Here is a 57,671-nt window from a genome sequence, read left to right on the forward strand (position 1 = left end):
CTGAAAGGCGACCTGCAGCGCATTCGTATAAATGGGGATGATGAAATCTTCGGTCTGGGCAGAGCCATTCCCATTTTTCAGCAGCAGCCCCAGCTTAACAATAGGTTTATCGGCCGGCACCCCGAAATAGGTTCTGGGCACCAGCTTTATCTCCCAGCGGTCGTTGCCCAGGTAGGTCATGCGGCCCGGCTCATAAGGGGCTGTCCAGGTGGCTTGGTCAGCCGGCGTGTACTCAAAAGCGGTTCCGGCCTCGGTGGTACCTGCCCCGGACCACAAATAAACATCGTTTGTTTTGCCAAGCAAACCTGCCGCACGTGAGTCTTTTGCCTGTTTCACATCGAAGATGATGGTTACTTCCTGGTCGGCTGTAGGAAAGGCGGGCACTGTGGCAACAGCCTGACCCAGCAATTGGTGGGGAGCCAGCATGGGGCAGACGATCAACAGCATCAGGCTGAAAATATACTGGCTCCTGTTTTTTAAATTGTAGAAATGTGCCATCATAAAGCAGTTAATTTTAGAATGATCTTTATTGTGCTGCAAAAACCTGGAATGTACGATCCTGGCAAACTTTTATAATGATCATGGCCCTTCCGGAGCTTTCTGCTCCTGTTGGTGCTGCTCTTCAAAAACCAAGTATTAGTCTTTCCCTTCACACCTAAGATTCTCTCATGAGTAAGAGAGAGTGCTAGGCCTGCTGTCAGGCTACCGCTGCTTTTTCAGAACGACTGCTGACAAAGCATCCAGGTCAATCTTTTTACCCTTCACCTGCTTGTTATCCAGCAGATTCACGTAGTTCGCTCTGACAGGCAGCGTAAATGATTTTTTGCCAGGCTCCAGGTTAAATACTACAAGGATCTCATCTGCTGTATCCATGCGTTTATAGGCCAGCATTTTGCCGCTTGTCTCCAGAAACTTGATGTCGCCGTGGGTAAGCACCGGGTTGCTTTTCCGGATGCTGATTAGCTTCCGATAATGCGCAAACTGCTGCTGGTTAAAGCCTACCGGATCGTATTCCTCAGGTCCCGGCTGGTAGTTGTTCCGGGACTCGGGTTCAAAGGTATACTCGCTCCACCAGAGGGGTTTCCGGCAGTCCGGGTCGTCGGCACCCCACATGCCCATTTCTTCCCCGTTCCAGATCTGGGGAGCTCCGATGCTGGTAAATAAATGGACCAGGTACAGCTGCACCCGCTTATAGGTTTCTGCATCGGGTTTGCCTGTTCTGTAAGCAGGATCATCGTTTGGCGAGGCTTTGAACTTATACTTATTCTGGTTGTAAAAGCTGGTCAGCAGCCTGGGTGTGTCGTGTGTGGAGGAGGTGTTCATCATGGCGTAGCGGTTTTCGGGGAGCAGCCTGTTCCACTGGAACTGCAGACTGTCTCTGAACTGGCGGTCATCAATCTCAAAGTCGGTTTTGGCGAAGAAATACCTGGCCGGGCGGAAGGCATGGTAAAACATGACCGCATCAAAAACATCGCCGCCTGTATAGGGCACAGGATCCATGAACTGGTCCGGCCATTTCTGGAACCAGACTTCACCCACTAAATAAGCTTCCGGATTGACTGACCGTACAAGCTTTCTGTAGTCGCGCCAGAAGCCCATGCCGATATGGTCTGCCACATCCAGGCGGAAACCATCTATCCCTTTGGTTACATCGCCATCAGGCGCTAGCCATCTTTTCGATACATCCATAATGTGCTGCTTGGCCACCTCATGTATATCCCCCTCGTAAGGGTGCCCGATCTGGCGGGTTGTGGTGATGTTTACCTTTTTCAGCTCTGGCAGGCTGCTGATGTCCAGCCAGCCATGGTAATCGAATTCGTTTTGAGGAGTAGCAGGGTTATCAAAAGCCTTGATGTTGTAAAGGTCCCTGAAGGGAGACTTCTCCTGGTTCTTCAGAATATCCTGCCAGGCCCAGAACATGGTGCCGGTGTGGTTCCAGGAGTAATCCACGATGATTTTCATGTTGCGCTGATGCAGTTCCTGCACCAGTTGCAGGAAAAGCTTGTCTGCCGCCGTCCATTTCCAGGTGGAAGGGTCGAGTGGATCTTCGCTGGCGATAAGCTGCATATCGCCTTCAGGGTCAGGGCCAAAGTTCACATCTATGTGGTGATAGTTCCGGGCATCGAATTTATGCATGGAGGGTGCATCGTTTATCGGGTTGAAATACAGCGCCGTTACACCGAGCTCCTGCAGGTAGTCTAGTTTGTCTAGCACGCCCTGCAGGTCGCCACCATACCTTCTGTTATGCACCGTCTGGTTAAAGGGTTTACCCGTTCTTTTCGCCCAGGGCTCGAACTCATACCAGTTATGCGTCCACTTCGAGATCGCCCAGTCGTCGGGCATGATCTGGTCCATGGGCGGCACGTTTACATTGGCCGGTTTTGGATCGTTTGTGGTATCGCCATTGTAAAACCGCTCCACAAATATCTGGTACCAGATAGCAGTTTTGCTCCACTCCGGCGGCTGGCTGAATGGTGTAGGCTGTTGCTGCGAAAAGGCCGGCCCCCAGCAGCAAAGCAAAAGCAGCATTAGAAAGTACAGTCTTTTCATCCTTCTAGCTTTAAGGTGGGAATTTGAAAACGTTGATAAAAGTGATTCCGGGGCAGTATTCCCGACTATAAACTATCCTTTTTACTCCAGGGGAACATCAGGCTATAGGGTCTGTCTTCATCGCGCACAAATATGACGGCCACAGCAGACAGCAGCATAAAAACCCCTGCTATCACAATGGCATAAATGGCTTCGCCACCAAATACCCGCGTAACGAGCACGCCCCCAAACAAGCCGTTGACAATTTGCGGAAAGGTGATGAAGAAGTTGAAAATGCCCATGTACACCCCCATTTTTTTAGGAGGAAGCGAACCCGAAAGTATGGCATAAGGCATGGCCAGAATGCTGCCCCAGGCAAGTCCGATCCCTATCATCGAAAGAACCAGGTACAAAGGGTCGGTAATAAAAAATATAGACAATAATCCAGCGCCTCCGCAAACCAAAGAAAAAGCATGCGTGATTTTACGGGTGGTGGCTCTGGCTATAGCAGGCAAGAAAAGCGCGTATATTGCCGAAACACCATTGTAGATTCCGAAAAGTATGCCGACCCAGTTTCCGGCATCGGCATACAGCTCAGAGGATGTGTCGCCGGGCTGTACTTTGTAGATATGCTGTGCAATAGCCGGGGTGGTGAACACCCACATCGAAAATAAGGCAAACCACGAGAAAAACTGCACCACGCCTAACTGCTTCATGGTTGGAGGCATGTTCCTGAAATCCTTGAAAATGGCCGACAAGCCTTTGCCTTCCTCCTCCAGTACTTCGGGCGGATAAAATTTCGCAAACTCATCTGGAGCATACTCTTTGGTGGTAAACACCGTCCAGGCCACCGTGCCCAGCATAAAGAAGGCGCCAACGTAGAAGGAGAAGATTACATTGGGCGGCACCTGCCCCTCCACTGCCGTTTTGGACACACCTAAGAACTCAGCAAAGATATAGGGCAGCCAGGAGCCGATAACCGCACCAAGCCCGATCAGGAACGTCTGGATGGAGAAGCCAAAGCTGCGCTGCTTATCCGGAAGGGTTTCTGCGACAAGTGCCCGGAAGGGCTCCATGGCTACATTCATGGCAGCATCCATGATCATGAGCATACCGGCACCTACCAGAATGGGCGGCAGCAGGTAAGCCAGCACTTCGGCATTGGGCATAAACAGCAGGGCGGCACCAGCCATAACCGCTCCTGCCAGTATGAAGGGCCTTCGCCTGCCCAGCCTGTTCCAGGTACGGTCGCTGTAGTGCCCTACAATGGGTTGCACCACCATACCCGTTATGGGCGCTGCCAACCAGAACAAAGAAAGACTCTCTACGTCGGCTCCAAACGTTTGCAGAATGCGGGAAGCATTACTGTTCTGCAAGGCAAACCCGAACTGAATCCCTAAAAAGCCGAAGCTCATGTTCCAGATCTGGAAAAAAGAGAGCTTCGGTTTGTGTAATAACTTCGGCATAGTGTGCTTATAAAATGTGTTATAACATTTTTTGAATTGCCGGGAGGGCAGTTCGTTACATCGGGTTACCTTACTTTCGCAATATGAGTGTGCTGTAGGCCGGCAGTTGTACCGCTCCTTTACGGAATGATGCCTCGTTGCTTTGGAAGGCGGTGGTCGTATAGGTCTTCAGGTTCTCCGGCAAAGGCATGTTTACCGCTGTGCCAGACAGATTGTGCAGCACTAGTACGTCTTCCTCTTCGTGTCTTCTGGTAAAAGCTGCTATAGCCGGGTTTTGCAGCTGCAGGGGCTCCACCTCCCCATAGGTTAAGGCTTTGCTGTTGTTCCTGAACCGGATTAAAGTTTTGTAGTGGTTCAGGAGAGAATTTTCATCGGCTGCCTGTGCTGCGGCAGGTACCACGGCTTGCTCGGTAGAGTGTTTTGCCTGTACCCATTTGGTGCGGCACCCGTCTTTGCTGGCCTCTTCCCAGATAAAAGGCTCCCTGATCAGTTCGTCCGGCTTTTTGCCTTTCATGCCTATCTCCTCTCCATAGTAGATGTAAGGAGCACCAGGTAGCGTGAAGAGCAAGGCTGCGGCCATCCGGGCTTTGTTTATATCGCCGTTCAGCTCGCTCATAATGCGGTTCTGGTCGTGGTTGGTCAGGAAGGTGGCATCTATGAAGTCAGGGTTAATGCTGCGGTAATAGTCTCTTATGTTTTTGTGCTTAATCACCAGCGAATCTGCCCTCTCCTGCTGTACCGCATTGGTGATGGCGTAGCCCATATCGAAGTTGAACAGGGCGTGCAGGCCTTTGGTATAGGGCCCAACCGTTTCGGCATCGGCCCACACCTCCCCTACCAGGTACACATCCGGCTTTACTTTCTGCATCTCCGTCTTAAAATCCACCCACCACTGGTGGTTGTCCTCAGGTCGGTCGTCGGGGAAAATATGGCGGGCGGCATCCAGCCTGAAACCGTCCACGCCCATCTCGGTGAGCCAGTGCCGGCCAATGGTAAACACTTCCTCGCGCAGCTTCGGGTTATCGAAATTGAGGTCGGGCATGCCGCCATAGAAGTAGCCGTAGTAGCGGTAGTCGTTGCCCTTTACTTCGTGCCAGCGGTTCACGTTGTCGGAGTCGCCGGCCAGAATTTTGCCTTCCGTCTGGGTTTCGGGGTCATCTTTATGCGCCCACACGTAGTAATCGCGGTAGGGGCTGTTGGGGTCGCTCTTGGCACTCTGGAACCAGGGGTGGTCTACGCCGGAGTGGTTCAGCACCAGGTCGATCACCACCTTTATGTCCCGCTGATGGGCCTGCCGCACAAATTCCTGAAAGTCTTCCTTGGTGCCGTAGTCGGGGTGAACGCCGTAGTAATCCACCACATCGTATTTGTGGTAAGATGGCGACGGGCTGATGGGCATGAGCCAGACTGCTCCTACGCCCAGGTCCTGGAGGTAGTCGAGCCGGGCGGTCATGCCTTTAATGTCGCCGATGCTGTCGCCGTCGGAGTCGCAGAAAGACTGCACAAAAATTTCGTAGGTAACGCCGCGCGGCCATTCGCTCACCTGTGCCTGCTGAGTAGCCAGGTTTTCGGTACTGCTGCAGGCGGAGGCAAGGCTTAAGGTTGTAAAAAGAAGGAAGTTATGTAAGGTGTTTTTCTTCATGGTTTTTATGTCTGAACCTTGATTTATGGATTTGCTTGATTTACTTAATTGTAAATTATTCTAATGAAAATGGCCCTCCGGCTATTCTGCTCCTGCTGGTGCTGCTCCTGCCTCTATAGTCTTTTCAATGTTCCTGAGACAGATCAGAAATTTATGGTGAAGCGGTTTTTGTCGTTCTTCACCACCAGGCTCTGCACTTCGTAGCCTTCCAGCGGGTTGGCTACGCCTTGTGGGTCGAAGCGGGAAATTGGTTCTAGGAAGCTGGCAAAATCTTTGGCAAGTGACTGGTTTTTGCTGTTCAGCTTTACCTTTTTCGTGCCAATAAACCCGTGGAGCACCACCTTTATATTGTTGAAGTTTGATGTGAAATTACCTTCTACCTGGTCAAAGGTGATGGCTTTGCGCCGTGGGTCGTACTGGATGGTGCGCTTGTAGTAGCCGCCATTTTCATAGTCGTAGCTTTCGCCATCGTCTTCGTAGTACACAAAGGAGTTGCTTACGTCGCCTTTATAAACATGCACCGTCAGCGTGTCGGTTGGTTTTTCACCGGTGTGCTGCACCAACGACTGTATCGGGATAATGCTGCTTTCCTTCACGTAAATGGGGAGCTTGTTGTATTGGATGCCAATCAGCTTCTCCTGCCCCCCCTGCTCCACCTCGCCTGTAAACAGGTTGTACCACTTGCCTTTAGGGAAGTACACTTTGCCATATTGCTTACCGCTCTCGAAGGGCATGATCAGGAAAGCCTTACCAAACTGGTACTGCGAGTCGAACTCTCTGTTGTACACATTCGGATCATGAGTGTAGTCAATGGCCAGTGTGCGCATGAGTGGCTGCCCAGTTTGGGAGGCCTCGTAGAAGTTGGAGTAGATGTACGGTATCAGCTTGTAACGCAGGCTAATAAAGTTGCGGGCAATCTCTGTTACTTCCTCGCCATAAGCCCATGGCTCTGAAGACTTGGTGTTAACGGCCGTGTGGTTGCGGAAGTAGGGCGTAAAAGCTCCCAGCTGAATCCAGCGGGAATAAAGCTCTACGGAGGGGTTGCCGGTGAAGCCCCCAATATCCATGGCCGAAAAAGCCACGCCACTAACCCCCAGGCTGTTCATGAGGCGGATACCCAGCAGCATGTGGTTGTCTTCGGCGCGGTTGTCGCCGGTCCAGATGGCGGTGTAGCGCTGAGAGCCGGAGTAGCCTGCCCGCGAGAGCAGGAAAGTGCGCTTGTTAGGTGAGTGCTGGCGTGCTCCTTCGTAGCTGGCGCGCGCCATCTGCATGCCATACACATTGTGGCCTTCTTTGTTGGTAGTAGGATGTCCATCGAAGTCAAAGAGCACGTTGTGGGGCATTTTCTGGCCCCAGGTAGCTATTTCGTTCATGTCGTTCCAGAAGCCATCCACGCCTGTATCGGAGAAAAACTTCAACTCCTTCTTCCACCATTCACGCCCCTGCTCACTGGTAAAATCAGGGAAATGTGTCCATCCCGGCCACACCTCCCCGGTATAGTTCCTGCCGTCGTGGTATTTCAAAAAGATGTTATCTTTTTTCCCACGCTCATAGGCGCCATAGTTATCTTCTACTTTAATGCCCGGATCAACAATGACAGTAGTTTTAAAGCCCATATCCTTCAGCTTTTTGTTCATCGCCAACGGATCACCGAAGCGGCTTTTGTCCCAGGTAAAGAGTTTGTAGGCATCCATGTAGTGGATGTCCAGGGTTATGCCGTCGGCCGGAATCTTCTTCTCTCGCAACGTCTGTGCAATTCGGTATACTTCGGTTTCGGGGTAATAGGAATAGCGGTTCTGCTGGTACCCGAGGCTCCAGAGTGGCGGCAGGTCCATGCGGCCGGTCAGGTCGGTATAGGACCTTATGATATCGGTTAATTGAGTGTGGTAAATGAAGTAGTAGTCCATTTCGCCACCCTGTGCTCCAAAAGAGGAGAAGCGGTTGTTGGAGGCACCAAAGTTAAAGTCGCTCTGGTAGCTGTTATCCATAAAAATGCCATAGTTCAGGCCGCTGTGAATACCGATGTAGAACGGGAACGTGGTATAAAGCGGGTCCTGATCGCTTCTGTAGCCAAAGGCATCGGTATTCCAGTTGGTATAGCCACTGCCCCTGCGGTCCAGCCCGCCTGTTTTCTCGCCAAGTCCGATAAAGCGCTCCCCTTCCTGCATCTTTTTATAAGTCGTTACCTCTTCTCCGATCCACGAGGTGGTCAGCCCCTCCTCATCCTGATTTATCACTTTGCCGCCTTTTGTAAAAAAGGCTACAGCAAAGGGGCTCTTTAGAACCCGGGCCGTTAAGGAATCGGTGGTTATGGTGATATCTGTATCAGTTTGCGTGATGCTGGCTTTGGTTTGTGCTGGCTTCGCAATCACGGCATAGGAGAAGTCGGCTGCCAGTGGCTGCTTATCCATGCGCACCCGCACCACGGTGGGGCTATACACGGCTATGGCTACCTGTATGTTCTGGTCGGTCGTCAGCGTAATGTTCTGCCCGTTAATAGTAACATTGCGCACGTTTCCAACAGGTTTAACTGGGCTGTTTTGAGCAAATGCACCAGACCAGCTACATGCAAATGCGATTAAAAAAGGAATAACTTTAATCCTTATATTCATCATGAAAAGATTCTATGTAATTCGGCAAGCAGGGTTACTGCATTGGTAACCGCTGTTTGGCAGACATAAATTTAATTGTAAGGCAAGCTGTTCCAGGAAGGCGGGTGCAGCAGCAGCCGGTGTTCCCATTTGCTGCTGCCCACTTTCCGGCAATTGTAGAGGCAATTTGTTATTTTTCCAGGAACAGGTACTCTCCTGTCAGGTCATTGAACAGGATGCGGTATGTGCCTGCAGGTATCATGAGGTTAGCCTTATCTTGTCCGCCGGTTCCGTACAAAGAGGTCGGCTCACCGTTGGCTCCCCAGTTCACGCTCCAGCCTTCTTTGATCCTGAATTTCATTTCTGTTTCTGCTTCGAAGGTCTGCTCCAGATCCCAAAGGTGCGGATTAAAGGTTGATTTGGTCATGAGCGGCAATTCGTCGCTCCAGCCATTAAATGCTCCGATAATGCCAATCGCGTTATAGGTAGGAGCACTGGCAGCATTATAAGGCTCTATGGTCAGGCTGTTATCGCGCAGGCTGAGCGTAACGGTGTAGTATCCTTCAGCAGGAATAACAAAGGGGGCAGGATCAGGATCAGCTTCTGCCTCCCGGAACTGCAGACCGTCGCTGCCATTATTCCCATACATTGGCGCCAATTTACCAAGCTCCCCTATAAATTTGAGTTCACCAGCCCTGAACCTTCCGGTAAACGTGTAGATAAACACATCCTCTTCTGTTCGGAACATTGGGGTAGCCTTGGCTGCATCCCCAGCAAACTCGGTGGCAATGCCAACCATGTACAGCGTTGAATATGGCGGTGCGGAAAGGTAGGATGTAACTGTAATCAGGAGCGGGTCGGAATATACGGCTGCAAATTTATCGGAGATGTCGGCCTTTACCCTTACCCGCATCAAGGCAGGCGAAAAGGTAGGAAGCCCGATCTCGTTTGCAATAGCATTCAGCTCTGCAACCGTAAAAGTTTTTACCGTCCGGTTGTTAAGGGCTACCGTACTGGCGCTCTCAAAGTTGGTGTCATCCTCCTTCGCAAATTGCAGGTTATACCGCACGGCTGCCGCATAATTAAAATCAGAGGTGGTAAAGGTAAAGGTGACGGCATCGCGTGCCCCAAGGTCTTCGGCCAACTCCAGGTTGGTTTGCGTGGCAGTGAGCGAAGGAATTGTTCCTGGCTGCGCAATGGTCATCTCCTCGTCTTTGTCGCAGGCCCAGAGGGTAAGGGAACAAACCAGGAGGCAAACTATATGGTGTATCTGCTTTTTCATATAAGATGATGTTTATGGTTAATCTTAGTTACCCGGAGCACAACCAAAGGCTGCCTGTACTCCGGGCCTAATCCTATTATCTTGAATATCCGGGATTTTGTACCAGGTTCGGGTTTGCAGTCAGGTCGGTAGACGGAATCGAGTACAGGTTACGGTAGCTCTCTACTGCTCTTCCCTCTTTCACGCCACCTTTCCAGGCCCACACGTAGGTTCCGGTAGTAAACCTGTTAAAGCGGATCAGGTCGGTGCGGCGGTGCGCTTCCCACTTCAACTCCCGGGCTCTTTCGTCAATTATAAAATTCAGGGTAAGCTGGCCGGCACTGATATTACTGGAAGCGTTGCCATAAGCCCTTGACCGGAGCTGGTTGATGTACTGCAGGGCCTCATTGCTGCTGCCGCCAGTTCCTCCACGGAGTACGGCCTCTGCATACATCAGGTACACGTCGGCAAGTCTGAACATCGGAAAATCTGTGTCGGGGTGGTCTCCTACACGATCAGAGCCAGCCTGCCCGGCGGAGGTCACATTTCTAAACTTAATGATCGGATAACCTTCAGTAAAGGTGAACACATCCTCTATATCGAGGTTCTGACCATCGGTATAGAAATTAGCTCTTTTATCGGTGGCACCAGTTATGTCCGGAAATAGCTCCACAATAGAACGGGTGGTGCGTAATCCACCCCAACCTCCGTTTATGCCAAAATCAGCTGGTCGCATACTTCCTCCAACCGGGGCATGCACCAGGTATGTCATGCCACCGTAGGTGATGGTGCGGGTACCATCAAAAGTAATCGGGAAAATTATTTCAGGCGAGGTATGGTTATCAGCCAGAAACAGGTGCTCATATACTGGTTGCAACGTATAGCCTGCCTCGATCACCCGCTTCGCATAGGTAACGGCATCGGTGTAGCGGGGCTGCCCGGTATACACTTCGGCGTTCAGGTACAGCTTTGTCAGCAGGGTCCAGGCGGCTGCTTTGTCTGCTCTGCCGTATTCATTTTGTCTCGCATCCACCAGTTCAGACTCAATGGCCAGCAACTCCGACTCCACATAAGCAAACAGGTCTGCTCTGGAAATCTGCTCCGGAAAGAAGTTCCCAACCGCATCTTTTTCTGTTACGAAAGGTACGTTGCCAAACAAATCGATGGCGTGCCAGTAGCTTAAAGCTCTTAGAAAACGGGCTTCGGCTCTGTATCGCTTCGCTTCTTCCAGGTTAGCGCCGGTTATACCACGGCTGCTCAGCAAGTCGTCTGTTGTTTCGCGGATAAATTCGTTGGTCAGGGCCACCTGGTAATAAATCCTGTTGTAAATAACTCTGATAAATTCGTTGGCTGGTGTCCAGTCCATTTCGTGGAGGTCACGCAAGTTCCCATCGTTCCAGGCAATTACCGCCTCGTCGGTAGGCAGTTCCTGTGCCTGCCAGTACTGACGGAGGTAGTTAGAGAAGTTCTCGTCGATACCCAATATGTCAGGGCGCCCGGTAGGGCCTTGCTGCCCGTTGGTCGCGTAGCCTGCATATAGTTTGGCCAGTATCGGTTTATAGTTGTTAAAATCGGTGTATACGATAGAAGACACCACCCCCTGCTTCGGCTCAATTTCCAGGCTATGGTCGCAGGATGCTACTGTGAAGGTGAAAATACCGGCCAGTGCGAGGTTTTTTATCAATTTAATATTCATCGGAATTCAGATTTAGCAAATTAAAGTTCGAAGTTTAAACCAAGCGCAAAAACCCGGGGTCTTGGGTAGAAGTTGTTGTCGATACCGCTGGGAATCTCCGGATCCAGCCCTCTGTACTTCGTGATGACAAAGGCATTCTGTATGTTGGCAGTTAGCCGAAGACCTGCTTTATCATTTAAAATACGGCCGAAGTTATAGCCAAAGCTGATGTTCTCCATGCGCAGGAAAGAGGCATTCTCCATGTAGTAATCGGAGAACAACTGAAAATCCTGAAACTGTGTTTCCTGCACATTTCTGGAAACGTTAGTCAGGTAATTGGAGAAGGAGAAGGCTCTGTAGGCACCGTTGTTGGAATACACGTTGTTATACAGGTAGTTGCCAACGTTGCCGCGCATCACAAAACTGAAATTGAAATTGCCGTAGGTCAGTTGCGAGTTAAAGCCAAAAAAGGCAGTTGGGTTTGGCGCCTTATAGCGGTACTTGTCGCTTTCAGAAATGACACCATCGCCGTTCAGGTCTGCATAGATGCCTTCGAGAGGTTTACCTGCTGCGTCGTATACCTGCTTGTACACATAAAAGCTAAAGGGCGCATAGCCAACCGAATGAATCTGGATGTTGTTGCCTACGCCACCGGCTATGCCACCTACGAAGTATCCGACAAAATCAGGGTCTTCTACCCTGCTCAGGTTGGTGATCTCTATTTTGTTGTAGGTACCGTTTATGCCAATGTCCCAGGTCAGTTTCTCGGTGCTGATGGCGGTGTAGTTAAGAGCCGCCTCCAGGCCTTTGGTCTCTATATTGCCAACATTCGTAATCAGCTCGTTTGTAAGGTTAGTCCCGGCCGGTACTGCCACCTGTGCGAGTAAATCTTTGGTTTTCTTATGGTAGTAATCCAGGGTACCATTCAGTCGGCCATCCATAAACCCATAATCAAGGCCGGCGTTGTAGGTCACTGTTTCTTCCCACTTAATGCCGGTGTCGTAGCCTTCCGGACGGAGAGTGTTATACCACTGGTTCCCTAACTGGTAAGAGGCCCTGTTGTCGGAAGGGGTATAGTTCGGCAGGTACGGGAAAACATTTCGCTCACCTATATCCTGCTGCCCCGTCACGCCATAGCCTAGTCTCAGTTTCAGGTCCGAAATGGTTTTCGATTCTCTCAGGAAAGGTTCCTCGCTAATTCTCCAGGCCAGGGCCAGGGCAGGGAAAGTACCCCATCGGTTCTCCGGGCTGAACCTGGAGGAGCCGTCACGACGTACGGTGGCTGTGAAAATGTAGCGGTCCATCAAGGAATAGTTTACCCGGCCAAAGAAAGACTTAAGGCGAAAATATGGAAGAGAAGGATTTCCTGCCGCTGCCAGTACAGTGTCTACCAGGTTTACAATAGGAAAAGATGGTTCGTTAATGGAAAATTCCTGATAAGAATAACCGGCCGTAACATCTACGCGGCTGCTGATGGCGGTGATATCTTTTACATAATTCAGGTAAAAATCGACCAAGTCATTCTCCTTCTCTTGCGAGTATCTTGACAACCTTCCTCCCTCAAATGCATTAGGAGCGAAATCAGCCGCATAGCGTGTAAAGCCTTCGCCTTTGGTACGGTCGAAACCCAGGTTGAGGTTGGCTCTCAGGTCAGGCAGGAAATGGAAACGGTAATCGAGCTGCAGGTTACCGATGGCTCTTTTCACTTCGCCTTCATCGTCGCGCTGGTTTAGCATGCTGAGTGGGTTGCGGGTAGCTAGGGTGTTAAAGTTGCCGCTTGGCTCAGTCCATTGGTAGTAGCCTCCGAAACGGTTATCAGCATAAGCTGGCTTGGTAGGATCAAAAGCCACTGCTGCCCCTATGGCACCATGGTCAGCGAAATGGCTCTTGGTCTGAGCGCCTTTTAGGTTCAGGTTCACCCGCAGGTGATCATCAAGAAAAGAAGGGTTCAGGTTAAGGGTTGCCGACCCGCGCTGAAAGTTATCCCGCAGCAGCACCCCCTGCTGGTTAAGGTAGCCGAGCGATACACGGTATGGCAGCTCTATTCCTTTTATAGATCCACTGAAGCCAACGTTATTGTCGGTGGTATAGGCTTTACGGAAAATCAGGTCCTGCCAATCGGTGCTGGCATCGCCTAACAAGGCTTTCTGTGCCTCGGTACCACGCTCGTTTACCACAGCCCGGAATTCATCGGCCGACAGGACATCTACTTTATCTCCAACTACGGAGAGTGTGTGCATGGTGCTGAAGTTCAGTTTCAGCTTCTGGCCTAACTGCCCTTTTTTGGTCGTGATGATGATAACTCCGTTAGAGGCCCTGGAACCATAAATAGCAGTGGCAGAAGCATCTTTAAGGATGTTAAATGTCTCGATATCGTTCGGGTTAAGGAAGCTGAGTGGGTTGGCTGTACCTGACACAGCCGAGTTTTCCAGCGGCACGCCATCTATCACAATAAGCGGGTCGTTGCTGGCATTGAGCGAGGCCCCACCCCTGATCCTGATGCGGCTGCCTGCGCCCGGAGCGCCACCGTTAGAGGTGATCTGCACACCGGCCACTTTTCCGCTGATCAGCTGTTCCGGCGTTGTTATCTGCCCCTGCACAAAATCCTCTTCGGAAATTGCTGTTACAGCTCCTGTTATATCCTGCCTGCGCTGCGTACCGTACCCCACTACCACTACCTCTCCCAATGTTTTGGAGTCAGGAGCCAGCACCACAGCAATGGTGGAACGGTTGTTTACAGGCACCTCCTGCGTCTGAAAGCCTATGTAGGACAAAACAAGAGTACTATTACCATCAGGTATAGTAATCGAAAAATTACCATCCAGATCGGTAGGAACCGCTGTAGTGGTGCCTTTTAGCATCACTTTTACGCCTGGTAATCCAAAGCCGCTCTCATCCTGCACCTTTCCGTTTACGGTAATTCCCTCCTGGGCCTGCACTGACACAGACATTAGCAGGAACGCAAAAAGCAAAGGGAATAGAACAAGCTTATCTTTCGGAACAAGCCCTTTGGTCAGGGATGCCTGTAGCGCCTGCTGTAGCCAGGTTGTTATACATTTATTCATATTAAATGCTCGGTTAAATGATTAATGTGTGCTTAAAATGTTGATTAGTAAAAATGCCCGGGCCTTTTAAAGAAAGATCCTGGCGAGTCAGGGTGGCTGCTGTTTGAGCCTAAGGCAGGCTGTAGTAGTTGTTATATGGTTCTGGTGCCGGGTGTTGCTTGCAGTAGGCCCGCACCTTTATGCCACATCACTTACTGTAGAACCGCTCATAAGCGAACCTGGCACTGCCTAGCGTTTAAAATACCTTGTTGTGTAAAATACATCATAGTGTAGCTGTTTAAATTGTGTGACATCTGGTTATGAATTTTCTTCGCAGTTCCTGTTTTGCTCCCGTCTCCGCCACACCTTTCAGTTCCCGGTTTCTTTCCGAACGGAACGTAACGCTGCGTTAGCTTATGATTAAAAGAAGGCATGTAAACTGAACTAACAATAGTATGCTTTTTACAAATTTGTATGACTTGCACTGCATCTTCAATTATTGTATATAAAGAGTAGAAAATAACACCCTTTCACAGATAACAACCAACTGACAATCAGGATTTTAATTAACACTCTTTTGTAAAAAAAAGTAACTCTAAAGTAGGGGTAATTCAGGCTATTAACTGAACAAACATTAGCTATTAATACTACACAACAATTAATGTTAGCACAAAGATGCGGAGAGCCTGCTGTAACGGATTTTCTCTATTACGTTACAACCATAAAACAGGTAACATACTATGTATGTTTGGCACTCTTATGGGTCGGAGCAGGCTGAGGTGTACCAAGGCAAGGAGGAGCAGCATCAGGAGTGGCAGAAGCTCCGGAGGGGAATTTTGATTCAAATAATTTATAGCACGGATTCAGTGGCAGCCGCTAGACGTAGTGTCAGAAAGCTTTAATTTCCATGATGCGCCTTTCAAACTCCTCGTTTGGTAAGATGGATCTGTTGCGCACTTTTGTCTTATAGTTGTAGATGGTACTTACCGAATACTCCAGGATGCGGGCAATCTGCTCATGATCGTGAATTCCTATCCGGAGCAGGGCAAATATGCGGAGTTCAATGTTCAGCGACTGGTTGTCCTTCATCACGATCTTGTCCTCTTCGCGGAAGTATGAGTTGAACACCGGAACAAAATTGGGGAACAGTTTGATAAAGATTTTGTCGAAACTCAGGTAAAGCGCCTCCCGCTCCTTCTTCAGGTTAATGGACTTCATGACATGGTTTATCTCGTCGAACTTCCGGGCCATTAACTTTTTGTCGATTGATTTCTTGAACTTCTCGATTTTGTCGAGATAATCGGAGTAAACATTAAAGGAATAGCCGATGTACTCTTCCTTGATTTTGTTTGCTTCCATTAGGCGCTCATTCATCTCCTGTAGGTTATTGTTTGCCTCCGTAACCGTGCGTTTAGCTTCCCGCAGCTGTTTCAGCTGCCTGAAAATGATGATGGCAAATAGGATCACCAGCACCGACAGGAGTGTAACGGCTACGGAGTAGATAAACAGACTGCGGCGCTGCCTCTCTACCGTCGCCAGCCGCTCCCCTTCTATAATCGGCAAAATGGCTGCCACCTGGATCTTGCGCTGCCTGGCCCCATAAAAGGTAGCGTCGTGCAGGGCCTGCTTTATATAATCGTAGGCCCGGCTCTCGTCGCCGGTGTTATAGAGGTACTCTGCCAGGGTCATCAGCGCAACGGCCTCTGTCGTGGATGACTTTAGGTCGGCCATAGAAGCGCGGGTCATCAGCTCGATCGCCTTTTCGGTACTGCCTGTTTCCTGGTAGGCAATGGCCAGCGACGAAGCCGCAATAGCATACTCATGCTCTGAAAGCTCAAATTTTTCCAGGATCAGGTGGAAAGTCTTTTTAGCTTTTTCATAGTTCTTTTCCTTCAGGCTTTTTAACCCTAACAACGAGTAGTATTGCAGGCTGTTTTCCTCGCTCAGCACAATAGCAGAATCTAACAGAGCATTGCCCTGCCGGATATAACGGCTGGCAAAGTAATTATCCATGTTATAGGCTGCCAAATCGTAGTAGGCCCTGGCTTTGAGCGAATAGTAATCAATTTTAATGCTGTCAGGGGTAGTGGCAATATTAACGGCGTTTAGGGAGTCGAGTGTTTCTTTGAACATGCCGGACGAGAGCATGGTAAAACTAAGCTTAAGCCTGGCATAAGTAATTCTGGTTGAATCGTCGAGCTCGTGGGCAGTTTCCTGAAGCTTGCGGGCGTAAGTAAAGGCGGAGTCGAACTTAAAGGACCTGTACTCAAAATACAACTTGTTGTAAAGATCAAACTGCTGTAACAGCGATAAGTCATTATCAGATAGCTTGTTGGTCAGGTTCTCGATCCGTTGGTTCGTCTGGTCGATGTACTTTTCTCTGTTTTCGATTACCAAGCTCAGCTCCGAAAGCAAGCTGTCTGGCGGCGACATTGAAAATGCAGATGGAGTATATATCAGGAAGATTATGGTAATTAAGATACTCCATTTTTTCATAGTGCGATCCAATTTTAAGCTTTATAAATACCCGAAGATAGTTGTACTAAAGAATATCTCAAAGCGCCGGAATGTACTAATGTTATTTAGTAGTTCAGCAGCCATTATTTGTAGGTACTAATTATTGAGAACAACGGAAGCAGGAGAACCCGGCAACTGAAAGTGACCGTCCATGCAGGGCACCGCCTCCTGCTGCGTGACCAGGGCACCCGCCGGTAAGATCATTTATTTGTACAGCAACTTTCTTTTACACCTAAACCCTTTCATTCCATCATGAAAAAGAACCTTCTCCTTTCTTTCCTAAGCCTGGTACTGCTTCAATTAACAGTGACTGCGCAGGACCATCCACAAAAAGCACTCGAGCTAACTTCCCAGAAGACCACGACGCTGGTATTCCCCTATACCATCCGAAGCGTAGACCGTGGCAGCCGCGATATCCTGGCCCAGGTGCCAGAAAAAGTGGAGAACGTGCTTCAGCTGAAAGCAGCACAGGAAGGCTTCACGGAAACCAACCTAACCGTTATCACCTCCGACGGCAGGCTCTACAGCTTTGAAGTGACCTATGCCGACAATCCTGCTACCACACTAGTCAAACTCGAACCTCCCACCACGGGCGCGGCTCCGGTTGTTTTTGCCAACACGGACCTGAACCAGGAGCAGCTCCAAACCATTAGCAACCTGCTGGCCGGGGAGCCCCGGCGCTGCTACGGCATCAAAGACAAGGCAGGCAAGGTGAAGGCTATCCTGGAAGGCATCTATGTACAGGGCAACACCTTCTTCTATCGGCTGGTGCTCTCCAACAAATCCCCCGTCCCCTACGACATCGACTTTGTCCGCTTCAGTCTCAGGGACCGGAAACAGGTAAAGCGCACCGCCACGCAGGAAGAGGAGCGAATCCCGCTGTATGCCTATGGCTACGAAGAGAAAACCGTGGAGGCGGGCGGCACGAAAGTACTTGTCTTTGCCCTGGAGAAAGCGCCCATCACCAAAGGCAGGGAGCTGGTCGTGGAGCTCTTTGAAAAGAACGGCGGCAGGCACCTCCAGCTCAAGGTACGCGGCAAGGACATCCTGCAGGCATGCCCCCTGCTGCTTTAATTTCCCTATCCAAAGGTGCTTCCACCATCACGCTAAAACAGCTATTTCATCCACTTAAAATTCACTACTATGAACAAGAACAACCTGGACTACCTGAAAGATGGCCTCAAATACACGGGCTTTGGCACCAACCTCCATGAGGAACTGGAAAAAAACGTGCGGGAGCAGAAACCGGACTTTGAACTGAGGCTGCAGAAGCCCTACTTCGACAGCACGGTGGACTACAGGCTGCACTTTCGCCGCTCAGACCAGAGCGACCTATACTTTTTCAACAAGTATGAGGCCACGCTCAAGCCCGACACCTCCGCCGGGGAAACTTCGCAGACCTTCTACATCAACAAAAACAGCGGCATCACCGCCCGCGAGGCCTATAACCTCTTAAACGGCAGGTCGGTGCACAAGGAGCTGGTCAATGCCGAAGGGCAGCCCTACAAAGCCTGGCTGCAGCTGGACCTGGGGGAAAAGGACCAGCACGGCAACCACAAGGTCAAGCAGTACCACGAGAACTACGGTTTAGCTTTTCAAGCCCCGGGATATGTGAGGATTCCTGGGCTTTTTCTATACAAGCAGGAAGGCGCTGTTTTGATTAAATATTCATTCTAAATTTCATTATTTAAATAACTAAATAGACAGGATTTCAATCATACGGGTATATTCCGGGCTGATTTCTTTTTTCTTGGCGATAGTATCGATTAATGGTGTGTACACCAGTTTGGAATTGATGGTACCGGCCATTACGTCTTTCTGACCTTCCAGCAATCCTTTCACGCAGGCAATGCCCAACCGGCTTGCCAGCAGACGGTCGAATGCAGTAGGTGCTCCGCCCCGCTGCACGTGTCCGAGAATGGTAACGCGGGCATCCATATCAGGTAAGGCCTCTCTTACTTTGGCTGCTACTTTTGTAGAGCCACCCTCTACTTCGCCCTCTGCTATTATTACAATAGACGATGTCTTAGCGTGTAACCAGTCAATCTTTATTTTATCAATAATACTCTCCACGGTAACTGTCGCCTCCGGTATCATGGCAATCTCAGCGCCTCCACCTATGGCACACGGCACGGCAATATAACCGGAGTCGCGGCCCATCACTTCGATAAAGAACACACGGTCGTGGCTGTCGGCGGTATCGCGAATTTTGTCGATTGAGTCGAGGGCTGTGTTTACGGCGGTGTCATAACCAATGGTATAGTCGGTGCCGAACAGGTCGTTGTCAATGGTGCCGGGTGCACCTACTGTCGGGATGCCGAATTCGTCGTAGAATTTTGTGGCACCTGTAAAAGTACCGTTACCTCCAATAGCTACCAGACCTTCTATTCCGGCACTTTGAATTTGTTCATACGCTTTTTGCCTGCCTTCTTTTGTCATGAATTCAGGACTTCTGGCCGACTTTAGGAAAGTACCGCCCTTTTGTACCAGGTTACTTACTGAATGGGACTCCAGTTTGCAGAAGTCGCCATGAATCATGCCGCTATAGCCGCGTCGGATGCCGTATACTTCAATGCCATGGTAAATAGCTGTACGAACCACAGCTCGCAAGCATGCATTCATGCCTGGTGCGTCGCCTCCGGATGTAAAAACCCCTATTCTTTTCATGGCAGATAGATGTTAGTTTAGATAAAAGCCCACCTTCCGGTGGGCTTTCTTACTTTTATATTGCAATAACCAGCTGTTGCTTAGGCGCCAATACGTGCGATAAGGTCAGCGGCCCGGTTAGAGTAGCCGGTCTCGTTGTCGTACCAGGCTACTACTTTCACCAGTGTACCGTTGCAGGAAGTCTGCTCGGCATCGAAGATGCTCGAGTGCGGGTTGCCTACAATATCAACGGAAACGATAGGGTCTTCTGTATACTCCAAAATGCCTTTCATAGGTCCTTCAGCGGCTGTTTTCATGGCAGCGTTTATTTCTTCCTTGGTTACTTCTCTTCTCAGGATGCAGGTAAGGTCGGTTAAAGAGCCGGTAGGGATTGGCACACGCATGGCCACACCGTCCAGCTTGCCTTTCAGGTGGGGAAGTACTAAACCTACGGCCTTGGCAGCACCGGTAGAAGTAGGTACAATAGAAAGGGCAGCAGCACGTGCTCTTCTCAATTCGCTGTGCGGGCCGTCCTGCAGGTTCTGGTCAGCTGTGTAAGCGTGTACAGTGGTGATATAGCCTTTCTCGATTCCGAAAGCATCGTCCAATACCTTGGCCATAGGAGCCAGGCAGTTGGTGGTGCAGGAAGCGTTGGAAACAATACGTTCATCGCCTGTGAGAGTATCTTCGTTTACACCCAGTACGACAGTGGCAATATTGCCTTTGGCAGGAGCCGAGATAACTACTTTACGGGCACCGGCTTCCAGGTGAGAACCGGCACCGGCTTCCAGGTGAGAACCGGCACCGGCTTCGTCCACGAAGCGGCCAGTAGACTCAAGCACTACGTCTACGCCCAGTCTGCCCCATGGCAGGTTTTTAGGGTCACGCTCTGCTGTTACCTGTATAGAAGTACCGTTTACCACGATGGCACCTTCAGTAGCTTCTACCGTGCCGTTGAAGCGGCCGTGAACAGAATCGTATTTTAACAGGTGGGCCAGTGTTTTGGTGTTGGTCAGGTCGTTGATGGCGACTACCTCTACGTTATCCTTGGACTGTAGCGTCCGGAAGGTAAGGCGGCCGATGCGGCCAAAACCGTTAATTGCAACTCTAATCTTTGACATAATTTAGGTAAGGTATTTGTTTAGGTTTCATGAGGTTTATGAAAGACATAGAACACAATATGCCAATTTTAGTGTAACTAATAGTTACATTAAATCAAGTAGAGTGTTAGATTGTAGCAGTAATTTGATAGTACCTTAAAGAGTATGTACCAAAGCATATATAAGGCATTCAAAATGGTAAGGTTGATTTTTATTACTGCAATTATTTTATAGAATGACCAAAGCATAATAATAGATGTAAGTAAAATCTCTTCAAGAGAAAAAGGGAATGTAATGGCTTCCACTATTTAGCTTCAAATAGATTTCAATTGCCCCAAATCTTTTTACTTCACGAAGCTAGGTCTACAACACCTAAGGGAGGAGGAGGAAAAACAACCAAAAATATAGGCGTTTTGTAATAATAACTCTATATAGCTGCCACTGTCTTCAAACATGCTTCCCAGAATCCCAATAAAAAGATGAGATAGGCCATGCTCCTGTTATTTAACCACCAGCACCTGTACTTCCTTCCCGGTATCAGGCACTTTGATGGAGCACACTCCGCTTTCTTTGTTCCAGCTCCAGAGCAGGCTTTTCATATCTGCTTCTGTTGACTTCTGTAATTCGGCCTGTTTAACTGTTTTAACTTTTTTCCCATTTAAAAGGACAGACTTCGGCTTTTGCTCCAGGTGCAGTTTAAGTACATAATTCCGGCTGCCTGGCACCTTGTAGCCATTTTCTTCCCGTCCGTGTACTTTCACATCATAACCTTCTTTGGTAGTAGCGCAAGAAAACCTCGTTTTGCTGTAGATGCTTTTCTTATAATCGTTTGTTTCGCCGTCATCTTCGTACAATGCGAACGTAGCCTGCTGGTTCTGCACAGCCGGGAAAATCTCCAAGCTCACCGGATAGACCGGTTGCTCATGTATGTACTGCATCACGGGCATCATCGGGATAATAGCGCCTCTTTTCACAAACAATGGTGTTACTTCCAACGGCGCCTCATAATCTATCCAGCGGGAGCCTTTGTAGCTGGTCTTGCCATCGTTGAAATCTATCCACTCCCCTTCCGGCAGGTATACCCGTTTAGATGTTGCTCCTTTCTCCACTACCGGTGCCACCAACAGTTCCCTGCCAAACAGGTATTGCCCATCTGTTTTGAAAGTCTCCGGGTCGTTGGGGTACTCCAGCAGCAGTGCGCGCATTAGCGGAACACCGGTGTCGTGTGCTTCACGGGCGTAGGTGTAAATGTAAGGGAACAGCCGGTACTTCAGCTCGATAGCTTTTTTTGAGATGCGCTCTGCTTCCTTACCGAACCGCCAAGGCTCCACGGCATTATCACCTTCGTGGTGCGCCCTGCTCAGCGGGTTCATCACACCGAACTGCAGCCAGCGCACATACAACTCTGCCATGGCCGGGTAGTCGGTGATGTCGCCGCAGTAACCGGAGATGTCGCAGGCCCAGAACGGGATGCCGCCCATTCCGGCCGACAGGCTCAGCGGTATCTGGTTGGCCAGCTGATGCCAGCCGTCCAGTACGTTATTGCCGTTACCGGCGTCGCCGGACCATCCAAAGGTGTAGCGCTGGAGGCCTGCATAGGCTGCCCGTGTCATCTGGAAAATGCGCTGGTTTGGGTTGTGCTTCTCGAACTGCTCTGTTACAATTTTATCCCATGTCAGGCCGTACACGTTATGAATTTCGTCGTGCATGCCCAGGTGGTGCTTCATATAGAGGCGATCGGTGGCATCTTCGTTGCTCCAGGCAGGCTCGCCCATGTCTGTCCAGAAGCCGCGCACACCATCGTTCAGCGGCTTTTGCTGATATTTACCCCACCAATCGGCTACGCCTGGTTTGGTGAAGTCCACCACGCCGCAGTCGCCGCCCCAGGGCCAGGGCATGTTGTAGGATTTGCCGGTTCGGGTGTCAGTGGTTAGGAACCCAAGCGAATCAGCCTCCCGCCACTGCTTTTCGTTTGCCTGCGAAATGACAGGGTCTTGCGAGATAATCATTTTAAAGCCCATTGCTTCCAGGTCTTTTACCATTTTGGCCGGGTCGGAGTAATTATTTTTCTTCCAGTCAAAATCCTGCAGGCCCTGCACCCAACCAATGTCTTGGTACATGATGTCGTTTGGTATTTGGCGCATCCTGAATTCAGCCGCTATTTCACGGGCTTGTTGTTCGCTCTTATACAAGCCACGGCTCTGCGAGAAACCGAGCGCCCACTTCGGCGGCATGATAGGCTGCCCAGTCAACTGAATATAGTTCTGAATTATCTGCTTGTAATTATTCCCGAATATGAAATAATATAGCATTTCGCCTCCGGGCGCCTCGAAGCTGTAGTAGTCGCTGGACTCGGTACCGAATTTGAATTCTGATTTGTAAGTGTTGTCGAAGAAGATACCGTAGTTGTAGCTGCTCATAAAGAATGGGATGCTCTTGTAGAGCGGGTCCTGTGCAGCACCATAACAGGGCTGATCGCTGTTCCACATCTTATAGGAGCGGCCTCGTTTGTTTAGCGGGCCAGCCTTTTCCCCCAGCCCAAAGAACTGCTCATCTGACTTCATCGCTTTATAGGCTACTAGTTTGTCACCTTCTTTCACCAGGCCCTTGTCTTTGAAATCGCTGAGCAGCGGTTTCTGGTACTTGTCGAAAAAATGAAGCTGGAATGGCTCTTTGTTTACCCGTATCCGCAGGAAATCTGTGAAAAGCTCGTAGGCTTGCGGCTGCTCGTTTACTTGCAGCGTGCCCATCTCCTCCAGCTGCTCGTTTACCACGGCAAACGATTCGTTTGTTCGTTTAAACTCTCCAATTGGTTCGTACCAAACCTTCACCACACTTCTGCTGCAGAGCTGAAGTTGTACTTTAGAGCCATTCTCGCAATTGAAAATTACCTTGTTACCATTTACGGTATAGGAAGTGCACTTGCCGGGGCTGACGGATTGTTGCGTTTTCTGAGCGTAGACGCTCAGGGACAGAAAAGTGTAGAGAAAGAGAAGTAAATACTTTTTCATGTTCGTGATGGGAAATGATGAAAATGAGCAAAAGGTCTTTTTTGAAGGAGGTAAAGGAGATGTTGCAGCGACTGAAGGCAAATTTTGAGCTGATGATTGTGCAGCATAGGTCTAAAATATTGTTCACATGTGTAAATCATCCCCAAGCTTCTTTCAAAGGGGACAAAAAATAGCCATCTCAACTGCTTCATGTTTTTAACTTGGAGTTTTAAAGGGTATGCTTTGAGCTTGCGTGGCTTGTGCATCAGAAGCTGGTATTCGCAGGCTGAAAGCTTGCCTCAGGGAAGCCACAAGTTGAAAACTAGAAATATTCATTAAGGTAAATGGTTGTAGAAGTAACACCGGCCTGTGCCGGTGCTATTTTTGCTTACTTAATTTTAACCACCCGCATATTGTCGAGCATGGCTTGGTTAATTTCCAGGTTCATGTTTTCGTTGGCGGGTTCAAAGGAAATGGTGACAGCGTGTGTGCCTTTTTCAAGCGGCACCTGTACAGGATTGGTGTACCCCCAGTTGGACCACTCGTCGGTGCCGCGCTGCGGAAGCACAACAGTACCGGCAAATGCATCATTCACACGGAGTGTTCTGATCGCACATTTGTTCTGGGTGTTAGTGGGACCGTTGCCGTTGGCGTAACGGAAGTCGATGGCATACAATCCCGGTGCCGGTACTGTTATATTTACTTTAAGGGTGGTGTTCTTCTGCTTCGCTATCTCCACAAAGCCGGTGCCTGCAAAGCCTTTATAAGGTAAGGCTGCCTTTAGAGCTGCATTTTCCAGTTCATATATCTGCACACTGCCTGTTAGCGTAACCAGCGGCTCGCTGGCAAACGACTCTACTCCTGCCCCGCTTACGGCTATTACCTGATATTCGGCATAGCCATTTCCTGGTAGTGGGTAGGTAGTCGTGGTAGTGGTAGTTACTACTTTGCCGTTCTTCAGCACTTTATAGGTGGCAGCGCCTTCTACCTGTTTCCAGCTTAAGCTACTGCCCGCAATGCTTACCTCAGGAGCTGCTGGTGACACCAGGTGCTCCACCCTGTTTAATTGCTGCTCCGGCACATTAGTACTGGTGAGCACTATTTTCACCTGATGCCTTCCCTGCAGGTCACCCGGCACTTCGGCATTAGCCAGCGGTTTGCCATCCAGTGTGATAGCTTTTATCCGGTTGCCATAGCCTTCCATTTCAATATCCAGCACGGCCTGGCGGTATTTGAAATTGGTGAGGTTGCGCTTTCCGTTGTAGGCTTTCGGCACGAACGGTTTGAACACGAGGCTGTTCATTTGGAAATCTATCCCGTACAGCACTTTATAGACCATGCTGATGTTACCGGCCACGCTCCACAACTGCCTGCTGGAGTTAATCTGGGTTCCGGCGAAGTCGCCGTTGCTGGCTACGAAGTTCTCCTTGTTTGTCAGGAACAGGGCAGCTGGTCGGTAAATGGCGCTCATGCTTTCGGTCAGCGCCTGCTCGTTGCCGGCTTTGGCGGCTGCCAGCGACCAGTAAGCCTGCACAAAGGGCCAGATGCCGTTGTTGTGGTAAGGCGGGATATTTGGAATATGCGGGAATATACTCGGTATGCCGTAGGCGTTAACAGGGGTATTTTCCACGACCATTTTTTCCTTTGCCTCATCTGTTATATCATACAGTACCGCCAGCGCCTCTCCCAGTGCCTCGGACCGTGGCGACAGTATTTTATAATTACGACCGTACAGGTATTGCCCGTAGTAGCCTTTGTTCGCCATCCAAAGGTAGTCGTTCATGCCTTTTTTAATTACCTCGGCAATGTCCTGGTATTTAGCAGCGGCCTTCCCGTCGTTCAGCAGCTTTGCCATCTCTGACAGGATAACATTGGCGCGGTAGTGAACGGCGTTGGTACCCAGGCATTCCGATTCGTAAATATCCACCGGCTGCATCCACTTCGGATAGGTCTGCTCGCGCCAGTCGAGGAACGAGGATTCTCCTTTCACGAGTCCGGTTTCGCGGTCGTAGGCGTTTTTCAGGTCGTCTTCCACGGAGTTGCGGATGATGTCGTAGGCTTGCTGCAGCCATTTTTTGTCGCCGGTTACTTTATAAATTTCCCAGGCAGCATCAGCCCACACTATGCGGTCGGTGGAGACGGGGTAAGCACCACCGGTGCCTGTGTCCTGGATTATTCGTCCGTTCTGCACCTTGCGCATCAGGCTGTACTGCGACACTTTGGGCTGCAGCGTGGCCATGCTGAGGATGATGCTGTAGCTGATGTCGCGGGTCCAGACGCCTGCCCACTCCTCACCTGTCCGGAAGGTGCTGTCAGTCTCAATGTCCTGCTGCATCTCTTCCAGGGACAAGTTGTAGAGCACGTCCGTCAGCGGGTAATCCGATTTGTATTGCGGGAAAGCGGAGAGGTTGTGTGTCAGTTTCCAATTGCCAGCGGTTGCTTTTTTCTCCTCCGGTTTGTTCAGCGTAAGCGTCACTTCGTAGATACCATCTTTTTCCGGATCCTTCAGTTCCAGCTCCGGTTTGTTCACTAGATTGTCGAAGTCCCACATGAGCGGAGCCGTGTTGCCGGCGATGAACACCTGCTTAAAATCTTCTTTATAGATTTTAGTGCCGTCGAAGGTAATGTAATAGCCCTGCTTCTCAAACGACTGCAGCACATGCCGCATGTCCAGCTTCACAGTAAAGGTAGTATTGGGCGTCAGAAAGGTATTAGCCGGCACAACGGAAGTATCCACATATTGCTTTCCGAAGGTGATAACAGGCGTTACGCAGCCACCACTTTCGGAGGAGCAGATAAAACGGTGATCCTTGCCCGAAATCATTTCGTTGTCTTTGCCATTTATGCTGAACTTAAACACCAGTTCCGGGCTCTGAAACTCATTGGCAGGGCTCTGGTAGTTAGAAATCATCTCGGTAGAAGACAGCACCTTTGCCTCATGCTCCTGCTGTACTACCCTGTCCGGGTAGATGGTATAGGCTACGGACTGCCAGACAGCGCGCTGGTTTACGGCTGGCTGTGTTACCGTTTGCTGCGTCTGGCAGGAACCGAGGCCCAGTAGCACAAGGAAGAATCCGGTTTTTAGATTTATGTGTTTCATGGATGCGTTTTTATTGTCCTGGTATACTGTTCCATCCCTGAAAGTGCAGGAATGAGCCGGAGTAGCCTTTTAATTATTTTCCCGCTTCACCGGTTTAGAACCCAGGAAGCCGTAGTACACAATATAGGCGTAGCACAGCAGGGGCACGAAGAACGAGAGCTGCAGTTCACCGGAGGCGTCAGCAATAATTCCCTGCAGCGGCGGCACGATGGCGCCACCTACTATGGCCATCACGAGCAGGGATGCCCCCTGGCTGGTGTGGATGCCCAAGCCTTTGATGGCAAGGTCGAAAATGGTAGGGAACATGATGGAGTTGAAGAGGCCAATGGCTATTAAGGACCACATGGCCGCTTCTCCCCGTCCATAAATAGCAAACAAGAGCAGTACAATGACACTGATTGCGTACAAACCAAGGGTCCGGTTTGGAATGAATCTTCCGGCAAACAGCACCACCATATTCAGCAGGATAAGGCCCAGTGCTGTGAGCGCCAGGTGGAGGTCGTAAAGCTGGTAAACGGTAATAAAGGTAAGGACCGCTATTACCGCGATGAGGCCATACTTGTGGCTGCTCTTATTGAACTGCGCCAGCCCGATGGCTCCGAAGAACCGGCCAATCATGGCGCCACCCCAGAAAAAGGCCAGGTAATATTTTGCTTCCGACTCGGCCAATCCCGCTACCTGCGGCAGCTCCAGAAACCCAATCAGGAAACTACCAATGGACACTTCGCCACCCACGTACATGAAAATGCACAGAATGCCAAGCACCAGGTGCCGGTGTTTCAAGGCACCTGCATCGGCTGTTATCTTCCCCTCTCCTGCTAATTGCGGGAGCTTCGCCAGTTTAATTATGGCAGCCAGGACCAGTAAGGCTCCTGCCAAACCCAGGTAAGGAAGCTTCACGGATTCTGCACCCACTGCCTGCATTCCCTCTGCTGCTCCAAAAATCAGGAAGCCACCTACTACCGGGGCAATGGTAGTACCCAGCGAGTTGAGTGCCTGCGTCATGTTCATACGGCTGGAAGAACTCTCAGCAGGTCCGAGAACTGCCACATAAGGGTTAGCCGCAATTTGCAGAATGGTGATACCTGAAGCCAGCACAAACAGCGCCAGCAGGAAAAAGCCATAGCTCAGGAATTCCGCCGCCGGGTAAAAAAGCAGGCAACCGGTAGCCGCCACAAACAAGCCCGTAATGATGCCATTTTTGTAACCAATCCGGATGATGGGGTCACCTTTGGTGATGGAGAAACCGAAGTAAAGCAGTGAAACTATAAAATAAGCTCCAAAAAAGGCCGTCTGAATCAGCATGGCTTGCCAGTGCTGCAGTACAAACACGGCCTTCAGCTTTGGTATCAGGATATCATTGAGGCAGGTGATAAAGCCCCACATAAAGAAGAGCATGGTTACGGTTACCAGGGAACCAGTGTAATTCTTTGGAGCCTCACTTCCAAAAGGAGTGGCGGCTGGTTTGGAGGCTGGTGCTAAAACGGCCATATTTTATCTTTAGATTTAGATGATATATCTGTTACATTTAAGCCAGTTGTTCCATTTTCCGGTGGAAAGCGACCAGCCCTTCGCCAGGGCTTTTGATGATGGTACTAATACGTGCACCGTACTTTTCTGCCACTTGGTGCAGCCCCTCAGAGAAATGGTAGGCAATGGAACCGACAAAGTTTACCGGCAGTTCTGTAAAACCCGAGTACTTACTCACCTGTGTTGCGAAAAAGCCATCGAAGTTCTGGTACACCATCTCCTGCATCAGCGGGTGCTCTATGTTATCCAACACAAAACGTGTAAAAGCAGCCAGGTAAGTGCCGGGCATGCTGTTGTTATATACCGTATCCAGGATACTATCTTTAGTCAGATTATACTTTTGCTTCAGGGCCTGCGCCAACTCGGCAGGCAATTCGCGGTACAGGTATGCCTTTATCAATATTTTGCCCAGGCATGCGCCACTTCCTTCGTCGCCCAGCAGGAAACCCAGCGAGGGAACATTGTCGATTACCTGATTACCGTCGTAGAGGCAGGAATTAGAGCCGGTGCCCAGGATGCAGGCAATACCAGGTTCGTTGCCACACACGGCGCGCGCTGCTGCCAGCAGGTCGTGGTCTACGTGCAGTTCGCTCTCCGGGAAAGCTTTTCGTAGCGCTTTCTCCACCCGCAGGTTCCTGTCTGCAGAGCTGCAACCTGCACCATAATAGTAGATAATTTGAGGCTGCTCCCCTTTCAGTTCCGGCAGGAGTCCTTCCTCCAGGATAGGGTAAATCTGGTCCGGGTTGAGGTACTGCGGATTGATACCTCTGGTGTATACCTGTTTTGTCACACCTGCATCGTAGAGGATGCGCCAGTCGGTTTTGGTGGAGCCGCTGTCTGCTACAAGATTCATAGGTTTGGATATAAATAATGCTGAAGCGCCTCAGGGCTTAAATGCTGCAGCTTTAAGAACATGAGCATGTCGTGGTCAGCCTTTACTTCGCTTTGTGGGAAAGCACGTCGCAAGACTTCTTCCAGCAGTTCATTCCGCTCACTGGAGCTGTAGCCGGCACTGTAGTATTTAATGACTGCTGCCGGCTCTGTTTCCATCTGCGGGAGCAACTCGTTTGTGACAATCTGGTATAACTGGTTCACGTCCTGGTACTGCGGGTTAATGCCCACTGTAAAAACTTGCTTAACAGTACCCGACTCATAGACTATCCGCCAATCCGTCTTTTTCGCTCCGCTATCTGCTATCAGTATCATAGGCTTGTGCTTTAAAAGGTTAAACAAATATGTACTTGTTAGTATAGTCTCCGGCTGTTGATTTACTTGCTTTGATTAAGGAATCGCCTTCGCACTAACAATCGTTATTTACCCCACAAATGAACAAGGCTTTAAAAGCAACATCAATTAATACATTTGAAATATAGAAAATACTGGCAATTTTTATTTACTACACCTTGAATATGAGGCTTTTACGATCGGTTTTATTTAATAATAATATAAGCTAATTATGAAGACAAAGGCACTTATAAAGAGGCTACAACTGACTGTAGAACGGAGATAAAACTTACTTATGGTTTGACTTTAATGCATGTGGTGTACTGCCTGTAGCATATTGAGCAACAAAAAAATCGCCCACAGTAGCTAGCAGCTGGTAAAAATGGCAGCTAATTGCCAAAGTGTGGGGGCTGTTATAGTGGGTGCATTTTTGGCTGATAAGGAGTTTTGTACCAGGTGACTTACATTCTTGAAATTTCTAAAGCTGCCTGGGGCTTCCCTTCAGGAAGATAAGTTCGAGCAGTTGTGTTACAGCTCTTTATTGCAGCAGTGGCTATGGTGGCAGGAGCTACCTGGATTTAAGGCCCATTCAGAAAACGCAGCTGCTATTTTTTTACCAATCATCCTAAAATCAAAGAGCATCCACAGAACCTGCAACGGCTTTGATGGATGCTCTTTGCCTAAACTACCTGTTCCTTCCTTTGGTGGTGCAGTCGCTGTGGAGGCAGGTGCAGCAGTCTTTATAATAACCTAATGCAGCATATGCACGCTCAGAGGACGTCAGCTACAAACGCTTTAACCCTTTCAACTGGTTTTTATCTGCTTCTATAAAGCTGATAGCAAAACCTCCTCCGGGAGCGACGAACTGCGATAAATTAGATTTACTGTTCACCACTACTTTTTGGATAGTGTACGCTTGCGGATTTGTTTTAAAATGGGCATCTTTTGCATCAGCATAGATAGTGGCTATGTAGTTTTTCCCTGACTCTAAAAAGTCGAACTTTATTTTAGAGGTACGCGCCTCGTTTCCGCCTACACTTCCTAAGAACCACTGCCCGGTTTTCTTTGCTTTACGGGCTACCGTTACATAGGCCCCCGGCTCTGCCTCCAGGTATTTGCTATCGTCCCAATCAACGGCTACATCCTTAATAAACTGGAAGGCATCCGGAAATTTTTCGTAGTTTTCAGGAAAGTCTGCGGCCATTTGTAACGGGCTGTACATGGTCAGGTAGAGAGCCAGTTGGTTTGCCAGTGTGCTGTTTACATGGGATCCGTTATGCAAATCCATTTCAAAAATGCCGGGGGTATAGTCCATAGGGCCACCTATCAGACGTGTAAACGGCAGGACCGTGACGTGATTGGGTTTAGAGCCTCCAAAAGCTTGGTATTCTGTTCCTCTGGCCGATTCGTTGCTAATCAGGTTTGGATAGGTACGGGCGATACCGGTCGGGCGAACAGCTTCGTGGGCGTTAACCATGATTTTATAATCTGCAGCTTTTTCAATGGCATACTGGTAATGATTTATTATCCATTGACTGTAGTGGTTCTCGCCGCGGGGAAGAATATTTCCTACGTAGCCACTTTTCACGGCATCGTAGCCATTGTCTTTCATGAACTGATAGGCTGTATCCAGGTGCCGTTCGTAGTTGCGAATGGATGAGGAGGTTTCGTGATGCATAATCATTTTTACACCTTTAGATTTGGCATAATCCCTTACTTCCTGCACATTGAAATCGGGATACGGCGTCACGAAATCGAACACATAGTCTTTGGAGTTCCCGAACCAGTCTTCCCAGCCCTGGTTCCAGCCTTCTACCAGTACGGCATCGAAACCATGTTTTGCTGCAAAATCGATATGCCGCTTCACATTGGCTGTGGTGGCGCCGTGTTTGCCGTTTGGTTTTGCTTTGGTATAATTGGTCACACCAAGCTGTACAGCAGGATATTCATCGGTATAAGCCCAGGAGCTTTTACCTGTAATCATCTCCCACCAGACACCTACATATTTGGTCGGTTTTATCCAGGAAGTATCTTTTATTTTACTGGGCTCATTAAGGTTATAAGTCAACTTTGAAGCCAGAATTTTACGGGCATCGTCGCTTACCATGACAGTGCGCCAAGGTGTGGTAGCGGGTGCCTGCACATACCCTTTATCGCCTCTTGCATCGGGCGTCAGCCAAGACTCAAACACCATATTCTTATCGTCCAGGTTCAGGTGCAGCACTGGGAAATTGATAAGCGCTGCTTCGTGAAGGTTGATGTAGAGGCCATCATCAGACTTCATCATCAGGGAGGTTTGCACACCGGTTGGCGAGAATGATGTTTGCGATACATTCTCTGTTATGGAGGCATTCATCAGGCCTCTGATTTCCGAAAGCTTAGAAGTGGTATAGTCGTATTCCTGCGTATCATAATCTCCTGGAATCCAAAAGGCGGTGTGGTCGCCGGTCATAGCAAACTGTGTCTTTTCTTCTTTCACAACAAAGTAGGAAAGATTAGGCTGCGCCGGGAATTCATATCTGAACCCTAGGCCGTCATTGAACAAACGAAACCGTATAATCATGTTGCGGTTTTTAGGCTCCTGCTGCGCTAAGGTCACCGCCAGTTCGTTATAGTTGTTGCGGATAGTTTTCACTTCTCCCCAAACAGGATTCCACGATTCGTCTACGGAAGCCTGCTCTGTGTTGGCTACAGTAAACCCTTTGGCAAAGGACCCCGCATCTTTTGTTTCCAGGCCTAACCTGCTTTGTTTGATAACGAGTTTCTTTTTGTAGGTTAACTGGTAAGTGGGTTCGCCATTCTCTTTCAATTCGAAGGTGAGCGTCAGGTTTCTATCTGGCGAGGTGAGTACCTGCGCATATACCTGCAACGTGAGAAAACAGGCCACAAGGCTTAAATATATTTTACGGAGCATATTATGTATGGTAAATAGTGATAAAAAGCAATGCAAAACACCAGCAAACAATTAAGGGATATAGAAGCACAGCAGCTGAAAAACTTCTTTAAGAACAAAGGTTTAGCGGCCGGTGGCTAACGCTTACGATTGTTAGTGTGTATTGCAAATTTGTGGTGCTCTGCAATAAACATCAATTTATAAACCTAAAATATAGAAAATAACAGCGACCAATACCACATAACATGTTGAAAACCAAAATTATAAACAGAAAATGTATTAATAAAAGTATAAGCACATTTTAGAGCCTAATCTGTCTTAAAAGCATCAAAGTAGGAAGCATTTTAAACTTTTTCCCTACAACAGGGTAAGAAATCTGCTTAAGGTGCAATAAAAAAGTAGCAGCCGTAATATGTTACAGCTGCTACTTCGCAAAAAAAGAGATTTATGAACTTAATTGCTTTTCAGAAGAAGGTTATCTGATAATTAGTTTCTGTATAGTGGCTTCTGTGCCGTTGTTTACATGCACCAGGTACAGACCACCTTGCCACTTGCCGGTGCTGATGTCGAGGGTAGCACCTGCTTCGGCGGAGGCTTTGTATACCAGTTTGCCTACGGCGTTGTAAATGGTAACTTCTGCTGTAGATGACAATTTGCTGTTCAGGCTTATTTTTACGGAGCCATGGGCTGGGTTCGGGTAAATCTGAGTGAGTTGTTGTTCTGCTTCAACCGTAGCAGGCACAGCTTCTCTGTTTTGGGAAACCGGCTCAATAGCAAACTGCTGGTGTGCGGCGGCTGTATAGAAGTACTGATTTACCGCTGCTTCGTTGGCAGTGGAGGCACCGTATACATCCAACACTTTGCCGCTTTTCCTGTTCTCTATTTTGAAGTTGCCGTCACCTGCATCTATAATGCTCCAGTCCTGGCTCGTGGTATTTACCGGCGTCCACTGGTGAATGGCGACTCCTTCTGCTGTGCTTCCACCGACCACATCCATAGCTTTGGAACTATGTGTCGCGATGAGCTTGAAGTAACCATTACCAGGTCCTTCCAACAGCCACTTTTGGTTTGCCGCGCCCAGGTACTCGTATTGGTAAATGATGGTACCATCGGTGGTTAACTGTTGCTTTACATCAAGTGCCTTGCCACTGTGCTTCGCTGTAATTTTATACACACCGCCTGCTACCACACCTGCCGGTGCGCTGATGGAATAAGCTGTTGTGGCGACTGAGGAATTAATCATTCCTGGTTTAAAGGCGACTGCTTTTAGAGTACAGGTATTTGAAACTGTAACCGGACCGGTGTATACAGCCGATGCTGTAGTTGGCGTACTGCCGTCGGTGGTGTAATGGATAGTAGCCCCCGAAGTAGCCGAGGTAATGGTAACAGCCACAGGACCTGTGTAGGTAACGGAAGCGTCTACGGAGCTGATAATTGGGATAGCAGCCGTTTCCATAGCGTTGCTCAGCAGCTGCAGCGACCATTGCTGGTGTTGTACCCCGGTATACAGGTACTGCTTTACAGCTGTGCCATCTGTGGTAGCGGCTCCATACACATCCAATACGCTGCTGCTCTTCCTGTTTTCTATTTTAAGGTAGTCGCTGCCAACATCGAACAGGCTCCACTCCTGGCTTTCCGTGGTTAAAGGCTCCCACTGGTGCAGGTCTGCACCTTCCGCTGTGCTTCCTCCAGCTACATCCAGAGCTTTTAAGCTGTGGGTAGCAAAGATTCTATAATAGCCATTGCCTGCATCTTCAATCTTCCATTTCTGGTTGGCTCCTCCAGTGTACTGCCACTGCTGCGCCATGGCTCCGTTTGTGGTAGCTGTTTCGCCGCCTGCTATTTCCAGCACTTTGCCGCTGTGCCTTGCCGAAATCTGGTAGATGCCTCCGGATACAATTCCTCCTGCAGGAATACTGATGGTATAGGCTGCCGTGGATACAGGTGAATCCGCCAGACCGGCTTTGGAGGCGTAGGCGTTGAGGGTACAGGAGTTAGAGATGGTGATTGGGCCTGTATACTGCGGTGAAATGGAAGTTGGTGTGGTACCATCAAGGGTATAGCGGATAATAGCATCAGGTGTAGCAGAGGCAATGGTGACAGTGGGTGCAGCGGTATATGTGCCACCGTCCGTACTAAAAGCAGGCGCTGCCACGGTTGCCACACTGCTTCCGGTTTCGGCTACAAGCATGGTCCAATATTTCAGCTGAGGCAGGTTTACTGTTACCACCCCGTTTGCCTGTGAATACTGCGACGATGTAAGCAGTTGCGGCAGTCCGTTGTTGAAATCCGGCGATGCTACCCACATGCGGGTAATGGGAGTAGTGTAAGAAAACTGCAAAGATAGATCGCTGATGGTTATTGGTACGGGCTGCGATTGTGCATTATCCCTCCAATTCATATGGTTTGCATTTGAGAAATTGAGCAAGTGAAATGCCTGATTGTTGCCCCACTGCACACCTACTGTAGCGACTTTGCCCTGCATTTCGTGCTGATCTTCGCGCCAGTAAGTCACCGAGTTAACAGATGATCCTGCACCCGAGAGCGTTACATTATTAAAGGTTCTCCCATCGCGTAGAATGTTTTCATAAGCTACTGCGAAATCGTAATAGGTCAGCAAGTCATTTTCCAACTGTGCTGACATTTTCAGGTTGTTGTTCGGAAAATATGGGTTTGCCAGCATGTGCTCACCTAGTTCGATGTGCGCCCCGCCAAAAGCAAAGATAACGGCATCGGCCATCAGCACACTTGCGTCATTAAAGATCCCTGTATTTTCCGACTTATCTTTGTTTACATAAGCCGCTAATACTGTGTTAGTGTTTTTTAGCTCTATGTTTGTTTGTATAGCTTTACCAAGGTCATAATACCCTTCATGAGCCCCCCACAGTTCGGAATAAGTAAAACTTACCGGAGCCTGCGTGATGTTCTCTTGCCCATACTGATCAACGGCATTCATAACTAGGTATTTATTTGGCCTGGCATTTTTAGATTCAGTTAAAAAGGTGCCAAAAGATTGGTTGGGATGCGTTTCGATGAAGCTATTGTACTTGTAAAGCGGACCGAACTTTCCTAACTGGTCTGCGTGATAGCCATCAAATGACAAGCCTGCCGCATCATATACTTCATTATGAGCATTAATAATAAAATTTCTCCAATTTGCATTACCGGGGTCATAAACTGGTAAGTTTTGGGTTTCCCAGGAATGATGAAAGCAGCAGTGGCTCCATTGGTTTGTGCCATCCTGATTCCAGAATAACCCCCATTCTTTATTTACTCCCGGGGCATTTGGATAGGCGCCATAAACGAGGTTATAGAACATCGCTTTCATATTTTTATTATGCGCTCTGTCTATGTATCCTTTCACGGTACTTAAATAAGCTCGTTTGCCGCTAAGTTCATCCCATTCAGAAGCAGGATTAGAGGCTGTTCCGGCCAGCGGGTCGTGGTGCGTGTCCATCCAGTCGTAAAACTGCAGTCCATTGATGTGGAACCGGGTGAGCTTGTTGATGACCGTATCCATGCCCCAATCAGAGATGGGGGCAAAGGTAGTGTCTGTTATATCCTGCCTGTACTTTGACAAGAAACCATATCGTGGAAACTTCGTCCAGTCAGATGACACATCTACTGCAATCGTTACCTCATCTAGAACAGTGCTTCCGTTCCGAAGCTCGGCTTTTACCATGTAGCCATTAAAATCAGCGTTAGGCGTTACCCACGACCAGTTGACCGTATTCCCGGATACCACTACTGCCTGCTGCGTAACGACGGTTGACAAATGATAATAAGACACCTGCAGCGACAATCCTGTGACCGACTGCTCTAACGCCAGTGTAAAATCCACGACAGCTCCCGGCGAATAGGCTGCTTTATCTTTTGAGATACTCTTTATCCATTCACCACTAGCTATCTGCCGGACCGGTTTGGCCCGCGCCGCCGCCCGGGCACTTTCTGAAAATGCAAAAACTGTAACCAAACAAATAACCATTGACAACATGCGAATAAGCTGATGTTGCCATCGGCCGCTTGTGTGTTGGCAGTACTTCCTGGTAATACACTGAAATTGTACTAGATTTCCCATAAGTTATTTTTAAAGGTGAATGGATAAGAAAAATGTTACTGTTACATAATAAGCGAATGGCTAAAAGGTTGAAGATGAATTTGCTTAGGGTGAAGAAATACCTTACTGGCATAGGGGTTCCAGGGTGACGAGCAGTAATTTTTCGTCACCCTGATATCTTATTAATGGTTAGGAGGAAGCAGGATAATTAAAAGAGAAGGTGCGTAAAACACCCATTTTAGCTGCTGCTATAGCCGGAGTAGCTATGGTAGCAGATAGGTAGAGCAGCAAGCTGGATTTGCCAAGACCTATTCCTTAATAAGTTTATGAACGGCACCTTTATCACCACTTTTTACATGAACGAGATACAGTCCAGTTTGCCACTTGTCGGTGCTGATGTCGATGGTATCCCCTGCTTCAGCAAAGGCTTTATAAATCAGTTTGCCAACGGAGCTGTAGACTGCCACATCAGTGGTTCCTGCTGTATCTCTGCCGATACACAGCTTCACAAAGTCACGGGACGGGTTGGGATAGATGATAGTGGACAACTGCTCTGCTGATACGGCCTGTGCTACTACACTTGTTTGGATAATCGGCTGCAGTGAAAACTGTTGGTGAGTGGTAGCAGTATAGTAGGACTGGCTTATGGTTGCGCCATTGTCCTGTGAGGCACTGTATATGTCCAGCACTTTGCCGCTGTTCCGGTTTTCGATGCTGAAGTAGCCGTCGCCTGTCGCCACAAAGCGCCACTCCTGGCTTGGGAAATTAGAAAAGCGCTCCCATTGGTGGATAGCGGCACCTTCCTCCTGTGAACCGCCAGCCACGTCAATGGCTTTGCCGCTGTGCAGGTTGGTGAGGGTGTAGTAATCGTCGCCGACTGCCGTTATGCGCCATTGCTGGCTGTTACCCCCGAAGAAGCCCCACTGATGCACCAGGGCACCGTTCTCTGAAGAACCTCCCACTACATCCAGCGCTTTGCCGCTGTGGCGGGCGGTGATGGCATAAACGCTTTCGGTAACGACATTCTCCCGCACCAGGGCATACGCCAGCGTTTGCTCATCAAAAGTGATGGTATAGGTACCAGTGTGTTTGATGCTGAACGAAATATTGGCGCCTCCGCCTGTGGTTAAACTTGCGCTTCCTGTTAAGCCGGAGGCATTGCCCCAGTCGTTGCCAGACCAGTTGCTGGTGTTAACAAACTTAAGCTGCTGGTCTCCCGCTTCTATGGTAATACCGGTTACTTTCCAGATGCCGCTTTCCATCGTCATGGAAGTATTGCCCGGCGACCAGCCGTTGAAGCTGCCTCCCAAATACATAGCATCAGATGTTTCTGCGGCATCTACACGAACCAGCTGCCATTGCTGGCTTTCTGCGCCGGTATATGCTGTCTGCTTCACAGCCCCTCCATTTTCAGGAGCTGCCCTGAATACATCGAGTACTTTACCGCTCTGGCGGTTCCGAAAGCTGACATAACCGTCGCTGGTACTTGCAATACTCCATTGCTGGCTGGGCAGGTAGTAGTTCTCCCATTGGTGTACTACTGCGCCTTCGTCCAAGGAGCTGCCTGCTACGTCAATTACTCTCTGGCTGTGCTGCGCTGTGATGGCATAAAATCCGTTGTTCAGATATTCAATTTTCCATTGCTGACTGGCCAGCTCATAATCATCCCACTGGTGCAGCTTCGCGCCGTTTTCTGTAGAACCTCCCACAACATCCAGTGCTTTTCCGCTATGGCGGGCTAACAATTTATACACACCCCCCGATACAATAGCTGGGTTGGGAACGGCCAGCATAAAAGTGGTCGACACCACTGGTGATGTTACTTTGCCAGCCGCTACAGCTATTGCTTTTATTGTCGTGGTAGAGGCTACTATGATAGGACCATCATATACCGGAGAAGAAGTGGTAGGAACTGTGCCGTTCGTTGTGTAATGGATAACAGCTCCCGGTGTTGCCGTTGAAAGGGAAACAGTCTGCTCTTCTTGATAAGTACCTCCTCCAATACTGTAAACCGGTACCGCAGCAGCATTCGCGGCATGGCCTATCGTTACCTGGTCAAAGGTAGCAGCGCCAAGCGTGCCGTTTAGGTGCGAGGTAAATGCCATGCCTGCCTGTACCGTGGCACCCATAGCAACCGTCACCGGCATACCTGCCTGTACCCAGCCGATGCCATCCACAGAACGGAAGGCGGTTAGCTGGTTACCTACCCGCTGCAGCCTCAGCCAGACAGGTGCTCCTCCCGAAAAAAGTAAGCCGCTGGTGCCGCCCCCTGTTTCGGACCTGTTCTGGAAGATAGCCCCGTTAGCAGGCGTTAAGGCAATGAAAGCATTCTTAGAATTCGCGTCCAGCTTCTCCCGAATCATCAGACCCGCTTTTGCCCAGTCATGCGATTCGGACATAGCAGCTACTCTGGCAGTGATGGTGGCGTCCCCTTCAATAGTTTGGTAAACAAACTGGAAACTGTCTGCAGCTCCTTCTATATCCTCACCAGAACCGGTATTGGTAAAAGCACCATCTGCAAAGAAAGCTGAACCCACAGCATTTACACCACCAATAGCAGCACTTTGCCAGGGAGCAGGAAGCGGCCCCGGAAGGTTGATGTTATAGGTAGCCGCCACGACAGGTGAATCTTTCAAAGGCTTTTTCGTTGCCATGGCCTTGACGGTGGTTGTTTTGGATATGGTAAAAGGCCCGGTATACAAAGTAGAAGCAGTTGTAGGCGCTGTCCCATCAAGTGTGTAGAAGATTTTGGCACCATCGGTTGCAGAGGCCAGCGTAACGTTTTGTGGCGATGCAAAAATTCCGCTTGCCTGGCCGAATGCAGGTGCATTTACTTGGGTAGGCTTGCTTTTGGAAATCCTGACGATAACGCAGCCTCTTGGCGGCACCGTTACGCTATACGACAGCATCTGCCCGATATCTTCGTGGCGCCACAAGTCCCGCACATAAGCATCGCCTTTAAGTCCCAGTTCGGCATTAAAGACAATGCTCCTGGTTCTTTGGGTGTTCTCGCGGTTAAAGAAACCCACTATCCAGTCACCGTTGGATAGTTGCCCTTTCCAAGTCTGGCTTCGTTCATCGGTCGGGTCGTTGGTGAGGGGTTTGCCTACAAAACCGTCATGGTTGAGGGCCAGCAATTCCTTGTTTTGGTACAGCCACAAATCCCTGCCTATAGTATTATATTGGTCAGATATGGTTACGGGGCCGCCGGAGATAAGGCAAGCAGAGATGACACTTTTCTTTTCGTCGTCGTTGGCAAAGGTGTTCAGCCGGAGAAAGTCCGCATCCAGAATCATTTTGTTGCGGCCTGCTATATGTGACCAGTAGGTCATGCCGTCCACCGCATTGGCGTATTGCGACCAGCCTGCACGCCTGATGCCGCGGGCATTTTCGTTCCATTTCCACCAGCCGCCGTCGCCGGTATCTTCATTAATCCTGACCATGTGGCCATACTTGGTTTCCAGAGCAGCTTCGTCGTACAGGTGTGGCATCACGAGGCTTAGGAACATGCCGTTGGCGTCACAGGCTTCCCGCATCCATCGCAGGGCAGTTTCATAGTGCTCCCGCGGCCTTTTTGGCCCCACCCGCTGGTTCATGTTCTGGTCATGACCGGTTTCGTACCAGGAGAGAAAATCTACCCGGAAATATTTGATACCCATGTCAGCGTAGTGCTGCACATAGCCCTTCACATACTCTTCCGCTCCCGGACGGTCTACCTGCACCCAAGTAAACCAAAGGGTTTCTTCATTGTAATCGATGATGCTCGAAAGAGGAATATCAGTGCCTTTAATTTTAACTCCGGCTGCGGCGGCATCTTTGTTTATCCAGAGCGGGTTGCCGTACATGCCCAGTGTCATGCCCCGCTGCTGCAGGTGGCCGGACCACCAGGCGTAGTCGTGCTCCCAGTGCCTGGAGTGGGTAGTGCGGTAGCCATATTGATTGTACTGCGACACATCGCCCCAGCCATCAATACAAATCATCTTATAGCCCAGGTCTTTGAGATTCGCATCTACCCAATTAATGTTGGCCAGCCACTCTTCTTCCGATATGTAATTATCCTGCACATGCTGCGTCTCCTTCACATAGTTGTTTTCATACACACTCCAATAGAGCGGTGCCTTGTACGGGTTGTGCTGCGCCAGGATTTCAAAGGAAAGCAGCCAAAGCAGCAGCCAGGAAAAAAGCAAAAGGTAACTCTTTTTCATATGGTGGTATTAAGTATAGAATGGAAAGAAATATCAGGCTGGAACCTACAGGCAAAACCTTACAGCCTGTGATACTGAGACTTATCTGCCACGTAACCTGCTAAAACGCCAATTTTACTAACGCACGATTGTTAGTATTCAAATTTGCAAGGCATCAGCAGCAACATCAATTTATATTATTAAAATATAGATAATTCACCTTCTAACCCATAATAAACCCATTGAATTTCAGTCGATTATACATAAAATAACATCAACTAAATATTGATCAGTTATCAAGGGTTTTGTGGCTGACAAGGAGACAAAATAACAGTTTTCAGGTGAAGCAGAGGCTGTGGTGACAGGTGCAGCAAATGTTTTTATGTCAATCCACAACGCCTCTATTTGCTAATTTTGTTTTGCTGTACCTGTCACCACAGCCATTGTTGCACTTCAATGGTTGTAAAGTGAGCATGATTGTGTACACTCCGGATGGCATAAAAACAAAGCATCCACCAGGCTTTGGGCAAGACCGATGGATGCTTAATGTAGTGTGCTAAAAAAGAAAGTAGTACTACTTCTGGATTAAGATGTATTCAAATGAAAAAATTGAGATTCAGATACCCTTTTATTCTGGTTGGTTAATACTCTACTACAACCATGCTCCAATAATTGAGTTCGGGTAGCGTGAAGCTTACCTGGTTGCCGTTCTGAGTAAAGTTAATTGTACGCGAGGCACCTCCAATGATATCGGGCGTTGCTGTCCAAATCTTCTTAACGGTACCGGTGGCTGTTAAAGAAAGTTTCGCGTCTTTAACCTGAATAGGGGCTGTCTGGATGCCGTTGTTATCGCGCCAGTTCTGCGTTTTGGAGTTGTTGAAATTAATCAGGTGAATGACTTGGTTATCGCCTACCCTTCTGCCAAAGGTAGCTACCGAACCGGTGGCAGCGGGCCAAGCAGCCGGTTTCAGTTTGTTGTCGAGAGAATTAATCGTAACAGTATTGAGGGTGCCGCCATCGCGCAGAAGGTTCTGGTACCCTACAAGGAAGTCATAGTATTCCTGCAGGGCGGTTTTCAGGTCCTGCTTCATCTCCAGGTTACTGTGCGGGAAATATTCCTTTGACAGCATGTGCTCGCCCAGCTCCAGGTGTGCGCCGCCATGTGCAAAGATGACAGCATTGGTCATCAGCACCGAGGCGGTATTGAACACACCCTGATTGTTCGACAGGTCATAGTTCATGTAGGCAGCCAGTACCGAGTTTTTGGTGTTGTTGCTGAGCGAGTTGTTCTGCTTGATGATGTTGGCTAAGTCGTTGTAGGTATCGAATGGCCCCCATACTTCGGAATACAGAAAATCGGACGCTGACTCGGCGATCCCCTGCTGGCCATATTGGTTCACAGCATTAAGCACTGCATATTTACCTGGCGTATCTGCTTTTACAGCATTGATGAATGGTTTATAAGTTTGGGCCAGACTGAAAGCTATGCCGTTGTGTTTATACGTCACACCCCGGTCACCCAACTGGTCCATGTGGAAACCGTCGAAATCCAGGTGTTGGTATACTTTTTTATTCTGATTAATCAGGTACTGCTGCCAGCCGGTATTGGATGGATCTACCAGGTAAATATTGCTCAGGAATGGCGGCGTAGGGAGCGGGTGAAAATCACGGTTGGTGCGGGTATTGTCTTTATAGATAAACCATTCCCGGTTTACCCCATCTGCTTCGGCATTGTCCCATACTCCGTAAATCAGGTTGTATTGCATGGCTTTCATATTAAAGCTGTGCGCACTGTTGATGTACTTCTCAACGGTGCTGAAATAAATATCCCGGTTGATGATGTCTTTCCAGCTGTTTGCAGGGGTTCCGCCTACTACGGGTAGCGGCTCATGGTGTTCATGGTGCCAGTCGTAAAACTGAATTCCGTTTATGTGGTGCCTGTTCAAATTCGCCATAACAGCATTCACCTGTTCATCGCTTAACTGCGGAAACTTGGATAAAAAGCCATAACGCGGAAACTTTGTCCATTCAGACGACACATCCACTGCCGTCGTGGCCAGAAGTGTCTCCGTATTGCTACCTAGGCTGTAAATCTCGACTATGTAGCCTCTGAAGTCGGGAGCAGGCGCTTTCCAGGTCCAGGTATTAGAAGCTAACGCTTCTTCGCCTACAACCTGGTTCAGGTACTTGTACCGCACCCTGGCGCCAGCGGGCAGTTGCGCGACATTGATAGTGAAGGTAACGTTATCGTTGGGATTATAGATTGCTTTATCGGTTGCAATAGTTAAGTTGTTATAAGCAGGTGTCGCGGGATTGGAAGGAGCTTCCGTTGGTGTAGGAGTAGCATTCTTGTTATCATCCTTGCAACCAGCACCTGCGCCAACAAGAAGTAGGAAAAAGTAAAAACAAAGGAACCTCAATTTCATGTTTGAAAAAGTTTATTCCAGCCTCCGCGTTTGTCCAGAGGCCGGAATTATTTTAAATCTAAAGATAATTATTGTTTTCTGTACCTGCCCGATGGCTTATTCGCTTCTCAGAAATTTCATAACCAAGATGTACAAAGGGCAAACAACACAAAAAACATAAGCAAAAAAAGAGTAGGGCTCATAATCCTGCAACTTACTGTCTAACAATGGAGACAGACTTCGCAGCCAGGTCAACAGAAACTATATAATTTCCGGCGGTGGCACCCGTTACGCGCCATTTGTTATCCGCACCTTCGCAACCTGACCTGAAAACAAAGTTCGTATTGGTAATAGGCTGGTTTTCAGCAGCGGCATTAATCCATAGGCCATCGCACCAGTCGCCTTTGAACAATGAAAATTTAAATTCACCAGCCTGAAGAGGCCCAGTGTAGGTGTACACACTACCGCTTTTGCTCATGGGTTCAGGCACCGCTATATCCCATCCGTTAGGGCCGGCGTCACCGATCATATAGACATCTACCGGAGCGAAGACGATGGTCATTGTCTGCAGGTTCAGGGTTATTTTATAGACACCTGCTTGTGCTATTCTCCATTTGTTGTCCGGCTCGCCAGCTGAGAGCTGAACAGCTGTACTGGTGATGGGGGCATTTTCTACAGTTGGCCTGTAGAAAGGGGTGCCCCAGTCTTTGGCAGTAGCTATTTTGAGCTCACCGGCATTCAAATAATCCAGATAGGTGAACACGAACGGATCGGAATCGCTCTGTGTCATTTCGTCGGCATTATCTAAGTCCCAACCTTTTGGCGTGGCATCGCCCACAATCCACAGCTCCGAGTAAGCAGGTCCGGCCCCTTCCGTTATAGAAATAGTATGATCTAACAGGTTCACGGAGATGGAGTAAACGCCGCTTTGTTCTATTCTGAATTTTTCGTCCGGTTCGCTGTCAGAAGTACGTAATACCAGCTGGGAATCGGAAGCCCCTTTATTATACGATGGTAAGAAGCTGCCCAGTGTGGTAATGAATTTAAACTCCCCTTCATTCAGCCTGCCTTGCCAGGTAAACCGGCCGGGGCCTGCACTGCTCAAGGTCATAGGAGTGGCATTGTCGGTACTCCAACTGTTTGGCGTCGCATCGCCTATCAAAAACAAAGTAGTGGTAACTGGTTGGTAAGGCGTAACTCGAATAACGGTGGTGGTGGAGTCTGAATAATCTGTTCCCAACACCTTGGTTACCACTTTTGCCTCAACAGCTGCCTCCACTCCGGGAACCAGGTTTACCTGAGAAAGCAACAGGCTATTTAACTCCTGCATACTGTACTTTTTCTCAAAACTGGATCTCCCCATATCCACCATTACCGCATCCTGAAAATTATTGCCCTGCTTATCCAGATACAACTTATAGGTGATGCCGGAGCTGGTGCCATAGTTAGACCCGCTTGTCCAGGAAAAAGCAATTGCTTCACTGGCTGCCAGTGCCTCCTGCAGCACCACCTCCTCTTTGCTGGTACTCAGCTCCAGAGGCTTGTTCAGTGCCATGTCGAACTCCTCGTAAATATCTTTTTCGCAGGAGGAGGCAAAAACCGACACCAGGAGCAGGAGCGCCCCTACATACCAGGGCGCTTTCGTAGTATTGTTTAAAACGTGTTTCATTTCTGTAAATGCTTTTGTTTAGCCCTTGATTAATAGCCTGTATTTTGAACCAGATTTTGGTTGGCATCTATTTCCTGTTGCGGAATAGGTAACACCATGTGCCTGGCGGCGGCATTGGTTTTGCCTAAAGAGTGCAGGTAAGGCACAAAATACTGGCCGTTGTCGTAGCGAATAATGTCAAACCAGTGCTGCCCTTCAAAAGCCAGTTCCAGGCGGCGCTCTTTTCTGATTGCGGTTCTTAAAGCACTTTGGCTAAGCCCGGAGATAGCTGGCAAACCTGCTCTTAACCGAACCCGGTTCAGGGGCCCTCCACTATGGATGCTGCTGGCCGGGGCCTGCGCCTCATTGGTTCGGCCTAACTCGTTCAGCGCTTCGGCCTGCATGAGCAGCACATCGGCGTAGCGGAGCACCGTGAAGTTGGCCGGGTTGGTGTTGTATTCCGGAGAGATCGACTTTGGTACCAAAAACTTGCGCAGGTTGTAACCCGTCATGGAATAAGACCTCTTGTACTCCTGCCCGTCGAAGGTTGGACCGCCTTCGTATAAGATGGTTTTGTCTTTCCGGAGATCTCCTGTTTCGTACTGATTCACGAATTCCTGCGTTGGCTGGTTCCAGCCGTAGCCACCGGCTACCATGCCAGAGTTCCGTGGCCCTGTAAAGGTGCTCACCCAAGAAGCCATCTGCTCATTGCCTCCAAAGAAATCTGCAGTGTTCACTTTCCCAACATACTGCACCTCGAACAGCGACTCAGGCCCGTTTTCTGTTAAAGGATTAAAGTTGTCGCTGTAGTCCTCGTTTAAGGTATAGCCCAGCGCAGTCACCTGCTCGCATAACTCCACGGTCTTCTGGTAATTTCCTAAGGTCAGGTATACTTTTGCCAGCATACCGGCAGCCGCTCCTTTAGAAGCACGCCCAACATCAGCGTCGGAATAGGTTTCCTTTGGGGGCAGCAACTCCATCGCCTCTGTCAGGTCCTGCACAATTTGGTTGTACACCTGTTCTTTAGGCGTACGGGCAGGATACAGGTACTCATTCGTAGGTGTATCAGGAGCATCTGTAATTAAAGGAACATCCCCAAAAGCCCTCACCAGGATAAAATAATACAAGCCACGTAAGAATTTAGCCTCGCCAAGTATCCTATTTTTCAGGTTTTCCTCCATCTCGATACCGGGCACATATTTCAGCACCACATTCGCCCGCAGAATACCGGGCGAGGGGCCTCTCCATAAGTCGAGGGCTGCCTCGTTGGCTGTGGTGTGCACAAAGTTCGAGACATCCTGCGTGCCGATACCATCGGTACCTCCACCGGCACCCACTATGCTGTTACCGGCCCATATATCAGAACCCCAGATCTGGAAGTTGTACAGCTTTGGCCATTGCAAAGGCTGGTAAGCGCCATTAATGGCCGCAATGGCATCTGTCTGGGTCTGGTAAAAGTTCTGTGGGTTAATGGTATCTAAAGGAGTTCTGTCCAGGTAACTTTCACAGCTGTTCAGGCTGCTTACGAGCAAGAGGGCAGCCGTATATTTTAATATTGATTTCATATCAGTAGATGTTAAGATTAAAAGCCAACGTTGATGCCTGCACTCAATGTTCTGGATAGTGGGTACACGCTCAGGTCCACGCCACTCACGCCTACCTCCGGATCAAATCCGGTGTAATTGGTAAAGGTGAACAGGTTTTGTCCGGATACATAGATTCTGGCGGAGCTTATTTTGGCCCGGCCGATGATGCTTTGCGGCAGTGTATACCCCAGGGTCACGTTCTTCACTCTCAGGTAAGAGCCATCTTCCACAAAGCGGGTCGATACTCTGGTGTTTTTGTTCGGATCGTTAAAAACAGCACGAGGCATGGAATTGCTGGGATTTGTTTCTGTCCAGCGGCTGAGCACGGCAGTTGTCTGGTTCTGCGCCACGGCCATGCCTTCCTGGAATACTCTGTTAGCATTAAAGATATCGTTGCCCTGCACACCTTGCAGGAAGACCGTAAAATCGAAGCCTTTCCAGGCAAAGGTGTTGTTCATGGCAAACGTGAACCGCGGGTTCGGATTTCCGATATAAGACCGGTCAGAGTCGTTGATGACCCCATCGTTGTTGATGTCCAGGAATTTCGCATCGCCGGGCGCGGTGCTGTTAAAAAGATCGGCTCCCTGTTGCTGCAGCGCATAGTTGTTCACCTCTTCCTGATTCTGGAAAATGCCGTTCATGATAAAGCCATAAAAAGAGTTGATAGGATAGCCGTTCTTCTGGCGCAGCACCTGGCCATAGCCGCCGTACAAAGGCACATCACCGTTCAGGTTCAGGATTTCATTCTCGTTTACGGAGAAGTTCATATTGGTGCTCCACTCCAATGGGCCCGTAGTATTGTGCGAGGTAACTGCAAACTCCAGACCCCTGTTACGCACTTTACCAAAGTTGATGCTTGGCACGAATATGTCTGAATATCCTGTAGTAACCGGCACGTTCATAGGCACCAGCATATCGTTCGTATTCTTGATATAGCCATCTACAGTCACGCTGATCCGGCCATTTAAGAAAGCAGCATCTAACCCGATATTTGATTGCTCCACCTCTTCCCAGCGAACATTGGCATTTGGCAGCACCACCGGCACAACAGAGTTCACCACAGTGTTGTTGAAGGTAGCCTGCCCTACGGTGAGCCTGGAGGCGTAGGCATAGTTGCCTATGTTCTGGTTACCCGTAACACCGTAGCCGGCCCGGAGCGATAGATCACTCAGCCAATTAACTTCTCCGAAGAAGTCTTCTTCTGAGATTCGCCACTTAGCAGAGGCCGATGGGAAGGTACCCCACCTGTTGTTGGCTCCGAAACGGCTGCTGCCATCGCGGCGCAGGTTTGCTGTGAGCAGGTATCTGTCGTTATAGTTGTAGTTCACCCGTCCCAGGAAAGAGAACAAGGCCCAGTCGCTGGCGTTTCCGCCTGAAGGAAGATCGATGGTGCCGTTATCCAACTGCTGGGCAGCATCGCTTATAAAGTCCTGGCGCGAGGCGTTGATCTGGTCGTAGCGGTTATCCTGGGCGCTGGTACCGGCCAGTACGGTAAGGTGGTGGTTTCCGAAGCTGGCATCGTAAGTCAGGTAATTATCCCAGAGTTTGGTGATGCTCTTGTTGTGCTGCTGGAACAAGGTGCTGAATTCATTGGCTATCGGCTTCCAGGCATATTTTGGGGACCAGTTCCGGCTATCCCAGAAAGCGGCCTGTATGCCTACCGTTGTTTTAAAAGTCAGCTGGGGCAGAATGGTAAACTCACCGCTGATGTTGCCCAGCACATTGTACCCTAAGGTGGTGTTGCTGTTCTCCAGTGCCTGCCCTACTGGATTACGCACATCGCCAAACCAGCTGCTCTGCCCTTCCGGACCAGACCAGGTGCCATCAGGGTTGCGGAGCGGCTGCACCGGCAGTGCAGCCATGGCATTACGGATGTCGATAGCGCCGCTTGTTTTTTTATCGTGGCTTAACAGCAGGTTGTTCGACAGCTTGAACCAGTTGATAAACTTGTTGTCGCTGTTCAGGGTTAAGGTATAGCGTTTGTAGCCGTTGTTGATCACGATACCGTCCTGGTCAGTGTAAGTGCCCGAAGCATAGAAATTTGATTTCTCGGTGCCGCCCGCGTAAGAAACGGAGTAGTTCTGCTGTGGGGCCGACCTAAAATACTCACCCAGCCAATCGGTGTTGGTAGTGATCGTAGCCGGATCGGCATAAGCGGGATTTTGCAACTGCCCGTTGTTGGCCATTATCTCGTTATGAAGTTCAGCAAACTGGGCAGAGTTCAGCATATCCACCATATTAGTGGCCTGCTGCACGGCAGTATAAGCTCTAAACTCCAGCCGGCCTTTGCCCTCAACGCCCCTCTTAGTCGTAATCAGCACCACACCTGCGGCACCTCTTGATCCATAGATTGCTGCCGCAGAAGCATCTTTCAGAATGTCCATAGTCTCGATGTCATCGGGGTTGATGGCATTTAGGGGAAGATCGGTGGGCACTCCGTCGATCACCACCAGCGGGTTACTGTCGTTGATGGTACTCGTACCTCTTACCCGGATGGTCGCGTTGCTGCCTGGGGCACCGGAGGTGGTTACCTGCACGCCTGCAGCACGGCCCTGCAGCGCCTGGCCCGCATCCGGCACCGGTAGCGACCGCACATCATCCATCTTAACAGAGGCGACAGAACCCGTTACATCACGTTTGCTCTGAGTTCCGTAACCAACCACGACCACTTCATCCAGAAGCTTGGAATCTGAAGCCAGGGTTGCATTAATAATAGCCTGGTTTCCTATCGGAACTTCCTGTGTTATGTAACCTACGTAAGAGAACACTAATGTCGCATTTTCCTGTCCGGCCGGTACAGTTAAGCTGTATTTCCCCTCGAGGTCTGTCGCACTACCAACAGTTGTGCCTTTTACCATAACTGTAACTCCGGGCAAACCGGCACCTGTGTTGTCTTTCACTTCTCCGCTAACAGTGCGTTCGCTTTGTGCCAGTACTGGCATGGTGAGGAGAAGAAGCACAACCATCAACGAAGCTAGTCCATACCATTTGGTACTGGTCAGCTCCGGTTTTGAGAGAAACGTACAAAACGCTTCCCGCGGCAGCCAAACTAATAAAATTTTCTTCATAAGTAATGAGATCTTGAGGGATTAAACTTTTTAATTAAAGGCTATAGGATTCGCTATCGCAGTTAACTAACAATTGTTAACATTACAAATTTGTATTGCTCTGCAACCAACATCAATTAATACATGAATAATATAGAAAATAAAGGCTCTAAACAAAATATAACTACCTGATTATAAGAAACATACAACAAGAGGCTACTTATTAAAATATAACCCAAATATTGAGCTTAAGAGGAACAAAAATCAGCAAAAAACAACCTACCAAATGCCTTTAAAATCACTGTTATAACAATAGTGAATTTTAGGCTTCAATGCTGTATAATATGGCAAGCTTAGAACTGTAGTGGGAATGGTGACAAGTGCTGATTGGGAATTACGCAGTTGACATATATGCTAAAAAGAAGATAACATAGTGTACTGAGTGTATGTGCCTGAGCCTAAAGATTCACCATTTTGGACCGTATTCAAGAACCAATATGCTAATCCTTAAATCGGAATTATATTTTATAGAATAGTAAGCAAGAGACGAAGAAGTGGTGGCTGGTTTTAAGTTAGGCTAGTCCCGGTTTTGGGTGGGGCTGACGAATATTTTGAAAGCGTCAGATGGTACTAACTCCTACTAATTCAGAAAATGTCAGGAGTAGTATTTACTCTTTCCCTTGGCAAGCAACAGAAATAATTACTAAAACGCCTTTATCTCCATTATTTTGCGCTCAAAATTCTCGTTAGGCAAGAGGGACCTCTTCTTTACTTTGGATTTGTAGGTATAAATCGTATTAACAGAATACTCTAGAATCCGGGCAATTTGCTCATGATCGGTAATGCCTATCCGGATAAGGGCAAATATGCGTTGCTCTATCGTCAAGGACTGCTCATCCTTGGGTATGAACTGGTCTTCTTCTTTAAAAAAGGAGTTGAAGGATGGCACAAAATTAGGGAAGAGCTTAAGGAAAATTTTGTCAAAGCTCAGGTACAGGGCCTCCCGCTCCTTTTTCAGGTTCAACGACTTCATCACATGATTTATCTCATCGTACTTCTTGGCTATTACTTTTTTATCGAGGGCCTTTTTGAACTTCTCCATCTTGTCAATGTACTCCGAGTACATATTAAAGGAATAGCCTATATACTCTTCTTTTATCCGGTTGGCTTCAAACAGGCTCTCGTTCACTTCCTGCAGTTTGGTGTTGGCTTCTGTTACCGTTCGTTTGGCCACCCGCAACTGCTTGAGCTGTCTGAATATTATAAAAGCAAAGACTAACACCAGCACTGATAGCAGCGTCACCACGACGGCATAAACAACCAAGCGGCCCCGTTGCCCTTCTACTGTCGTCAGACGTTCTCCCTCAATCACGGGCAAGATGGCCGCCACCTGTATCTTGCGCTGCTTTGCACCATAATAGGTAGCATCTTCCTGGGCCTGTTTAATGTAGTCGTAGGCTCTGCCTTCATCTCCGTTATTATAGAGGAATTCCGCCAGTGTCATCAGAGCAACTCCTTCTTTTACAGATGCCTTTATGTCAGCTATAGCGGCTCTTGCCATCATCTCGATGGCTTTGTCGGTATGCCCCTGCTTGTAGTAGTAGTTGCCTAATGAGTTGGCAGCCATGGCGTATTGGTTCAGTGAAGGGTTGAATTTGTTCAGAATTGTCTGAAAATCTGCCCTGGCTTTTTCAGGTTGGACGGCAATCTCATGCTTCATCCCACGGAGCGCGTAAAACCAGAGAGTATTTGTATCTAAGAGAGCAAGTGCAGAGTCCACATATCTTTCGCCGGTATTGTTGTAGCGGGGGGTATAATAGGAATCTTGGGTGTAGCCGGAAAGGTCATAGTAAGCTCTGGCGGTGAGAGCATAGTAATCTATTTTGATGCTATCAGGCATCTGGTTTGGATTTACAGTGTGCAGCGAATCCAGTGCCTCCTTATACATGCCCGAAGAGAGCAGTGTGTGGCTTAGCTTCAGTTTAGCATAGGTTTCCCGTACCGGATCACTTAGCTGGCGGGCGGTTTTCTGGAGGTTAAGTGCATAAGTAAAAGCAGAATCGTATTGGAACGTTCTGTATTCGTTATAGAGTTTATTATAGATACTGAACTGCTGCTGAAGAGAGATGTCTCCTACATTCTTCATTACTTTCTTCAGCTCCTCTAACCTTTCCTTCTTTTGCTCTATAAATCTGTGCCTGCTATTGATGGTGCTACTAAGCTCATTCAGGAGACTGTCGGCTTTTGGAGAAGCTAAGACTACTGTACTAAAAAGCAGGAACAGTAAAGCAATAAATATACCCTTATAAGTCATAATGGTTAATTCAGATAATATACTTAAATCTTTTCAAGATACTTCTCCTTCAGCTCATCTCAAAGTTTGCCAGGGAACTAATCCATGCAAAATTTTTAAGCTATTTAATAAAACATTCCAACTACAACAACAGGTGTAGGTACAGTCGTGTGTGATGTTCTTTGGCTAATTAAATTGAGGCTGAAATTGCTGATTCTTCTGAAATTTTCTTTGCTGTGGGCTCCCAAGTTAGCCTTATATTGAATATAAAAAATTACTCTAATTACTTAGCTGCTAAGGTCTCGGGCATTCTCTGTATTCCAAAGTCTTCTATCCTATACAATACATATAGCCAAAACAAGTCGCTACATAAATACTTATTTAAACAACTAAAATTATCTACTATGAAGATATTCAAATGCAAAAGTCCATAGGCATTCATTCTGCTGCAAAGGTAGCCTGCCGTCCGGACACGGGACAAGGTAGTACGAAAAAAGGGGGATCCCTGAAGGGAAGCCCTCCGCATTTTTTTCGTCTCCACCTTGCCCTTAGTCCGTCCGCCAGGCAGGGAGGGCACCATAATCAATTCCTCAAACCTAAAAAGAACAAGATTATGGAAAAGCTAACTAAAAAATCCGGACTGAACAGAGTGGCAGAAATCAAGCTGACTTACCGCTCCAAAGTGAAACCGTCTGAGCGCCCGCAGGTAACCTGCTCCACCGACTGTGCCGAGGTCCTCCGCCAAAGCTGGGACACCGGCAAGATTGAGTTTGTGGAGCAGTTCAAGGTGATGCTGCTCAACAGGGCCAACCGGGTGCTGGGCATCTATGAGCTTTCCACCGGGGGCGTGGCCGGCACGGTGGCAGATCCCAAGCTTATCTTCGCTGCGGCTCTCAAAGCCTGCGCCAGCTCCATCGTCCTCTGCCACAACCACCCCTCCGGCAACACCAAGCCCAGTGCGGCCGACCTGCAGCTGACAAAGAAAATGAAGCAGGGCGGGGAGCTGCTCGACATTGTCGTACTAGACCACATCATCCTCACCAGCGAAACCTACTACTCCATGGCAGACGAAGGGCTCTTGTAGCCTTTTTTTGTTCATAGAAGGATGGATCCCGAACATGCTACTCTGAATAATCCAGAGCGACTTACGCCACAATAGCAATGAGAGCAGCTAGTTAACCCATGTTCTCCAATGATGACCAAAAGTTCAGCAGCAGCAAAAGAAAACACTTCCGGAAGAGCTTTTTGATTAGAATAATTGAGAAGGCATCCCTCTCCCCTACTCAACCTGGAAATACTCATACAGACAGGTCGCAACCTGTCCTATCGTTCCCGAACAAGATTTCCCGAAAAAATTCATTTGGAATAGCTTTCCCGTTACCAGAACTACTAAAACAAAAATAAAAGGGCCCTGCCTCCCCAGGCAAGGCCCCGCCCCCACAATCAAACAAGCTAAATTGTACTGAGCAGCAATGGTCTCCGGCTATAGCAGGACTTCTCAAAGACCTTTACCAATCATCTAGACTTTTCATTCCCTTTACTTTTCCAGGGCTACTAATATTGTCCGGAAGCTCTCCAGCCCCGCCTCCAGGTTCTCGATAATGTCCTCGGCCAGCACGTCCGGGTCGGGGAGGTTATCGAGGTCGGCTAAGGATTTGTCTTTGAGCCAGGTAATGTCGAGGCTGGTTTTGTCCCGGGCCACGATTTCCTCGTAGGTGAATTTGCGCCAGCGGCCTTCGGGGTTGCTTTCGGCATTATAGATTTCGGTTCGCTTGTGACGGTTCTGCGGGTTGTAGAGCGTGATGAACTCGCGCAGGTCTTCGAGCTTGAGCGGGTTCTTTTTTAGGGTGTGGTGGATGTTGGTGCGGTAATCGTACACCCAGATTTCTTTTGTCCAGGGGGCCTTGCTGCTGGGTTTGTTGTCGAAGAACACCACGTTGGCTTTCACACCCTGGGCGTAGAAGATGCCGGTGGGCAGGCGCAGGATGGTGTGCACCTCCGTTGTTTCCAGCAGTTTTTTACGCACGGTTTCGCCGGCACCGCCTTCAAAGAGCACGTTATCGGGGAGTACGACTGCGGCCTGGCCTGTGGTTTTGAGCATGCTGCGGATGTGCTGCACAAAGTTGAGCTGCTTGTTGCTGGTGGTGGCCCAGAAGTCCTGGCGGTTGTAGGTGAGGTCTTCCTTTTCCTGTTCGCCTTCGGCATTGGTAAAGGTCTGGCTGCTTTTCTTGCCGAAGGGCGGGTTGGCCAGCACGTAGTCGTGCAGCATACCGGACGGGGCAATGAGGGCATCGGCAGGAGAAATAAAGTTGTCGCTGTCGATGTCGCCGATGTTGTGCAGGAACAGGTTCATGAGCGCCAGGCGACGGGTGCTGGCCACGATTTCGTTGCCGAAGAAAGTGTTGTACTTCAGGAAAGCTCGCTCTTCTTTATCCAGCTGGTGGTGCTCCACCAGGTAATCGTAGGCTGCCAGGAAGAAGCCGCCGGTACCGCAGGCGGGGTCGGCGATGGTGCGCATAGGCTGCGGGTTTACGCATTCCACCATGGCTTTGATTAGAGGGCGCGGCGTGAAGTACTGACCGGCACCGCTCTTGGTGTCTTCGGCGTTTTTCTCCAGCAGGCCTTCGTAAATGTCACCTTTGTCTTTCACGCCCATCAGCAGCCAGTTCTCGTTGTCGATCATGCTGATGATCTTGGAGAGCTTGGCGGGGTCCTGAATTTTGTTCTGGCTCTTGGTGAAGATTTGCCCGAGGATGCCTTTCTCCTTGCCCAGCTCCTGGAGCAGGATGGTGTAATGCGCTTCGAGTTCGGCCCCCTTCAGGTCTACGAGGCTTTGCCAGTTGTATTCCAGCGGAATAGGCATCTGGCGGTTGTAAGGCGGCCGGGTATATTCGTCGGCCATTTTCAGGAACAGCAGGTAGGTAAGCTGCTCCAGGTAATCGCCATAGCCCACGCCGTCGTCGCGGAGGGTGTTGCAGAAGGCCCAGACTTTACTTACTATAGCGGAGTTATTATTGCTCATTTTTGTTAAATTGGATAGTTTAATAATGCCGCAAGTTTAGCGTTAGCGTAAATGTGGCTTTTTATGAGGCCAGTTTGTAACTGGCGGTATGAAAGAAATTTCAGGCTAAGATTTTCTTATTCTAGCTAAAGCAGTATCTGTTAAAAAGTATTTGCCTGTTTTGGCTGGCCCTTTAAACTCTATCATGCCTGCCACTTTTAGAATTTTAAGGTAGCGCTGAACAGTTGCTCGTGCTCTGCCCACTCTTGCTGTTATCAAGGTAAAAGGTACGCCCGACTTGTCGTTTGCCAACAAGGCTATAATTTTATTTAATGCATCGTAAGGAATATCTTTTAAACTGTCGAGTTCGCCTCTATTTACAGCATCATTTACAGCATCATTTACAGCATCATTTACAGCATCATTTACAGCATCATTTACAGCATCATTGCCATTTACTGCGCCACTTTCTGAATTTACACCCTCACTTATACCGCCAACAGGTTGTGCCTCTACCGGAATAGTCATTTTAAACACATCGCCTTCTTCAAATACAGGTGCTTTGCCGGGTGTGTAGTGCGGCAGGTATTTGTTTACGTTCAGGATGCCGGAGCCTAGTTCATCTACATGGCCCAACTGGGTGAAGAACTTGGCGATGACGGGATTTTTGGAAAAAGGACTAAAGTTTTCCGGGAGCAAACGGCCGTAGGTGTGAGGGCGGTTCGCGTTTTCGGTTACGACCTTGTCGGCATATATAACCAAACGGGCCGGATAGCCGCTGGTAAACTCCCGGTGCACCAGCAAGTTTGCCACCACTTCCCGGAATATTTTACTGCGCAGGCTGATGCGCACGGCTCCTTCCAGGAAAAACTTATCGGGCAGGTGTTTGGCTATGAAATCCATCAGCTGCTCATAGGCTTCGATAAGGTTGGTTTGCACGTACAGGCGGTCGTCGTAGCGGTCCAGGTTCTGGCGGCGGAGGAGCGCATCGGTTTTGTAGTGCGGCAGCACGCTCAGGATAACTTCGTCCTGGCCCAGCAGCAGAGCGGCGGCCAGGGTGTAGCCTTCCAGACCGGTTTGCGCATCGCGGCGGTAGAGCCCGGCTTTACGGAGCAGCTGCTCATCGTCGAGGGAGAGCCAGGGGTGGTTGTAGTCGCGGCTGCGGATCAGGTTCCGGATTTTGGGGAACAGCTCCGGCTTGAAATCGGAGAAGCGCAGGGCGGCGTAGATGGTGTTTTCGGAATAGCTGGCGCTTTTGCGGGTGTAGAGCTCGGCAATGGCAGTGTGGTTGGTAAGTTTGTAGTCGCCGTCTTCGCTGCGGTCGTACACTACGCCTTTGCTTTTATGCACCTGCGAGCTTTCCGGCACCTGAATATGGATGAGCTGTTTGCCTTCGACTTCTGTTACCTGCGGCAGCAGGATAAAAGGCGGATCGAGCTTCTGCGTGTTGTTCGAAAGGTTCACGATTTCTTTTACCAGCTGCGCCACCCGGACTTCGTTTACGCCTAGCACCGTGCCATCGTCGGCAACGCCTAACAAAATATCGCCGCCGGCCCGGTTCAGGAAAGCACATACCGTTTCGAAAAGGGTAGCGGGGAGTTCAGAAACTGCTTCCTTAAACTCCAGCCGCAAACCCTCGCGTTGTTGTAGCAGGTGGTTAATCCGGGGTGAGGTCATTGGATTGTAGTGGCTATTGCCTATTTGTTGGGCTTCAATTACTAAGTGTTGCAGAAGGAACAGATTTTGATTTAGATGAAAGAATTGTTGCTCATCTTCTTCTTTTCCGGAAATATCCGGAAGTCTCAATCATTTTAAAACCTCTGTTTAAATGCCCAAAACAAATACTTCTGCTTCTTAAATTCTATTTCTGGAAAAAAGCGGAAGTAATTTAATAGGTTAGCCATGAATCAAGGTTTGTATAAAATTCTTTACCGTATGTAAATTTATCTGTAAAGCTCTTGTTAAGATATTCCCTATGATAGCAGTTGACAAAGCAAACAAAATAGCGTAACCGAGATACCTTGAAAGTTGACTATCCTCAAATCTGAATTTGATCAAAGCATTGAAATCCTCAATAAATTGATCTCTGTCTCTTTCTTCTTTTGAAGTCTTTGTTTTTAAATGGTAAGCTAACGAATTATTATATTCATAATTTGCTGTTTGTAGATATGTTTCCCATGTATCTTTTTCTAAAAGCCTGACGCTATTTAATTTTATATCTGATAATATATAATCGTCAGTAATATTCCGCATTATAAATAAATGGATAAGGGAAATATTAAATTTAACCCCATTATTTTCGATGTGCTCAAGTAAGGACAGATTTAGATCTCTTGTATCATTAATTCTAAGATCGATCAACTCAATGCTTGACGATATACTTTCAAAAAAAGAATTCTTTGGTCTAAAAATGTGACTAAAGTTTTTTACAAGATCAGTCTTGATCCTGATTCTATAATAGGTGTCAACTCCATGAAAACATGTAAAAGGTATTTTTACAATGGTTCCTTCGTAATCATGTATTGGTTTACAATCAGACCTAATATCCAGTGAGTAAATGTAAAATTGAGTTTCCCCATCATGAATCACTTCAAAGTGCTTTTTATTTCCAACTGTATTTGAGCTATAATTTTCATTAAATACTGCCGTTAATAATTTTGCATTTTTTAGATTAGCTCCTAAATCATCAATTGTTGTACTGAGGTCTAATATTTCTTCTGGTAGATAAAAGCATAATTTTTGAACATTAACCCCGTTCTTAACTCTTATTCCAATATCTAAAAAGTAATCTAATTCATTATTACTTTCGCCTTTAACTTTCCAATGATTTAAATGAAGCTGTAGTTCAGCTTTATTTTCTGAATTAAGCTTGTTTATTGGTTCATACCAGAAAGCTAAAGATTTCATGATTTTTATATGTAGAGGAACGATTGGGGAGGATGAGCATTAAAGTCTTTCTTTAAACATAAAGCATCTTGATATCTTTTAGCATTTTTTATTTTTATGGCAAAACCCTCTTCTTTCCCTTCGAAGTATTTGAAAAAGAAGCTTTTATCAATTCCAGCTTTGTGTTTAGTTTTATTCCATAATTTAGTTAAGTCATCCTTTAAAATTTCTTCTATTTCAAATTCCCCAATTACTTTTTGAACTGGGGAAGAAGCATAAACAACTATTGTTTGGATATTCTTGTTCTTAAAAATTGTTCTTCGGAATTCAAATCCTTTCGTGCCTTCAAAAATTCT

32 protein-coding genes (2 of these 32 cut by a window edge) are annotated in these 57,671 nt (G+C 48.6%); 4 read left to right on the plus strand and 28 right to left on the minus strand.

Annotated features, from left to right (window positions below; genetic code table 11):
• The 9 genes from FJM74_RS16530 to FJM74_RS16570 form a co-directional block, all read right to left on the minus strand.
• Nucleotides 1–501: the beginning of an alpha-amylase family glycosyl hydrolase gene (locus FJM74_RS16530; protein ID WP_241739213.1), read on the minus strand. Its footprint begins 2,343 nt before the window's first position; 501 of the gene's 2,844 nt are visible here — the first part of the coding sequence; the start codon lies at nucleotides 499–501; its stop codon lies off the left edge, out of view.
• Nucleotides 502–702: 201 nt separating this feature from the next.
• Entirely contained in the window at nucleotides 703–2,550 is a 1,848-nt protein-coding gene (locus FJM74_RS16535) for an alpha-amylase family glycosyl hydrolase (protein WP_187263746.1), read from the minus strand.
• Nucleotides 2,551–2,615: 65 nt separating this feature from the next.
• Nucleotides 2,616–3,995: an MFS transporter gene (locus FJM74_RS16540; protein ID WP_187263747.1), complete on the minus strand. Its 1,380-nt coding sequence runs from the start codon at nucleotides 3,993–3,995 to the stop codon at nucleotides 2,616–2,618.
• 70 nt (nucleotides 3,996–4,065) lie between these two features.
• Nucleotides 4,066–5,637 carry an alpha-amylase family glycosyl hydrolase gene (locus tag FJM74_RS16545; protein ID WP_187263748.1) on the minus strand — a complete coding sequence of 524 codons (1,572 nt, stop codon included), beginning with the start codon at nucleotides 5,635–5,637 and terminating at the stop codon, nucleotides 4,066–4,068.
• 143 nt (nucleotides 5,638–5,780) lie between these two features.
• Nucleotides 5,781–8,150: a glycoside hydrolase family 31 protein gene (locus FJM74_RS16550; RefSeq protein WP_317175573.1), complete on the minus strand. Its 2,370-nt coding sequence runs from the start codon at nucleotides 8,148–8,150 to the stop codon at nucleotides 5,781–5,783.
• Nucleotides 8,151–8,418: 268 nt separating this feature from the next.
• Entirely contained in the window at nucleotides 8,419–9,510 is a 1,092-nt protein-coding gene (locus FJM74_RS16555; RefSeq protein WP_187263749.1) for a SusE domain-containing protein, read from the minus strand.
• A 76-nt stretch (nucleotides 9,511–9,586) separates the two neighbouring features.
• A complete protein-coding gene (locus FJM74_RS16560) occupies nucleotides 9,587–11,185 on the minus strand; it encodes a RagB/SusD family nutrient uptake outer membrane protein (protein WP_187263750.1) in 1,599 nt (532 codons plus the stop codon).
• 20 nt (nucleotides 11,186–11,205) lie between these two features.
• Nucleotides 11,206–14,229, minus strand: a complete 3,024-nt coding sequence (locus tag FJM74_RS16565) for a SusC/RagA family TonB-linked outer membrane protein (protein WP_187263751.1) — start codon at nucleotides 14,227–14,229, stop codon at nucleotides 11,206–11,208.
• Nucleotides 14,230–15,096: 867 nt separating this feature from the next.
• Entirely contained in the window at nucleotides 15,097–16,641 is a 1,545-nt protein-coding gene (locus FJM74_RS16570; protein ID WP_241739214.1) for a DUF6377 domain-containing protein, read from the minus strand.
• Nucleotides 16,642–16,977: 336 nt separating this feature from the next.
• On the opposite strand from FJM74_RS16570, the gene traN reads away from it, so the two are divergent.
• Together traN and FJM74_RS16580 are read left to right on the plus strand one after the other, a co-directional pair.
• Nucleotides 16,978–17,799: a conjugative transposon protein TraN gene (traN, locus tag FJM74_RS16575; RefSeq protein ID WP_187263753.1), complete on the plus strand. Its 822-nt coding sequence runs from the start codon at nucleotides 16,978–16,980 to the stop codon at nucleotides 17,797–17,799.
• A 69-nt stretch (nucleotides 17,800–17,868) separates the two neighbouring features.
• Nucleotides 17,869–18,402, plus strand: coding sequence for a hypothetical protein (locus tag FJM74_RS16580; RefSeq protein WP_187263754.1), 534 nt, complete (start codon nucleotides 17,869–17,871; stop codon nucleotides 18,400–18,402).
• Nucleotides 18,403–18,420: 18 nt separating this feature from the next.
• Here FJM74_RS16580 and pfkA read toward each other — a convergent pair whose 3' ends face one another.
• From pfkA to FJM74_RS16615, 7 genes are all read right to left on the minus strand, one after another.
• A complete protein-coding gene (gene pfkA, locus FJM74_RS16585; protein WP_187263755.1) occupies nucleotides 18,421–19,392 on the minus strand; it encodes a 6-phosphofructokinase in 972 nt (323 codons plus the stop codon).
• 80 nt (nucleotides 19,393–19,472) lie between these two features.
• A complete protein-coding gene (gene gap / locus FJM74_RS16590; protein ID WP_187263756.1) occupies nucleotides 19,473–20,492 on the minus strand; it encodes a type I glyceraldehyde-3-phosphate dehydrogenase in 1,020 nt (339 codons plus the stop codon).
• 479 nt (nucleotides 20,493–20,971) lie between these two features.
• Entirely contained in the window at nucleotides 20,972–23,482 is a 2,511-nt protein-coding gene (locus FJM74_RS16595) for a glycoside hydrolase family 31 protein (RefSeq protein ID WP_187263757.1), read from the minus strand.
• A 367-nt stretch (nucleotides 23,483–23,849) separates the two neighbouring features.
• The gene (locus FJM74_RS16600; protein WP_187263758.1) at nucleotides 23,850–26,561 is read right to left on the minus strand and encodes an alpha-L-rhamnosidase-related protein; all 2,712 of its coding nucleotides are present in this window, start codon (nucleotides 26,559–26,561) and stop codon (nucleotides 23,850–23,852) included.
• Nucleotides 26,562–26,630: 69 nt separating this feature from the next.
• Nucleotides 26,631–28,052 carry a sugar MFS transporter gene (locus tag FJM74_RS16605; protein ID WP_187263759.1) on the minus strand — a complete coding sequence of 474 codons (1,422 nt, stop codon included), beginning with the start codon at nucleotides 28,050–28,052 and terminating at the stop codon, nucleotides 26,631–26,633.
• 37 nt (nucleotides 28,053–28,089) lie between these two features.
• On the minus strand, nucleotides 28,090–28,944 hold the full coding sequence (locus FJM74_RS16610) for a hypothetical protein (RefSeq protein WP_187263760.1): 855 nt from the start codon (nucleotides 28,942–28,944) through the stop codon (nucleotides 28,090–28,092).
• Complete coding sequence (locus FJM74_RS16615) at nucleotides 28,941–29,297, minus strand: hypothetical protein (RefSeq protein WP_187263761.1); 357 nt, start codon at nucleotides 29,295–29,297, stop codon at nucleotides 28,941–28,943. Before FJM74_RS16615 ends, FJM74_RS16610 begins: the two co-directional genes overlap by 4 nt.
• A gap of 487 nt (nucleotides 29,298–29,784) precedes the next feature.
• Between FJM74_RS16615 and FJM74_RS16620 the strand changes: the two genes are divergently transcribed.
• On the plus strand, nucleotides 29,785–30,069 hold the full coding sequence (locus FJM74_RS16620; RefSeq protein ID WP_187263762.1) for a hypothetical protein: 285 nt from the start codon (nucleotides 29,785–29,787) through the stop codon (nucleotides 30,067–30,069).
• A 30-nt stretch (nucleotides 30,070–30,099) separates the two neighbouring features.
• Here FJM74_RS16620 and FJM74_RS16625 read toward each other — a convergent pair whose 3' ends face one another.
• The 8 genes from FJM74_RS16625 to FJM74_RS16660 all read right to left on the minus strand — a co-directional run bounded on the left by FJM74_RS16625 (nucleotide 30,100) and on the right by FJM74_RS16660 (nucleotide 51,281).
• Nucleotides 30,100–32,229 carry a glycoside hydrolase family 97 protein gene (locus FJM74_RS16625; RefSeq protein WP_187263763.1) on the minus strand — a complete coding sequence of 710 codons (2,130 nt, stop codon included), beginning with the start codon at nucleotides 32,227–32,229 and terminating at the stop codon, nucleotides 30,100–30,102.
• Nucleotides 32,230–32,683: 454 nt separating this feature from the next.
• Complete coding sequence (locus tag FJM74_RS16630) at nucleotides 32,684–36,202, minus strand: glycoside hydrolase family 66 protein (protein ID WP_187263764.1); 3,519 nt, start codon at nucleotides 36,200–36,202, stop codon at nucleotides 32,684–32,686.
• 371 nt (nucleotides 36,203–36,573) lie between these two features.
• Entirely contained in the window at nucleotides 36,574–40,470 is a 3,897-nt protein-coding gene (locus FJM74_RS16635; protein WP_187263765.1) for an RICIN domain-containing protein, read from the minus strand.
• Between the two features lie 620 nt (nucleotides 40,471–41,090).
• Nucleotides 41,091–42,875 carry an endo-dextranase gene (locus FJM74_RS16640; protein ID WP_187263766.1) on the minus strand — a complete coding sequence of 595 codons (1,785 nt, stop codon included), beginning with the start codon at nucleotides 42,873–42,875 and terminating at the stop codon, nucleotides 41,091–41,093.
• Between the two features lie 193 nt (nucleotides 42,876–43,068).
• On the minus strand, nucleotides 43,069–44,523 hold the full coding sequence (locus tag FJM74_RS16645; RefSeq protein WP_187263767.1) for a SusF/SusE family outer membrane protein: 1,455 nt from the start codon (nucleotides 44,521–44,523) through the stop codon (nucleotides 43,069–43,071).
• A 29-nt stretch (nucleotides 44,524–44,552) separates the two neighbouring features.
• The gene (locus tag FJM74_RS16650) at nucleotides 44,553–46,067 is read right to left on the minus strand and encodes a RagB/SusD family nutrient uptake outer membrane protein (protein ID WP_187263768.1); all 1,515 of its coding nucleotides are present in this window, start codon (nucleotides 46,065–46,067) and stop codon (nucleotides 44,553–44,555) included.
• A gap of 17 nt (nucleotides 46,068–46,084) precedes the next feature.
• Nucleotides 46,085–49,156 carry a SusC/RagA family TonB-linked outer membrane protein gene (locus FJM74_RS16655; RefSeq protein ID WP_187263769.1) on the minus strand — a complete coding sequence of 1,024 codons (3,072 nt, stop codon included), beginning with the start codon at nucleotides 49,154–49,156 and terminating at the stop codon, nucleotides 46,085–46,087.
• A 682-nt stretch (nucleotides 49,157–49,838) separates the two neighbouring features.
• Nucleotides 49,839–51,281, minus strand: coding sequence for a DUF6377 domain-containing protein (locus FJM74_RS16660; protein WP_187263770.1), 1,443 nt, complete (start codon nucleotides 51,279–51,281; stop codon nucleotides 49,839–49,841).
• A gap of 760 nt (nucleotides 51,282–52,041) precedes the next feature.
• Here FJM74_RS16660 and FJM74_RS16665 point away from each other — a divergent pair.
• Entirely contained in the window at nucleotides 52,042–52,512 is a 471-nt protein-coding gene (locus FJM74_RS16665) for a JAB domain-containing protein (RefSeq protein ID WP_187263771.1), read from the plus strand.
• A 453-nt stretch (nucleotides 52,513–52,965) separates the two neighbouring features.
• Here FJM74_RS16665 and FJM74_RS16670 read toward each other — a convergent pair whose 3' ends face one another.
• The 4 genes from FJM74_RS16670 to FJM74_RS16685 all read right to left on the minus strand — a co-directional run.
• Nucleotides 52,966–54,450: a class I SAM-dependent DNA methyltransferase gene (locus FJM74_RS16670; protein ID WP_187263772.1), complete on the minus strand. Its 1,485-nt coding sequence runs from the start codon at nucleotides 54,448–54,450 to the stop codon at nucleotides 52,966–52,968.
• Between the two features lie 105 nt (nucleotides 54,451–54,555).
• Entirely contained in the window at nucleotides 54,556–56,106 is a 1,551-nt protein-coding gene (locus tag FJM74_RS16675; RefSeq protein WP_187263773.1) for an RNA-binding domain-containing protein, read from the minus strand.
• Nucleotides 56,107–56,325: 219 nt separating this feature from the next.
• Nucleotides 56,326–57,336, minus strand: a complete 1,011-nt coding sequence (locus FJM74_RS16680) for a hypothetical protein (RefSeq protein ID WP_187263774.1) — start codon at nucleotides 57,334–57,336, stop codon at nucleotides 56,326–56,328.
• A gap of 5 nt (nucleotides 57,337–57,341) precedes the next feature.
• Nucleotides 57,342–57,671, minus strand: the 3' portion of a protein-coding gene (locus FJM74_RS16685; protein ID WP_187263775.1) for a hypothetical protein. 39 nt of this gene lie beyond the right edge of the window; 330 of the gene's 369 nt are visible here — the last part of the coding sequence; its start codon lies off the right edge, out of view; it ends in the stop codon at nucleotides 57,342–57,344.

It is taken from the genome of Pontibacter beigongshangensis, from assembly GCF_014332515.1.
Classification (GTDB): domain Bacteria; phylum Bacteroidota; class Bacteroidia; order Cytophagales; family Hymenobacteraceae; genus Pontibacter; species Pontibacter beigongshangensis.

Bases quoted from the DNA above. Each gene is read 5' to 3' on its own strand.
- FJM74_RS16535 (WP_187263746.1), bottom strand. From the start codon at position 2,550: ATGAAAAGACTGTACTTTCTAATGCTGCTTTTGCTTTGCTGCTGGGGG.
- FJM74_RS16540 (WP_187263747.1), bottom strand. From the start codon at position 3,995: ATGCCGAAGTTATTACACAAACCGAAGCTCTCTTTTTTCCAGATCTGG.
- FJM74_RS16545 (WP_187263748.1), bottom strand. From the start codon at position 5,637: ATGAAGAAAAACACCTTACATAACTTCCTTCTTTTTACAACCTTAAGC.
- FJM74_RS16555 (WP_187263749.1), bottom strand. From the start codon at position 9,510: ATGAAAAAGCAGATACACCATATAGTTTGCCTCCTGGTTTGTTCCCTT.
- FJM74_RS16560 (WP_187263750.1), bottom strand. From the start codon at position 11,185: ATGAATATTAAATTGATAAAAAACCTCGCACTGGCCGGTATTTTCACC.
- FJM74_RS16565 (WP_187263751.1), bottom strand. From the start codon at position 14,229: ATGAATAAATGTATAACAACCTGGCTACAGCAGGCGCTACAGGCATCC.
- FJM74_RS16570 (WP_241739214.1), bottom strand. From the start codon at position 16,641: ATGTCGCCGCCAGACAGCTTGCTTTCGGAGCTGAGCTTGGTAATCGAA.
- traN (WP_187263753.1), top strand. From the start codon at position 16,978: ATGAAAAAGAACCTTCTCCTTTCTTTCCTAAGCCTGGTACTGCTTCAA.
- FJM74_RS16580 (WP_187263754.1), top strand. From the start codon at position 17,869: ATGAACAAGAACAACCTGGACTACCTGAAAGATGGCCTCAAATACACG.
- pfkA (WP_187263755.1), bottom strand. From the start codon at position 19,392: ATGAAAAGAATAGGGGTTTTTACATCCGGAGGCGACGCACCAGGCATG.
- gap (WP_187263756.1), bottom strand. From the start codon at position 20,492: ATGTCAAAGATTAGAGTTGCAATTAACGGTTTTGGCCGCATCGGCCGC.
- FJM74_RS16595 (WP_187263757.1), bottom strand. From the start codon at position 23,482: ATGAAAAAGTATTTACTTCTCTTTCTCTACACTTTTCTGTCCCTGAGC.
- FJM74_RS16600 (WP_187263758.1), bottom strand. From the start codon at position 26,561: ATGAAACACATAAATCTAAAAACCGGATTCTTCCTTGTGCTACTGGGC.
- FJM74_RS16605 (WP_187263759.1), bottom strand. From the start codon at position 28,052: ATGGCCGTTTTAGCACCAGCCTCCAAACCAGCCGCCACTCCTTTTGGA.
- FJM74_RS16610 (WP_187263760.1), bottom strand. From the start codon at position 28,944: ATGAATCTTGTAGCAGACAGCGGCTCCACCAAAACCGACTGGCGCATC.
- FJM74_RS16615 (WP_187263761.1), bottom strand. From the start codon at position 29,297: ATGATACTGATAGCAGATAGCGGAGCGAAAAAGACGGATTGGCGGATA.
- FJM74_RS16625 (WP_187263763.1), bottom strand. From the start codon at position 32,229: ATGCTCCGTAAAATATATTTAAGCCTTGTGGCCTGTTTTCTCACGTTG.
- FJM74_RS16630 (WP_187263764.1), bottom strand. From the start codon at position 36,202: ATGTTGTCAATGGTTATTTGTTTGGTTACAGTTTTTGCATTTTCAGAA.
- FJM74_RS16635 (WP_187263765.1), bottom strand. From the start codon at position 40,470: ATGAAAAAGAGTTACCTTTTGCTTTTTTCCTGGCTGCTGCTTTGGCTG.
- FJM74_RS16640 (WP_187263766.1), bottom strand. From the start codon at position 42,875: ATGAAATTGAGGTTCCTTTGTTTTTACTTTTTCCTACTTCTTGTTGGC.
- FJM74_RS16645 (WP_187263767.1), bottom strand. From the start codon at position 44,523: ATGAAACACGTTTTAAACAATACTACGAAAGCGCCCTGGTATGTAGGG.
- FJM74_RS16650 (WP_187263768.1), bottom strand. From the start codon at position 46,067: ATGAAATCAATATTAAAATATACGGCTGCCCTCTTGCTCGTAAGCAGC.
- FJM74_RS16655 (WP_187263769.1), bottom strand. From the start codon at position 49,156: ATGAAGAAAATTTTATTAGTTTGGCTGCCGCGGGAAGCGTTTTGTACG.
- FJM74_RS16660 (WP_187263770.1), bottom strand. From the start codon at position 51,281: ATGAAGAATGTAGGAGACATCTCTCTTCAGCAGCAGTTCAGTATCTAT.
- FJM74_RS16665 (WP_187263771.1), top strand. From the start codon at position 52,042: ATGGAAAAGCTAACTAAAAAATCCGGACTGAACAGAGTGGCAGAAATC.
- FJM74_RS16670 (WP_187263772.1), bottom strand. From the start codon at position 54,450: ATGAGCAATAATAACTCCGCTATAGTAAGTAAAGTCTGGGCCTTCTGC.
- FJM74_RS16675 (WP_187263773.1), bottom strand. From the start codon at position 56,106: ATGACCTCACCCCGGATTAACCACCTGCTACAACAACGCGAGGGTTTG.
- FJM74_RS16680 (WP_187263774.1), bottom strand. From the start codon at position 57,336: ATGAAATCTTTAGCTTTCTGGTATGAACCAATAAACAAGCTTAATTCA.